The following is a 55374-nucleotide window of genomic DNA, read 5'->3' as shown; positions in this document are numbered from 1 at the left end:
GGATCAGGATGTACGGGTCGTTGAGCTCGACCGTCATCTTTTCCGGGTTGGTGATGAAGTAGGGCGACAGGTAGCCGCGGTCGAACTGCATGCCTTCGACGACGTCGAGCTCGAATTCGAGACCCTTCGCCTCTTCGACGGTGATCACGCCTTCCTTGCCGACCTTCTCCATCGCTTCCGCGATCTTTTCGCCGACTTCACGGTCGCCGTTGGCGGAGATGATGCCGACCTGGGCGACTTCCTGGGTGCCAGCGACGGGCTTGGAGCGGGCCTTCACGTCCTCGACGACCTTGCCGACGGCGAGATCGATGCCGCGCTTGAGGTCCATCGGGTTCATGCCGGCTGCGACCGAGCGCATGCCTTCACGAACGATCGCCTGGGCAAGGACGGTCGCGGTGGTGGTGCCGTCACCGGCGACGTCGTTGGTCTTCGAGGCCACTTCGCGCACCATCTGGGCGCCCATGTTCTCGAACTTGTCCTTGAGTTCGATTTCCTTGGCGACCGAGACACCGTCCTTGGTGATGCGCGGTGCGCCGAAGGACTTGTCGATCACGACGTTGCGGCCCTTGGGGCCGAGCGTCACCTTGACCGCATCGGCCAGGATGTCGACGCCCTTGAGGATGCGCTCACGCGCGTCGCGCGAAAACTTTACTTCCTTGGCTGCCATGTTGGCTATTCCTCTTGCTCAGGCTCCAGCAGACGCAGGAACCTAGGATTCTGGATGCTTGGCTCTGGGCTCCTGCCTGCGCAGGAGCACCGAACCGGGTCAGGAAATCAGCCGACGATCCCCAGGATGTCGCTTTCCTTCATGATGAGCAGGTCTTCGCCATTCACCTTGACCTCGGTGCCCGACCACTTGCCGAAGAGGATGCGGTCGCCAGCCTTGACGTCGAGCGGGGTGACCTTGCCGTCTTCAGCCTTGGTGCCGTTGCCGGCGGCGACGACTTCGCCTTCCTGCGGCTTTTCCTTGGCGGTGTCCGGGATGATGATCCCGCCGGCGGTCTTTTCCTCGGCTTCGACGCGGCGAACGAGCACGCGGTCGTGCAGCGGACGAAAGTTCATGCGCGCTTTCCTTTCTGTGAACAGTGATTGGCACTCACCCGCAGCGAGTGCCAGCAGCCCGCATATGCGATCGCCCTCGCACCTCGTCAACGGGTCGCCGACCCGAAAAAATGCGGTCCGCGCCAGTGCGTGGTGGAAACGCGAGCGGCACCTGGGGAGCGGCAGGTTCGTCCTCCCCCGAACCCGGGAGACGCGCGGTTTACTCGCCTCTGGCGCTGCTTTAGCACCGCCATGACCTGACAAGGGGAAGATGCGCGTGAGACTGGTTCGGGGTGCCTGGAAGTTGCTGGTCGCGGTCAAGGACGGGCTCGTCCTGCTGGCGATGCTGCTGTTCTTCGGCCTGCTGTTCGCGGCGCTGGCCGCCAAGCCCAACCCGGCGATCAAGCCCGGCGCGCTGCTGGTGGCGCTGGACGGCACGGTGGTCGAGCAGCCGAGCGAGATGGACCCGTTCGCAACGCTGAGCGGTGCGAGCGTGGCGCGCGAACACCGGCTGCGCGACGTGGTGCACGCGCTCGACAAGGCGCGCGACGACAAGCGGGTGACGGCGGTGGTGCTGGACCTGGACCGCTTCGTCGGCGGCTATCCCTCCGTGGTGGCGGAGGTCGCCGCCGCGGTCGGCCGAGTGCGGGCAAGCGGCAAGCCGGTGCTCGCCTATGCGACCGGCTACACCGACAGCAGCTATCTGGTGGCCGCGAACGCCAGCGAGATCTGGGTCAACCCGATGGGCGGCGCGATGTTCACCGGGCCGGGCGGGGCGCAGCTCTATTACAAGGGGCTGATCGACAAGCTGGGCATCAACGCCCACGTCTATCGCGTCGGCGAGTTCAAGTCGGCGGTGGAGCCCTATACCCGCGCCGACCAGTCCGAGCCGGCGCGCGCCGCCAACCAGGCGCTCTACGGCGCGGTCTTCGGCCAGTGGCGCGAGGCGGTGGCAAAAGCCCGCCCCAAGGCCAAGGTCGCCGACTTCCTGACCCAGCCGGACAGGCTGGTGGTCGCGGCCGGGGGCGACATCGCCAAGGCCAATCTGGCGGCGGGGCTGGTCGATCGCCTGGGCGACCGCGTCGCGTTCGGCAAGCGCGTGGCCGAGCTGGAGGGCGTCGGGATCGGCGACAAGAAGATCGCCGGCAGCTTCAAGGCGATCCCGCTCCGGAACTGGGTCGCGGCCAACCCGCTGCCCCAGACGGGCGACGCGATCGGCATCCTGACCATCGCGGGCGAGATCGTCGACGGCGACTCCGGCTCCGGCACCGCCGGCGGCGACACGGTGTCGAAGCTGCTGCTCAAGGGCCTGGCCGAAAAGGAGCTGAAGGCGCTGGTGGTGCGGGTCGATTCGCCCGGCGGCTCGGCGCTCGCGTCCGAGCAGATGCGCCAGGCGATCCTGCAGGCCAAGCAGAAGGGTCTGCCGGTCGTCGTCTCGATGGGCGGCCTGGCCGCCAGCGGCGGCTATTGGGTGTCGACGCCCGGCGACGTGGTGTTCGCCGAGCCGAACACCATCACCGGCTCGATCGGCATCTTCGGGCTGATCCCGACGTTCGAGAACACGCTCGCCAAGATCGGCGTGACGACGGACGGCGTGCAGACGACGCCGCTGACCGGCCAGCCCAACGTGATGGGCGGCACCAACGCCACCTTCGACGCGCTGGTGCAGGCGACGATCGAGAACGGATACCGCCGGTTCATCGGCCTGGTCTCCCAGTCGCGCCGGATGACGCCGGAGCGGGTGGACCAGATCGGCCAGGGCCGGGTGTGGGACGGCGGCACCGCGCGGCAGCTGGGGCTGGTCGACCGGTTCGGCACGCTTTCCGACGCGGTGGCCGAGGCGGCGCGACGCGCCAAGCTCGACCCGGCCAAGGTGCATGCGGAGTATCTGGAGAAGGAGCCGGGCGCGCTGGAGCAGTTCCTGGCGGCGATGAACGCGGGCGAGGAGGACCAGGATCGCGTCGGATCGGCCTCCACCGACCTCGTCTCCCGCCTGGCGGGCGAGCGGCGCGCGCTGCTGGCGCAGGCGCTGGGCGACGCCCGGCGGCTGGTGAAGGGGGGCGCTGCCATGCAGGCGCGCTGCCTGGAGTGCGCCGGGCTGGGGCCGGTGGTGCCGGCGCGTGAGGACGTGCGGCTGATGGACCTGATGCTGGCGCGGTTCGGCCTGTGATCGCAATCCGCGCGGCGACTTCCGACGATGCCGAGGCGATCGCGCAGATCTATGCCGCCTATGTGACCGGCAGCACGATCAGCTTCGAGGAGCAGCCGCCCGACGCCGCCGCCATCGCCGAGCGGATGGCGGAGCACGACGGCTTCTATCCGTGGCTGGTCGCGACCGGCACCGATCCGCTGGGCGAAACCGGCCCGGGCAAGATCCTGGGCTATGCCTATGCCGGGCCGTTCCGGTCGCGCGCGGCCTATCGCTTTTCGGTCGAGACGACGATCTACCTTGCGGGTGGCGCGCATGGGCAGGGTGCGGGGCGGCTGCTCTACGAGGCGCTGATCGTGACGCTGCGCGCGCAGGGCTTCACCCAGGCGATGGGGGTGATCGCGCTGCCCAACGGGCCGTCGATCTCGCTGCACGAGGCGGTGGGGTTCCGCCGCGCCGGCGTGATCCGCTCGATCGGCTACAAGCAGGGCCAGTGGATCGACATCGGCCTGTGGCAATGCGAGCTGGCGCACACGGGCATGCCGCCCGCCGAGCCGCGGCCGTTCCGCGATGTCGGCGTCGTGCGGGGATAGGCTTCGTTCTAGGAGCAGAGGCCGGTGCCCGCTGCCCTGGGGCTCCTGCCCTCGCAGGAACCCGGAGGCGTCAGTGTCGGCCGCGATAGGTTGGCAGGCCGAGCTTCCAGTGGATGGCGGCGGCGCGGAGCAGGAAGCCGGCGGCGGAGGCGCAGAGCGCCGAGGCGAAGCTCGGCATCCCGAGCGAGACCAGCACCACATAGAGGCCGGAGGCGAGCGCTGCGGCGGTGACGTAGAGCTCGGGGCGCATCAGGATGGACGGCTCGCCCGCCAGCATGTCGCGCAGGATGCCGCCTGCGCAGGCCGTCACCACGCCCATGATCGCGGCCGGGATCGGCGGCACGCCGAACTCCAGCGCCTTGGCGACGCCATAGACCGCATAGGCGGCGAGCCCTGCCGCATCGAGCCACTCCAGCGCCTGCTGGCGCCACCAGCGTTGCGGGGTGATCCAGATCAGCACGGCCACCGACAGGCACAGCGCCGCGGTCTGCGCGTCGCGGACCCAGAAGACGGGCGCGCCGATCAGCAGGTCGCGGATCGTGCCGCCGCCGACACCGGTGATGAGCGCGAAGAAGGTGGCGGTCACCAGCGTCTGCGCGCGCTGCGCCGCGGCGAGCGCGCCGGTGGCGGCGAAGACCGCGATGCCGAGCAGGTTGAGGACCTGCAGCACGGGCCCGAGCGAGAGGGTTTCCATCGGCACGACCCCCGCTCGCTAGCGGTTCGTCGCAGATTGCGGAAGCCCGGGGGTTGGCGATGGCGGGCGAAGGAGGGAAAAGGAGGCCATGCAACGTCTTCCACTTTCCGTCCTGCTGGTCGCCGTGCTGCTCGCGGCGCTGGCCGGCTTCGTCGACGCCATCGCCTTTTCGGCCTTCGCCGGCTTCTTCGCCTCCTTCATGAGCGGCAACACGACCCGGCTGGGCGTGGCGATCGCATCCGGGCTGCAGGCCGAACTGCATACGGCCATCGCCTTGATCCTGGCGTTCGTCTCCGGCGTGATGGGGGGTGCGATCGCGGCACGCGCGGGCGGCGTGCGGGGCCGCGAGGCCGTGATGCTGCTGGTGACGGCGCTGCTGGCGCTGGCGGCGCTGTGCCTGGGGTTCGGGCCGCGGCAGCTCGCGCTGGTGCTGCTGGCAGGCGCGATGGGGGCGGAGAACGCCGTGTTCAGCCGCAACGGCGAGGTGCAGGTGGGGCTCACCTACATGACGGGAACGCTGGTGCGCTTCGGCCAGCGGCTGGCGGACGCGCTGATGGGCGTGGGGCCGCGCGCCGGCTGGTGGCGCGATCTGCTGTTCTGGGGCGGGTTCCTGTTCGGCACGCTGGGCGGCGCGGGGGCGTTCCAGCTGGCGGGCGACGGCGCGGTGTGGATCGCGGCGGTGCTGGCGGGGTTGCTGACGCTGCTGGTGGCCCGGATGCCGGCGGGGGAGTGAGGGCGATTCCGCTGTTCGGGCGGGGATAGGGCGGGTTCAGCTCGGGCGCCGTTTTTCTTCTTCGTACCCCGGCGGAGGCCGGGGCCCAGTTGCGGTGCCGTGGCGATCACCGCGTACCTCTCAGGCGCTATCCCAACTGGGCCCCGGCCTTCGCCGGGGTACGGGTGGTCTCGCGTGGGTGCCCGGCCGCCAGGATAGCGCTGGTGGCCCAGGGCGGCGGGCGGGGCGCTTGTTGTCTTGGACTGCTCCCCGCTCAGCGGCACAGGGCCGGATTCGAAAACGGCGCCGGTGGGGTGCCACCGACGCCGATTTCTCTAGGCCAGAGTTCCGCCGATCACATGTGGATCGGCTTGCCCTGCACGGCCATGGCCGCTTCCTTGATCGCTTCCGAATGGGTCGGGTGCGCGTGGCAGGTGTAGGCGATGTCCTCGCTGGTGGCGCCGAACTCCATCGCCTGGGCGGCCTGGGCGATCATGGTGCCCGCCACCGAGGTGATGATCCAGACGCCCAGCACGCGGTCGCTCTTGGCGTCGGCGATGACCTTCACGAAGCCCGCGGTGTCGTCGATCGCCTTGGCGCGGCTGTTGGCCATCATCGGGAACTTGCCGACCTTGATCTCGCCGCGTTCCTTGGCCTGCTCTTCGGTCAGGCCGACGCCGGCGATCTCCGGGTGGGTGTAGACGACGCCGGGGATGACGTCGTGGTTCACGATGCCGGTGAGGCCGGCGATGTTCTCGGCCACCGCGACGCCCTCGTCCTCGGCCTTGTGCGCGAGCATCGGGCCGGGGATCACGTCACCGATCGCCCACACGCCGTCGATGGCGGTGCGGAAGTCATGGTCGGTCTCGATCTGGCCGCGCTGGTTGAGCTGAAGGCCGATCTTGTCGAGGCCGAGGCCTTCCGTGTTCGGGCGGCGGCCGATCGCAACGAGCACGGCGTCCGCTTCCAGGGTTTCGGCAGCGCCGCCGGCTGCCGGCTCGACCGTCACGGTCGCGCGGCCGCCGTCGACGGCAACGCCGGTGACCTTGGTCGACAGCTTGAGCTCCATGCCCTGCTTCTTGAAGATCTTGGCGGCTTCCTTGCGGACTTCGCCGTCCATGCCGGGGAGCAGCTGATCGAGATACTCGACCACGGTCACCCTGGCGCCCAGACGCTTCCACACCGAGCCGAGCTCCAGGCCGATCACGCCGCCGCCGATCACGACGAGGTGCTCCGGCACCTTTTCGAGGGTCAGCGCGCCGGTCGAGTCGACGACGACCTTCTGGTCGATGGTCACGCCCGGCAGCGGGGTCACCGACGAACCGGTGGCAATGACGATGTTCTTGGCGGTGACGGTGCGGTCGCCGACCTGGACGGTGTGCGCGTCCTGGAAGGTGGCGAGGCCCTTCACCCACTCGACCTTGTTCTTCTTGAACAGATACTCGATGCCGCCGGTGAGGCCGCTCACGGCCTTGTCCTTGTCGGCCATCATCACGGAAAGGTCGAGCTCGACGCCCGAGAGCTTCACGCCATGCTTGGCGAGGACGCCCGAAACCGCTTCGTCGAATTTCTCGGACGCGTTGAGGAGCGCCTTCGAAGGAATGCAGCCGACGTTGAGGCAGGTGCCGCCCAGCGTCTCGCGGCTTTCCGCGCAGGCGGTCTTGAGACCGAGCTGTGCCGCGCGGATCGCGGCGACATAGCCGCCGGGGCCGGCACCGATCACGAGAACGTCGAAGTCGTATTCAGCCATTGCTCACTCCTTCGTGCTCCTGCGAAGGCAGGAGCCCAGGGTTGCTGGCGGTGTCGCTCGTGGCTCTGGCCTCCTGCCTTCGCAGGAGCACTAGGGGCGGGCGACTTCCGGCCACAAATCCTTCCACAGCGGGTTGGATCGCTCGACAAGGGCGATTTTCCAAGCCCGCTTCCATTTCTTTATCTGGAGTTCGCGATGTCGCGCGGCTTCCAGATCATCGTGCGCCTCGTACCAGACGAGCAGCTTGCAGTCGTGCTCCTTGGTGAAGCCGTCCACGAGGCCGGTGCGATGCTGGTACACCCGGGCGGGCAAGTCGCTGGTGACGCCAGTGTAGGTCGTCCCATTGCGCTGGTTCGCCATGATGTAGACGCAGCCGGCCTTCGTCTTCGCCTCCCAGTCCTGTGCTCCTGCGGAGGCAGGAGCCTAGGGTCACAAGCGGTGCGCTCCGTCACCCTGGCTCCTGCTTTCGCAGGAGCACAAGGTGGCAGAAGCTTACAGGTCGATCAGCAGGCGGGTCGGGTCCTCGATCGCGTTCTTGAGCGCGGCGAGGAAGGTCACTGCCTCACGACCGTCGATGATGCGGTGGTCGTAGCTGAGGGCGAGGTACATCATCGGGCGGACGACGACCTGGCCGTTGCGGACCACGGGGCGCTCCTCGATGCGGTGGAGGCCCAGCACCGCCGACTGCGGCGGGTTGATGATCGGGGTCGACATCAGCGAGCCGAACACGCCGCCGTTGGAGATGGTGAAGGTACCGCCCTTCATCTCGTCCATCTTGAGCGTGCCTTCCTTGGCGCGCTTGCCGAAGTCGCCGATCGTCTTTTCGACCTGCGCCACCGACATCTGGTCGGCCGAGCGGATCACCGGGACGACCAGGCCCTGCGGCGCGGAAACCGCGACCGAGATGTCGGCATAGTCGTGATAGACGATCTCGTCGCCCTCGATGTAGGCGTTGACCGAGGGGATGTCCTTCAAGGCCATGCACGCGGCCTTCACGAAGAAGCCCATGAAGCCCAGGCGAACGCCGTGCTTCTTTTCGAACAGGTCCTTGTACTTGGCGCGCGCCTCCATGACCGCGGTCATGTCGACGTCGTTGAAGGTGGTCAGCAGGGCTGCGGTGTCCTGCGCTTCCTTCAGGCGGCGGGCGATGGTCTGGCGCAGGCGCGTCATCTTGACGCGCTCTTCGCGACGCTCGCCACCGGCAGCGACAGGCGCCGCTGCGGGAGCGGCTGCCGGGGCCGCGGCGGGGGCTGCGGCCGGCTTGTTCGACGCGGCGGCGACGATGTCTTCCTTGGTCAGGCGACCGTCCTTGCCGCTGCCCTTCACGGTCGCCGGATCGACGCCATGCTCGAGGATCGCGCGGCGCACCGACGGCGACAGCGCAGCGGCGTCGACGTTGCCGCCGGCCTCCTGCGGGGCGGCTGCCGGAGCCGGAGCCGCGGCGGTGCTGCCGGCCTCGGGCGCGGCCGTCTTCGCCGGGGCGCCGTCGCCCGCGTCGATGGTGGCGATCATCGCGCCAACCGAGACGGTGTCGCCCGGCTGGACGGCATGGGCGCCCATCACGCCCGCGACGGGCGAGGGGACTTCGACCGAGACCTTGTCGGTCTCAAGGCTGGCGATGGGCTCGTCGGCCTTCACGGGGTCGCCCGGCTGCTTGAGCCATTCGCCCAGCGTCGCTTCGGTGATCGATTCGCCCAGTACGGGAACAAGGACTTCGGTTGCCATGGGTCTTCCTCTTGGTTCCCCGCCAGGGGACGCAGACATTGGGTTCGGATCAGGCGGTAGGCTTGCCGACGGGCGCGTCGTCGGTCTTGCGCGTGCGGCGGATTTCCTCGCGCACGTTGTGGCCGAGCGCATCGGCGACCAACGCACCCTGTTCCGCGGTGTGGCGCTTCATGAGGCCGGTCGCAGGGGAGGCGGCAGCGGCACGACCCGCGTAGCGCGCGCGCGGCACACGGGTGCCCGCCTTTTCCAGCGCTTCCTCGATCAGCGGCTCGACGAAGAACCAGTAGCCGTTGTTCTTCGGCTCTTCCTGAGCCCAGACCACGTCCTGGAGGTTCGGCATGCGCTTCAGACGCTCGACCAGCGGCTCGCCCGGGAAGGGATAGAGCTGCTCGACGCGCACGATCGCGGTGTTCTTGTCGCCCGCCGCGTCGCGTGCCTCGATCAGGTCGTAGGCGACCTTGCCCGAGCACAGCACCAGGCGCGTGACCTCCGTGTCGGCCGGGGCCGAGGGATCGGAGAGCAGGCGGTGGAACTGGCTGTCGCCCAGGAACTCCTCGGTCGTCGACACGGCCATCTTGTGGCGCAGCAGCGACTTCGGCGTCATGAGGATGAGCGGCTTGCGGAAGTTGCGATGCATCTGGCGACGCAGCAGGTGGAAATAGTTCGCCGGCGAGGTGACGTTGGCGACCTGCATGTTGTCCTGCGCGCACAGCTGCAGGAAGCGCTCGGGGCGTGCGGAGCTGTGCTCCGGACCCTGGCCTTCATAGCCGTGCGGCAGCAGCATCACGAGGCCGTTGGCGCGCAGCCACTTGGCTTCTCCGCTCGCGATGAACTGATCGATCATGATCTGCGCGCCGTTCACGAAGTCGCCGAACTGCGCCTCCCACAGCACCAGCGTCTTGGGGTCGGTCAGCGCATAGCCGTATTCGAAGCCGAGCACGCCATACTCGCTGAGCGGCGAATCGAGCACCTCGAACCGGCCGTGCTCGACCTGCTGGAGCGGCACGTACTTGTGCTCGTCCTTCTGGTCGACCCAGACGGCGTGGCGCTGCGAGAAGGTGCCGCGGCCCGAGTCCTGGCCCGAAAGGCGGACGCCGAAGCCTTCGGAGAGCAGCGAGCCGAACGCCAGCGCTTCCGCGGTCGCCCAGTCGAAGCCCTGGCCGGTCTTGAACATCTGCCGCTTGGCCTCGAGCACGCGGCCGAGCGTCTTGTGGATCTCGATGTCCGCCGGGATCTCGGTCAGCGTGCGGCCGAGCGAGTCGAACAGCTTGGCCTCGATGCCGGTGTCGGCGGTGCGGCGCGCGGTCTCCGGGTCGGCCGGCATGTGCAGGCCCGACCAGCGGCCCGCGAACCAGTCCGCGCGGTTGGCCTTGTAGCTCTTGGCGCTCTCGAACTCGCCTTCCAGCAGCGTCGTGAACTCGTGCGTCTTGCCGTCCACGAACGCCTGGTCGACCACGCCTTCCGTGATCAGGCGCTTGGAATAGATTTCCGAGACCGGCGGGTGGGTCTTGATCTTGGCGTACATCAGCGGCTGGGTGAACGAGGGCTCGTCGCCCTCGTTGTGGCCGAAGCGGCGGTAGCACCACATGTCGATCACGACGTCGCGCTTGAAGGTCTGGCGGAACTCGATCGCGACCTTGCAGGCGAAGGTCACGGCTTCGGGATCGTCGCCGTTGACGTGCAGGATCGGCGCCTGGACGCCCTTGGCGACGTCCGACGGGTAGGGCGAGGAGCGCGCGAACTGCGGGCTCGTCGTGAAGCCGACCTGGTTGTTGATGACGAAGTGGACGCAGCCGCCGGTGTTGTAGCCGCGGATGCCGGAGAAGCCGAGGCACTCCCAGACGATGCCCTGGCCGGCGAAGGCCGCGTCGCCGTGGATCAGCACCGGCAGCACCTGCTCATGATCGGCCAGGTCGTTACGCACGGTCTGGATCGCGCGCGACTTGCCGAGCACGACCGGGTTCACCGCCTCGAGGTGCGAGGGGTTGGCGACCAGCGACATGTGGACGGTGATGTCGTCGAAGCTGCGGTCGGTGGAGGTGCCGAGGTGATACTTCACGTCGCCCGAGCCGCCGACGTCCTCCGGGTTGGCCGAGCCGCCCGAGAATTCGTGGAAGATCACGCGGAACGGCTTTGCCATCACGTTGGCGAGCACGTTCAGGCGGCCGCGGTGGGCCATGCCGTAGACGATCTCGCGAACGCCCATCTGGCCGCCGTACTTGATCACCGACTCGAGCGCCGGGATCATCGATTCGCCGCCGTCCAGGCCGAAGCGCTTGGTGCCGACGTACTTGCGGCCCAGGAACTTCTCCCACTGCTCGGCCTCGATGACCTTGGAGAGGATCGCCTTCTTGCCGTCGACCGTGAACTGGATGGCCTTGTCCTTGCCCTCCATGCGGTCCTGGAGGAAGCGGCGCTCCTCCACGTCGGCGATGTGCATGTATTCGAGGCCGACGTTGCCGCAATAGTTGGCGCGCAGGATCGTCACCAGCTCGCGGATGGTCGCGGTCTCGAGGCCCAGCGTCCCGCCCAGATAGACCGGACGGTCGATCTCGGCATCGCTGAAGCCGTAATATTCGGTGGTGAGATCGGCCGGCAGCTCGCGATGGGGCGAGAGGCCGAGCGGATCGAGATTGGCGGCCAGGTGACCGCGCACGCGATAGGTGCGGATCAGCATCTGCGCGCGGATCGCGTCGCCGGCTGCCTTGGCGATGTCGGCGGTGGAGGCCTGCGCGGGGGCCGCGGCCGGTGCCGGCGCGGGCTTGCCGCCGCCCTTTGCGGGCTTGGGCGCGGGCTCCATCTGGGTCGGGTCGAGCGCTGCGGTCAGCGCGTCGGTTTCGGTCAGCGGCCAGCGCTTGCTCTGCCAGCTGGGGCCGGAGACCGCACCCTCGAGCCCGTCGAACCACTGGCGCCAGCCAGCGTCGACGCTGGCGGGATCCGCCTTGTAGCGGGTGTAGAGCGTCTCCACGAACGCCGGGCTGACGCCGGCTGCGATATCGGAGAAATCCTGGCCTTCGTAGCCCATGGTGCGTCCTGTCCGTCCGTTCGTCCCGAGAAACCGTCGAGGGACGTGCCGCGCGCTCCGGCGTGTCGCGGGCGACACACAAGATGGGAACGCGCGGCGGTGTCTTTAACCCTTCAGCACTTCCAGCAGCGTCGAGCCGAGCTCGCTGGGCGAAGCGGCGACCTTGATGCCGGCTTCTTCCATCGCCGCGATCTTGTCCTCGGCGCCGCCCTGGCCGCCCGAGACGATCGCACCGGCGTGGCCCATGCGGCGACCCGGAGGCGCCGTGCGGCCGGCGATGAAGCCTGCCATCGGCTTCTTGCGGCCGCGCTTTGCCTCGTCCTTGAGGAACTGGGCTGCTTCTTCCTCGGCCGAGCCGCCGATCTCGCCGATCATGATGATCGACTGGGTCGCGTCGTCGGCCAGGAACAGCTCGAGCACGTCGATGAAGTTGGTGCCATTGACCGGATCGCCGCCGATGCCGACGGCCGTGGTCTGGCCGAGGCCTGCGTTCGAGGTCTGGAACACCGCCTCATAGGTGAGGGTGCCCGAGCGCGACACGACGCCGACCGAGCCCTTCTTGAAGATCGAGCCCGGCATGATGCCGATCTTGCACTCGCCCGGCGTCAGCACGCCCGGGCAATTCGGGCCGATCAGGCGCGACTTGGAACCCGACAGCGCGCGCTTCACGCGGACCATGTCGAGCACGGGAATGCCCTCGGTGATGGCGACGATCAGCGGGATCTCCGCGTCGATCGCTTCCAGGATCGAGTCGGCCGCGAAGGGCGGCGGCACGTAGATGACCGAGGCGTCGGCGCCGGTCTTCGACTTGGCTTCGGCGACGGTGTTGTAGACCGGCAGGCCGAGGTGCTCGGTGCCGCCCTTGCCCGGCGTCACGCCGCCGACCATCTGCGTGCCGTATTCCAGCGCTGCCTTGGTATGGAAGCTGCCGGTTTCGCCGGTCATCCCCTGGGTGATGACCTTGGTGTTCTTGTTGACGAGGATGCTCATCTAGTCTCTCGCTCCACTTGCACCCCGGCGGAGGCCGGGGCCCAGTTGGGAAAGGTCAGGGGCGGGCGATGTGCTCGAACAGATCATCCCAATCCGGGTTGAGCCCTTCGATCTCCCGCAACTTCCAGTCCCGTTTCCATTCCTTCATCTGCCGCTCGCGAAGCCTCGCAGCGTCGATGTCCTCGCACGCCTGATACCAGACCAAGCGCTTGCACCCATGCTGCCGCGTGAAACCCGCGACGGCGCCGGTGCGATGTTCCCAGATGCGCTTCGCGAGATCGCTGGTGCACCCGATGTAGATCGTGCCGTTCCGGCGGTTCGCCACCATGTAAACGTAACCGGCACGATCCATTTCCAACCGCTCCCAACTGGACCCCGGCCTTCGCCGGGGTACGGCGGGCCGGGGAGTTGGGGAGGATGGACCTCAGTTCAGGCTGGAGTCGATGCCCTTGCACGCGACCAGCAGTTCCTTGACCGCGTCGACCGACACGGTGAGGTTGGCCTGCGCCTCCTCGGAGAGCTTGATCTCGACGATCTTCTCGACGCCGTCCTTGCCGATGACGATCGGCACGCCGACGTAGAGGTTGTCCACGCCATACTGGCCGGTGAGGTGCGCTGCCGCCGGCAGGACGCGCTTCTTGTCGTAGAGGTAGCTCTCCGCCATCGCGATCGCGGACGTCGCGGGCGCGTAGAAGGCGGAGCCGGTCTTCAGGAGGCCGACGATCTCGCCGCCGCCCGAACGGGTGCGCTGGACGATCGCGTCGATGCGCTCCTTGGTCGAGAAGCCCATCTCGATCAGGTCGCTGACCGGGATGCCCGAGACGGTCGAATATTCGAGCACGGGCACCATGGTGTCGCCGTGGCCGCCGAGCACGAAGCTGTTCACGTCCTTGACCGAGACGTTGAACTCTTCGGCGAGGAAGTGGCTGAAGCGCGCGGAGTCGAGCACGCCGGCCATGCCGACGACCTTGTTGTGCGGGAGGCCCGAGAATTCGCGCAGCGCCCACACCATCGCGTCGAGCGGGTTGGTGATGCAGATGACGAATGCATCGGGGGCGTTGGCAGCAATGCCCTCACCAACGGCCTTCATGACCTTGAGGTTGATGCCCAGCAGGTCGTCGCGGCTCATGCCCGGCTTGCGAGCGACGCCGGCGGTGACGATGATCACGTCCGCGCCTGCGATGTCGGCATAGTCGTTGGAGCCGGTGATCTTGGCGTCGAAGCCTTCGACCGGGCCGCACTGGCTGAGGTCGAGCGCCTTGCCCTGGGGAACGCCCTCGACCACGTCGAACAGGACGATGTCGCCAAGGTTCTTGAGCGCTGCGAGGTGGGCGAGCGTGCCGCCAATGTTACCGGCGCCGATGAGCGCGATCTTCTTGCGGGCCATGAATCCTCCCGTGTGGATGCCGCGGTTCATTGGGAACCGCAATCGGGCGGGCATTACTCCCTTTGGGGAGCCCGAACAACCCGGGAAACCCACTATCTTTGCAGCTGCGAAGCAATTGCAATAAGGATCAGGCGCCGCGGAAAACCGAAGCTTGCAGCGGGATGAACAACGCGCTTGGCGGCAAACGGTTGCCCCATTCGCGGCACCGCTGGCCGGGCTGGGGAGGCGGTTGAACGCCCCCGCTCGGGTCAGGCGCCGTCCGCCGCCGCCTCGCCATGGCCGGCGGCGAGATAGTCTTCCGATCGCATCTCGTTGAGGCGGGAAACGGTGCGCTCGAACTCGAACGCGCCGTCGCCCTGCTCGTAGAGGTGCTCGGGAAGCGCGTCGGCGGCGGCGAGCAGCTTCACCTTGTGCTCGTAGAGCGCGTCGATGAGGGTGACGAAGCGGGCGGCTTCGTTGCGGTTCTCCGGCCCCAGGCGCGGGATGCCGACCAGGATGACGGTGTGATAGTGGCGCGCGATCGCGAGATAGTCGGGCGCGCCGCGGGCCTCCCGGCACAGTCGCTTGAAGCTGAAGACGGCGACGCCCTTCAGCGACTTGGGCACGTGGAGCGTGCGGCCGCCGTGGACGGCGAGCTCCTCGCTCGGGACATGGTCGCGGTCCTCGACCGGATAGTCGGTGAGGCGGAAAAAGGCCGCGGAGAGCTTGGCGGTCGCCTCCGGACCGTTCGGCACCAGCCAGGTGTCCATCACCCCCAGGCGGTCGCGGCGATAGTCGACGGGACCGTTGAGCGGCATCACGTCGAGCCGCTCCTTCAGCAGCGCGACGAAGGGCAGGAAGCTCTCTCGCTGGAGGCCGTTCTTGTAGAGATCGTCGGGCGGGCGGTTGGAGGTCGCTACCACCGTCAGGCCGTGCGTCATCATCTCGCTGAACAGGCGCGAGAGCACCATCGCATCGGCGGTGTTGTTGATGACCATCTCGTCGAACGCGAGCAGGCGCAGGCCCTCCGCCATCGCAGCGGCGACGGGCGGCACGGGATTGCCCGCCTCGCGCTTGCGCTCGACGTTCAGGCGGTCGTGCACCTCCAGCATGAACTCGTGGAAGTGGACGCGGCGCTTCTCGGGAATCGCGACGCAGTGGAACAGCAGGTCCATCAGCATCGACTTGCCGCGGCCGACGCCGCCCCAGAGGTAGACGCCGCGTGGGCTGGGTGCCTGCCGGCCGGTGAGGCGCGCGAGCAGCCCGCGGGACGGCGGTGCTTCGAACTCGGTGGCGAGGCGATCGAGGCGGACGGCGGCGGCGCGCTGGTCGGGATCGGCGCGCAGTTCGCCGGCGGCGATCAGCGAGTCGTAGCGGGCGAGAACCTGGGCCAAGCGGGACACTCCCGCACCGCCGGTTCGCGCAGTCGGCAACGGTGCGTCGGGCGCCGTAGAGGGGCGCTAGGTGTCGCGACTGCGACCGACAAGGAAAGGGGCCGCCCGCAGGCGGCCCCGGAGGATCAGAGCGTGCGCTCGAGTTCCAGCTTCTTCACTTCGGCGATCGCCTTGGCCGGGTTCAGGCCCTTGGGGCAGACGTTCGCGCAGTTCATGATCGTGTGGCAGCGATAGAGGCGGAAGGGATCTTCCAGCTCGTCGAGTCGCTCACCCGTCATCTCGTCGCGGCTGTCGGCGAGCCAGCGATAGGCCTGGAGCAGGATCGCCGGGCCCAGGAACTTGTCGCTGTTCCACCAGTAGCTGGGGCACGAGGTCGAGCAGCAGGCGCACAGAATGCACTCGTAGAGGCCGTCGAGCTTCGCACGGTCTTCCGGCGACTGCAGCCGCTCCTTGCCCGAGGGGGCCGGGGTGACGGTCTGCAGCCACGGCTTGATCGAGCTGTACTGCGCGTAGAAGTGGGTGAAGTCCGGGACCAGGTCCTTGATCACGTCCATGTGGGGGAGCGGCGTGATGCGCACCTCACCCTTGATGTCCTCAATCGCGGTCGTGCAGGCGAGGCCGTTGCGGCCGTCGATGTTCATCGCGCACGAGCCGCAGATGCCCTCGCGGCACGAACGGCGGAAGGTGAGCGACGGGTCCTGCTCGCTCTTCATCTTGATGAGCGCGTCGAGCACCATCGGGCCGCATTCGTCGAGGTCGATCTCGAACTTGTCGTAGCGCGGGTTCTCGCCCGTGTCCGGGTCGTAGCGATAGACCTTGAACTTCTTGACCCGGCCGGCGTCCGCCGCCGCCTTGTGCTCGCGGGACTTGCCGGTGATTTTGCTGTTCTTGGGCAGGGAAAATTCGGCCATTGCGCGGATTCCGTCAGCTCTGGATGCGGTGGGGCGACGCAGGCCCCGGGGCGATTTGGGCTTCCGATACATGACCCCTGCCGCTGTCGCAAACGGCAAGCGCGCTTTTCTGAGGTCAAGGGGGGTTGGGTGATGGGGAACCGCGCACAAGCCCGGCGGAGGCCGGGGCCCAGTTGCGGCGAACTCGCGGTGGGGTGCCTGCCTCAAGCCGCAACCCAACTGGGCCCCGGCCTTCGCCGGGGTACGGGCCTGCGTGAGAGGTCCGCGCCTCAGATGACGTCGAGCACCAGGCGGCGGCGCTTGGCTTCCTCCGCCTCGATGTACCAGTTGGAGGGAGCCTTCTCGACCAGCTCCTCGAACGGCACGTCGGAGCCGGCGACGAGATCGCGGAAGCCCTCTTCCTCGATGCGGATCGAATGCTCGATCTCGTGGAGCTTGGCCTTGAGCGTGTAGCTGAGCGTCTTGAGCGGCCCCGAAAGCTCGACGGAGCTGGACATGAGTCGCTCGTGGAGCATCAGGCGCGTGCCCTTGGTCAGAAAGCGCGTCTCGACCGGGAAGGCGGCCATGAAGGTGGCGCCGGCGGAGTAGACCGCGACCTTGCCGAGGAACAGGATCTCGCGGCCGGAATATTCGCGCAGCAGGCGTACGTCGTCGCCCATCGCGCGCGCGACCTCCGGATCGCCGCCCAGGGTGGAGATCGAGATCACCAGCGAGCCTTCTGCAGGGGCGTTGGCCATCTGCTGCCGGAAGTTGGCGTACATGGAATGGTCGACCGGCCCGGCGAGATGGACATGCGGCGCGGCGAGGAGCGGATATTGGGTGGCGTCGGTCATGGCGCGCTAACCGAGGCGCTGTCCGATGGTTCCGAAGACGCGCGAGTCGCGCCCAAAGAAAAAGGGGCAGACGTTGCCGTCCGCCCCTTTGTCGGGTTCGTCGTTTCGACGGGATCAGTACACGCGCTTCTTGGGCTTGATGTAGTCGATCTCGTCGGTGAGCGTGTAGTCGTGCACCGGACGCGTATCGAGGCTGGTCGAGCCGCCCTTGCCGCCCCAGCCATCGAAGGTCGCGATGGTGTGCTTCATCCAGTTGGCGTCGTCGCGCTCCGGGAAGTCCTCGTGCATGTGCGCGCCGCGGCTTTCCTTGCGGTTGATCGCGCCGCGGATCGTCACCAGCGCCTGGCCGATCAGGTTGTCGAGCTCCATGGTCTCGACCAGGTCGGTGTTCCAGATCAGTGAGCGATCGGTGATGCCGATGTCCTGCATGCCCGCATAGATGCCCTCCATCTTGGTGACACCCTCGGCCATCAGCTCGTCGGTGCGGAACACGGCACAGTGGCGCTGCATCGTCTTCTGCATGTCGAGGCGCAGCTGCGCGGTGGGCGTGCCGCCCTTGGCATTGCGGAAGTGGTCGAGGCGGCCGAGCGCCATTTCTTCCGAGCCCTTGGGCAGCGGGTTGTGCGCGGTGCCGGGCTTGATCGTCTCCTTGATGCGCAGGCCGGTGGCGCGGCCGAACACGACGAGGTCGATCAGCGAGTTGGAGCCGAGGCGGTTGGCGCCGTGCACCGACACGCAGGCCGCTTCGCCCACCGCGAACAGGCCGGGGACGACCGCATCCGGGTTGCCGTCGCGCTTGTGCACGACCTCACCGTGGAAGTTCGTCGGGATGCCGCCCATGTTGTAGTGGACGGTCGGGACGACCGGCAGCGGCTGGCGCGTCAGGTCGACGCCGGCAAAGATCTTGCCGGTTTCGGTGATGCCGGGAAGCCGCTCGGCCAGCACCTTGGGATCGATGTGATCGAGGTGCAGGAAGATGTGGTCGCCTTCCTTGCCGACGCCGCGACCCTCGCGGATCTCCATCGCCATCGAGCGCGACACGACGTCGCGCGACGCCAGGTCCTTGGCCGACGGGGCATAGCGCTCCATGAAGCGCTCACCCTCGGAGTTGGTGAGATAGCCGCCTTCGCCGCGCGCACCCTCGGTGATGAGGACGCCTGCACCATAGATGCCGGTCGGGTGGAACTGCACGAACTCCATGTCCTGGAGCGGCAGGCCTGCGCGCAGCACCATGCCGCCGCCGTCGCCGGTGCAGGTATGGGCCGAGGTCGCCGAGAAATAGCAGCGGCCGTAGCCGCCGGTCGCGAGCACCGTCGCATGGCTGCGGAAGCGGTGGATCGAGCCGTCTTCCATGCACAGCGCGATCACGCCGCGGCACTGACCATTCTCCATGATCAGGTCGAGCGCGAAATACTCGATGAAGAAGTCGGCGTCGTACTTCAGGCTCTGCTGGTAGAGCGCGTGGAGCATGGCATGGCCGGTGCGGTCGGCCGCGGCGCAGGTGCGCTGCGCGGGCGGGCCTTCGCCCATGTTCTGCATCATGCCGCCGAACGGGCGCTGGTAGATCTTGCCTTCCTGCGTGCGGCTGAACGGCACGCCGGCGTGCTCCAGCTCGTACACGGCGGCAGGCGCCTCACGGCAGAGATATTCGATCGCGTCCTGGTCACCGAGCCAGTCGGAACCCTTGACGGTGTCGTACATGTGCCAGGTCCAGTGGTCCGGACCCATGTTGCCGAGCGAGGCGGCGATGCCGCCCTGCGCCGCGACCGTGTGGCTGCGGGTCGGGAACACCTTGGTGATGCAGGCAGTCTTTAGGCCCGACTCGGCGATGCCCATGGTGGCGCGCAGGCCGGAGCCGCCGGCGCCGACCACCACCGCGTCATAGGTGTGGTCGATGATCTTGTAGGCTTCAGACATCAGGCGGGCGTCCCCGTGAAAGCGATGCGCAGGATCGAGAAGATGGCGAGGCCGGCCCCGAGCGCAGTGAGCAGGTTGAGCACGACGAGCAGAACGACTCGCGTCTCGTCATGCTGATAGTCCTCGATCACGACCTGGAGGCCGAGTCGCGCATGATAGAAGAGGGTGGCGATCAGCAGCGCCATCGGCAGCGCCGCCCAGCCCGAGCTCAGCCACTTCGTGAGGCTGGCGACGTCGTAAGACGGCAGCATCGCGATCGAGAAGAGGAACCACAGGAGCAGCAGCAGGTTCGACCCTGCCGTCAGCCGCTGGTGCCACCAGTGATGGGTGCCCTGCTTGGCGGATCCCAGGCCGCGGACGCGACCGATGCTCGTACCGTTACCCATCAGTGCTTCCCCACCAGCAGCCAGGCCCAGAAGGCGATCGTCGCGAGCGGCGAGAAGACCATGGTGGCCATTGCCGTCATCTTGCCCTTGCGCAGCTCATAGCCGGCGCCGATGTCGAGCACGAGGTGGCGGACGCCGCTCGCCATGTGCTGGAACACGGTGAGGGTCAGGCCGATGCCGACCACATAGCCGATCACGTTGAGCCCGCCGCCCGACACCGTGAAGACGTCGACAAAGGTGGCATAGCTGTCTTCGCCGCCGGCGATCGCCGCCAGCCACCAGACCAGCAGGCCCAGGCCCACAGAATTGGCGACGCCGGTGGCGCGGTGCAGAATCGAGACCAGCATGTGCGGGCCCCAGCGCCAGATGCCGAGGTGTGGCGACAGCGGGCGCGCATATGGTTTGGAAGCCAAGTCAGTTCCTTTCGCGAACCGCGCCTATCTACCCGGGGGGCGGTGTGATGCAAGACGCAAGAGCCCGGGTATGCCGACGTAAACGGCCCGACGGCGAATATCGTGGTGCGCCAGTTCTGTACGGCAAGTTGCGCCGGCGCCAAAGCGCCGATGTGGACCGGCGAGCGCGCGGCTCTGGCGTGGCGGCCGGCCAGCCTCTATCGCCGGGGCATGACGCACATCCTCCTTACCGGCAGCTCACGCGGCATCGGCGCCGCGATCGCGGGCGCGCTCGATGCGCCGGGCCTGCGCGTGATCGGCCATGGCACCGCGAGCGGCATCCCGGCCGACTTCTCCGATCGTGCCGCGCCCGCGCGCCTGTGGGAGCAGGCGCTCGAGGCGCTCGACGGGCGCATCGACGTGCTGGTCAACAACGCCGGCGTGTTCGAGGCGACGCCGCTCGAGCTGCCGCACGCCGACTGGGTCGCCGGCTGGGAGCGCACGATGCGCATCAACCTGACGGCGGCGGCCGAGCTCTGCCGGCTGGCGGTGCGTCACTGGCAGGCGCGCGGCACTGGCGGCCGCATCGTCAACGTCGCCAGCCGCGCCGCCTATCGCGGCGACAGCCCCGCGCACTGGCATTATGCCGCCGCCAAGGCCGGCATGGTGGCGATGACCAAGACCATCGCGCGCGGCTATGCGGCGCAAGGCATCCTGGCGTTCGCGATCTGCCCCGGCTTCACCATGACCGGCATGGCCGACGACTATCTGGAGAGCCGCGGCGGCGACACGCTGCTGGCCGACATTCCGCTGGGCCGAGTCGCCATGCCGGAAGAGGTGGCGACCGCCGCGCGCTTTCTGGCGCTGGAGGCGCCGCCGTCGATGACGGGCGCGGTGCTCGACATCAACGGCGCGAGCTACGTGCGTTGAATTTGTTCGGTACGGGCCCGCTCCCTCACCCGGCCACCCGACGCCAGTATCCTATGGGTGGCCGGGTGGGGGAGCGGGCTGGTGCCGCCATGGTCCGGCACCGCCGGACCGCCAAGAAGGACTCCCATGCCTAGCTGGAAACTGACCCTGCCGTGCACCCGCGCCGAGGCGGAGGCGATCGACGCCGCCGAGGACCTGGGGCTCGACTCCGCGCCCGTGCTGATGACCACCGAGGACGTCGAGGACGATGCCGAGCGCTGGCACCTGGACGCCTATTTCGAGGTCGAGCCCAATGACGCGGCGATCGCGGCGCTGCAGGCGCTGGTGCCCAGCGCGCGGGAACGTGCGCCCGCGATCGAGCAGCTGGACGACGAGGACTGGGTGACGATGAGCCAGGCCGGGCTCGAGCCGCTCCACGTCGGCCGCTTCTATGTCCACACCGCCGCCCAGGACGCGCCGCCGCCGGAGGGCGCCCGCGTGTTCCGGATCGAGGCGGGGCGTGCGTTCGGAACCGGGCATCATGAGACCACCAGCGGATGCCTGGCGATGCTGGACGGGCTGGCAGGCGAGCGCTTCACCGACGTGATCGACATCGGCACGGGCACGGGCCTGCTCGCCTTTGCCGCGCGCGAGCTCTGGCCCGAGGCGCGGGTGCTGGCGACCGACATCGATCCGGTCGCCGTCGACGTCACGCGCGAGAATGCGGAGGTGAACGCGGTACCGGGGATCGACCTGGTGGTCGCCGACGGGGCGCTTGCCGATGCGATCACCGAGCGCGCGCCCTATGACCTGCTGATCGCCAACATCCTGGCGGGGCCGCTGGTGTCGATGGCGCCGGAGGTGGCGGCGATCGCCGCGCCGGATGCGACGGTGGTGCTGGCGGGACTGCTCGGCCGGCAGGCGAGCGAGGTGATCGGCGCGTACACGGCGTGCGGCTGCACGCTGGAGGCGCGCGACGATCGCAACGACTGGACGATCCTGCGGCTGCGCGCGGGCGCGGAACGCTATGTCCCCACTGCGCCGATCGATCCGGCCGGGCGCGACGGCTGGGCGCTGGACATCTGACCGTCAGCCCGCCCCTGCTCGGCCGCACCGGGCGCGGCCTGCTGCGCCTGCTGGCGTGGCTGGGTGCGCTGGTGGTCGGCTATGGCGTGGCGGGGCTGGTCGGCGGCGCCTTTGCGCTCAACCGCGGCTGGGCGCCGCCAGAGGCGGGCGTGCGCGTCTGGGTCGAGGACAATGGCATCCACACCAGCATCATCGTGCCGGCGGCAGAGGGGGTGGATTGGCGCGACCTGGTGCAGCCGCAGGACCTGCGCGACCCGCGCTTTGCCGGGCACAGCCACCTGTCGATCGGCTGGGGAGACCGCGCCTTCTACATCGGCACGCCGACCTGGGGCGAGCTGAGCCCGAAGACGGTGCTGCGCGCGGCAGTCGGCAGCGAGGACACGGTGCTCCATGTCGGCCATCTCGCAGAGCCCGTGGAGGAGGCCAGCGTGCGCTCCGTGCTGCTGCGGCCCGAGGAGTATCGCCGGCTGGCCGGCTTCATTCGCGGAAGCTTTGCAGTGGGCCCGGACGGGCGCGCCGGAAGCGAGCCGGGCTATGGGCGGTCGGACGCCTTTTACGCGGCGCACGGCCGCTACAGCGCGATCCGCACCTGCAACAGCTGGACTGGTGAGGCGCTGCGCCATGCGGGCGTGCGCATGGGGGCGTGGACGCCGTTTTCCGCAACGGTGATGGCATGGCTACGGTGAGGCCGCCGCTGGGGCCGCCGCCGCTTCGCCACACACTGGTCGAATGGCCGCGCGCCGCCTGGGGCGTGGCGCAACTGGCCATCGGATGGCGGGCACTAGTGACGGGCCAGGGCGGCGACGGCCGCCCCGTGATAGTTTTGCCCGGGCTGTTCAATTCCGACCGATCGAACCTGGTGATGGTCCGCTACCTCACGGCGCTCGGCTACGGGGCGAGCGGCTGGGGGTTGGGGCGCAACCTGGGCCGCCGGACGATCGGTGCGGAGGGTGAGCGGCTGTTCGCGCGCGTGGACGAACTGGCCGAAAAGGCAGGTGCGCCCGTCACGCTGATTGGCGTCAGCCTAGGCGGGATCATGGCGCGGCTGTCCGCGCACCGCATGCCGGGCCGGGTGCGGGAGGTGATCACCGTCTCCTCCCCCTATGCGGGCCCGGCGCGTGCGACGCGGGTGTGGCGCGCCTATCAGCGGATCACCGGCGACCGGATCGATGCCGCGGAAACGCTGGCGCTGGCGGAGCTGGTGCGAAGCCCGCTGCCGGTGCCCGCCACCGCGATCTGGAGCCGGAGCGATGGGCTGGTGAACGGGCTCGCTTGCCGGAGTGAGGACTGCCGCGCGATCGAGATCCGCAGCAGCCACCTGGGCGTTCAGCTGCGGCCCGACGTGCTCCGCGCGATCGCCAGCATCCTGGCGGAGGGCGCCGCTCAGTAGGGCTGGTCGCGCTGGATGCGCTCCGCGTCTTCGCGGGCCCGCTTTTCCTCCTCACGCGCGCGCTTCTCTTCCTTGCGGCGCTGGCGTTCTTCCTCCGCCTGCTGCTTGCGTAGCTTGCGGCCCGCGTTGCGATCGGCCTCGTCCTGGCTGGTGGTGGTCCAGTCGACCACTTGCGATCCGACGCGCACCGGCGCGGTGGCGACGTCCCAGGCGGTTTTGGCGACGCAGCCGCCGGCGAGCAGCGGCACCAGGGCCAGGGAAAGGATCAGGCGCGGGGACAGACGCATGGAACAGCTCCTCGTAGGGCGGCGGCGCGGCGAGGCGACCCTAGCAGCATAACGCCCGGGCGGCAGGGGCGATGCGGCGGATGGATCAGGCGGCTGCGCGCGCCTTTGCGACTGCCGCGGAAAGCCCTTCATAGCCGACCGCGCCGCTCAGCATCTGGTCGCCGACCACCCAGGTCGGCGTGCCGGTGACGCCGAGTTGCCCCGCCTGCTGCAGGTTGCGCGCGATCTCCTGCGCGATGGCCGGCGAGGCGATGGCGGCACGCGCGCGTGCGACGTCGAGCCCGGCCTTGGCCGCGGCGCGCGCGATCGCATCCTCGCCGAGATCCTGCTCGGCATAGAGCGCGGCGTGGAAGGGGCGGAACTTGCCCTGTTCGGCGGCGGCGAGCGCCCATTCGGCAGCGGTGCGGCTGCCTGGGCTCAGGATCGGCAGCTCGCGGTAGACGATGCGGACCTTGGGATCGTCGGCGAGCAGCTTGTCGATGGCAGGCAGGCTCGCGCGGCAATAGCCGCAGGCATAGTCCATATAGGCGACCAGCGTGACGTCGCCCTGCGGGTTGCCCGCCCAGGCGCCGGCGAACGGGGTCTCGATGCCGCTGCGGTTGGCGGCGACGGCCTTGCCCACCTCGCGCTCCTGGAGCTTCTGCATCGCTTCCGGCAGGATTTCGGGATGCGAGAGCACATAGTCGCGGACGATCGCCTCGGTGCGAGCGCGGCCGCTGCCGGGAAGGAGCGGCTGCAGCAGCGCGAAGGCGGCGGCACCCAGGAGCGCGGCAAGCAGCAGCGCGCCGAAGGCGAGGATAGGATTACGCGGCATCGGGGTCCTTATTGCGCGGAAAGGCGCCGGCGGTTGGGCTTGCGCTCGTCGAGTTCGTTCTGCGCGATCATCTGGATGTCCTGCGCGCGAAGCCGCTCGGAGCTTCCCTCGGGCAGGCCGGCGACCGCGGCGCGGGCGCTGGCGAGCGCCATCTGCGGCTCCCCGATCAGGCTCGCCCGCTCTGCCATGGCAAGCGCCACGCGCGGCTGATCGCCCTTGCGCTCGTAGATGGTGGCAAGCTGGGTCCAGGCGAACGGGTTTTCGCGATCCCGGCCCACCGCCTGGCGCAGCACCTTCTCGGCCTCCGCCAGATGGGCGGGATCCTCGGTCGCGATCAGTGCGTGGCCGAAGGTGGCGGCGATCAGCGGTTGCGCGTTGGTGCGCTGGGTGGCCTCGCGCAGCGGCGCGAGCGCGTCGGCGGGACGGCCGGACTCCAGGAGGATCTGCCCCTGGAGTTCCAGGAAATAGGGGTCGTGGGGCTTGGCCTTGACCAGCGCGGCGGTCTCCTGCTGCGCCTGATCGGGATAGCCCGTCAGGTGATAGGCATAGGCGCGGGCGTAATGGGCCGGGATGCTGTTGTCGCTCGCCGGATAGCGCCGCAGCGTTTCCTTGGGATCGTTGACGTAGCCGCGCAGCTTCGCCTGGACGCGCAGGAAGCGTTCCTGGAGCGCGGGATCGGTCGGCTTGCCCCAGGCGGGCTGCGCCTGAAGATCTGCGGTGAGCGCGCTGATGCGCTCGCCGCTCAAGGGGTGGGTGCGGTTGTAGCTGTTCTCCTGCGGGATCGCGAGGCGGTACTCCATGTTCTGGAGCTTCTTGAAGAAGGACAGCATGCCCGCGCCATTGACGCCGGCGGCGCCGAGATAGCGGGCGCCGGCGGCGTCGGCAGAGGTTTCCTGCGTGCGGCTGAAGGCGAGATAATTGCCGAGCGCGGCCTGCTGGCCGGCGGCGAGGATGCCGGCTCCAGCCGAGCCCGCGCCCGCGGCCACGGCGGCGACGCCGAGCAGCAGGCTGAGGATCGAGATGCTGGTGGCAGGGCCGGCCCCGCGGCCGGCGAGCGCGACATGGCCGCCGACGATGTGGCCGACCTCGTGCGCGACGACGCCCTGCACTTCGTTGATGTTGTCGGCTTCGTCGATGAGGCCGGAGTGCAGATAGACTGCCTGGCCGCCCGCCACGAACGCGTTGACGCTGGGATCGTTGAGCAGGACGACGGTGAAGTTCTTCGGGTCGAGCCCGGCGGCGACGGCGATCGGCCGCGCCATGTCGGCGAGCAGCGACTCGGTTTCCGCATCGCGCAGGATCGACTGGGCGGCGGCCGGCTGCGCGCAGACGAGGAGCGCGGTGGCGAGGCCTGCGAGGATGCGCTTCATGGCAGTCCTTATCGGCAATGCCGGCGCCAGGTTCAATGCCGGCAACGCGCTGCTGGCGATGTGCGGCTGAACCGATGGTGAAGCGAGCCCCTCCCGCCTGAGCAGGCGGGAGGGGCCGCGTGGGTCATGCGCCGAAGGTACGCTGCCACCAGCCGCGGCGCGGCGTGGCGCCCTCGGTCGCCTCGGACGAAGCGTCGGCCTGGGCGGTGTCGGCGTCCGTGTCCGCCGGTGCCGCTTCCGGCTGCGCGGCAGGCTCGGGCGCGGCCTCGGCTGCAGGCGCTTCCGCTTCCGGTGCCGCCTCGGCTGCCGGCTCTGCCTTGCGGCGACGGGTGCGCTTGGGCTTTGCCGGTGCTTCCTCGGCCGGAGCCGGGGTCGCGGCCTCGACCGGTGCCGGGGCCTCAGCCTCGGCGGCAGGCTCCGCTGCCTTGCGGCGGCGGGTGCGCTTGGGCTTGGGCGCCTCCTCGGCGGCGGGAGCCTCTACCTCGGGAGCCGGAGCCTCGACGGCTGGGACGGGAGCTGCCTCGACCGCTGCTGCCTCGGCAGGGCGTGCCGACGGACGGCGACGCGTGCGCTTGGGTTTGGCAGGTGCCTCTTCCGCAACCGGTGCCGGAGCCTCGGCGACTGGCTCGGCGGGGGCTTCGGCCGGAGCCGGTTCCGCCGCGGCCTCTACCGGCGCTTCCTCGGCAGGCGCGCCGGTCTCGACCGGAGCCTCGTCCTGCGCAGTCTCGGCCTCGCCCGCCGCTGCCGGTGCATCGCTGCGGCGGCCGCCACGGCGGCCACGACGACGCCGACGACGACCTTCGCCAGCGGCTTCGCTTTCGCCTGCGGGAGCTGCCTCGGCCTCACCGAGTGCCTCGACTTCGACGGCCTCGGTTTCCTCGTCGGCGTCCGCGGTGTCGGCACCGGCGTCCTCGGCCTCACCGCTGTCGCCTTCCTCGCGGTTGCGACCGCGGCGGCCACGACGGCGACGGCGACGCTTGCGGCCTTCGCCTTCGTCCTCGTCGCGGCGACGCTGCGGCTGTTCCTCGCGGGCCTCGGTCGCCTCCTCGGCTTCGTCCAGCTCCTCCTCGTCCTCGATCTCGTCGAGGAACTCGTCCTCGGGCAGCTCGAGCAGGGGCGCGATCTTGGGCGGATAGGCCGGCGGCGGGCCGGCGGCCTCGACCGTCATGCGCGCGCCCTCGAGCGTGCCGTCCGCCGCGACCTCGACGCTCACGCCGTAGCGATCCTCGATCTCGGCGATGTCGGCGCGCTTCTTGTTGAGGACGTAGAAGGCGGCTTCCTGGCTGCAGCGCAGCAGCAGTTCGGAGCCGCGGCCGCGAGCGGCCTCGTCCTCGATCATGCGCAGTGCCGAGAGACCCGCGGACGACGCGGTGCGGACCAGGCCCGAGCCCTCGCAATGCGGGCAGGTGCGGGTCGACGCCTCGAGCACGCCGGTGCGCAGGCGCTGGCGGCTCATTTCCATCAGGCCGAAGGCCGAGATGCGGCCGACCTGGATGCGCGCGCGATCGTTCTTGAGCGCCTCCTTCATCGCCTTCTCGACCTTCCGGACGTTGGACCCGTGGTCCATGTCGATGAAGTCGATGACGACGAGGCCGGCCATGTCGCGCAGGCGCAGCTGGCGGGCGATTTCCTGCGCCGCTTCCAGGTTGGTAGCGGTCGCGGTCTGCTCGATGTTGTGCTCGCGCGTCGAGCGGCCGGAGTTGATGTCGATCGACACCAGCGCCTCGGTCGGGTTGATGACCAGGTAGCCGCCCGACTTCAGCTGGACGACGGGGTTGTACATGGCCGCCAGCTGGTCCTCGACGCCCGCGCGCTGGAACAGCGGCACGGCGTCGGCGTACTGCTTCACCTTGCGCGCGTGGCTCGGCATCAGCAGCTTCATGAACTCGCGGGCCTGACGATAGCCGTCCTCGCCCTCGACGATCACTTCCTCGATGTCGCGGTTGTAGATGTCGCGGATCGCGCGCTTCAGCAGATCGCTGTCGCCATAGACGAGCGCCGGGGCGGTCGAGTGCAGCGTCTGTTCGCGGATGCCGTCCCACACGCGGGCGAGATAGTCGAAGTCGCGCTTGATCTCGGTCTTGGTGCGCTGGAGCCCGGCGGTGCGCACGATGCAGCCCATCGAGGGCGGCAGCTGCAGCTCGGACATGATCGACTTCAGGCGCTTGCGGTCCGACGACGAGCTGATCTTGCGGCTGATGCCACCGCCGTGCGCGGTGTTGGGCATGAGCACGCAATAGCGGCCGGCGAGCGACAGATAGGTGGTGAGGGCCGCGCCCTTGTTGCCGCGCTCTTCCTTGACGACCTGGACCAGCAGCACCTGGCGCCGGCGGATCACGTCCTGGATCTTGTAGCGGCGGCGCAGGTTCATGCGGCGCTGGCGCAGCGCGTCGACCGCGGCATCGTCGCCACCGCCGCGACGCTTGCGCTTGCGGCTGGAGGGCGCAGGCGCGCCTTCCTCGTCGCCGGCGTCTTCGCCCGCGTCCTCGTCGTGCTCGTCCTCGTCGTGCTCCAGCACGTCGACGTCGCCGTCCGCGTCCAGCGCGATCGCGTCTTCGTCGTCGTAGCCTTCTTCGTCCTCGTCCTCGTCGTCCTCACGGGCGCGCAGGGCGGCTTCTTCGGCGGCGTGCTCGGCCTCCTCGCGCAGCAGCGCCTCGCGATCCTCCTTGGGGATCTGGTAATAGTCCGGGTGGATTTCGGAAAAGGCCAGGAAGCCGTGGCGGTTGCCGCCGTACTCGACGAACGCGGCCTGAAGCGACGGCTCGACGCGCGTCACCTTGGCGAGATAGATATTGCCCTTGAGCTGCTTGCGCTCAGCGGATTCGAAGTCGAACTCCTCGATCCGGTTCCCTTTGACGACAGCCACGCGGGTTTCCTCCCGGTGGCGTGCGTCGATCAGCATACGCGTGGTCATTGAAAAGTCTCCGGGCGCGGCGGGCGGCCTGTGGCCGGCGCGGCGCGCCATGGGCGGCGCTGCCGGGCGGATCGGGATCCGCGGCGGCGCTGCATGGGTCGATGAATGCCTCTGCCGCACGGGCATGGCCGGACCGGTGGTCCGGGCCAAACGTCACCGACCAGCGTCCGCCTGTCGCGGTGCTGCTGGAACGGGACGGAACATGCCTCATGCGAGCGTCAACCTGGTTTCCCCGCTGGTCGGCGCAGATGCGGCGGGCGGGTGTGAGAGCGCCGGCCGTCGAGTGGACGACAAACGGCGTATTCGTTGCGTAGCATTGCCGTTGCGATGCGGCAACAGCGCGCTACGGCACCTGACGGCCGCACGTGGCTTGCATCGGCAGACAGGCTTAGGAAGACTTTAACCCGATGCTTTCACCATCGCTCGGGCAAAGGGGGTGCGCCCCCGGCAAGACTGCACGCGGACAACGAGTAGGCTTATGATTTCACGCTGGGCCGGGTTCGGACCCACCCTTCGCACCGCTGGGCTCTGCGCCGGCGCGCTCGCGCTGCTGGCGTCGCCACTGGCCGCAACCGCAGCGCCGCCGCCCGGTGGCGATGCGGCGCGGGCGCGGATGACCGTGCCCGCCGCCCGCAAGGCCGGGCGCTTGCCGCGCATCGAGGGGGTGGCGGGGCGGCCGCTGGTGGTGATCGATGCGGGTCATGGCGGGCATGATCCCGGCGCGCTGGCGTCCTGGGACGGGGGCCTGCGCGAGAAGGACCTGACGCTGAAGCTGGCGCGCGAAATGCGCGACCGGCTGCTGGCGTCCGGCCGGGTCCGCGTGGCGCTGACCCGCGACCGCGACGAGTTCCTGATCCTGCAGGAGCGATTCGGCATCGCCCGCCGGCTGGGCGCCGACCTCTTCATTTCGGTGCATTGCGACAGCGCGGAGAACCAGGGCGCATCGGGGGCGTCGATCTACACGCTGTCCGAAGTCGCCTCCGATCGCGAGGCGGCGCGCTTGGCCGCGCGCGAGAACAAGGCGGACATCCTGGCGGGCGTCGACTTGGCCGATGCCTCGGCCGACATCTCGTCGATCCTGATCGACCTGACGCAGCGCGAGACCATGAACGCTTCGGCAGGGTTCGCCCGCCTGTTGGGCCGCGAGGCCAAGCCGCTGGTGCCGCTGAAGCCCAACTACCATCGCATGGCATCGCTGATGGTGCTGAAGGCGCCGGACATGCCGTCGATCCTGTTCGAGACGGGCTACATCTCCAACGAGGACGACGCCAAGCGGCTCAATTCGGACTCCGGCAGGCGAGCCCTTGCCGAGAGCGTGCGGCGTGCGGTGGAGGTGCATTTCGCGCGCCGGCTCGCCGCGCGCTGACGCCCGGGTGGGACGGGTCGACCGTCGCCCCGCGGCCAAGCTGCTGGCACGGCGGTCCAAACCTGCTACATCGCGCGGCCGATGAGTGCCGCTTTCGATCCCGCGACCGCCCGCCCCGAACCCGCGCCCGAGGGCTGGCGCGCCCGCTTCCGCCGCATCCGGCGCCGCTGGTGGTTCCGCCTGCTCGCCTGGGCAGCGCTGCTCGCGGGCCTGGCGATGGTGGTGATCTGGTACTTCCTGATCCGCACCCTGCCGTCGGTGGAGGCGCTGCGCAGCTACGAGCCGCCGCTGCCCACCAACGTGCGTGGGATCGAGGGGACGCCGATCCACAGCTATGCCCGCGAGCGGCGGGTCGAGCTGTCCTATGCCGAATATCCGCCGCTGCTGGTGAAGGCGTTCCTGGCTGCCGAGGACCGCACCTTCTTCGAGCATCACGGCGTCGACTATCCCGGCATCGCCAGCGCGATGCTGACCAACCTGCGCAACGACGGGCGGCCGATCGGCGCCTCGACCATCACCCAGCAGGTGGCCAAGAACCTGCTCTTGAGCAACGAGGTGAGCTACGTCCGCAAGGCGAAGGAGGCGTTTCTCGCCTATCGCATCGAGGACGTGCTGACCAAGCAGCAGATCCTGGAGCTCTACCTCAACCAGATCGCGCTTGGCCGGAACGCGTTCGGCGTCGAGGCGGCGAGCCACGCCTATTTCGACAAGGACCTGGAGCAGCTGTCGCTGGCGCAGATGGCGTATCTGGCGATCCTGCCCAAGGGACCGTCCAACTACACGCCCGAGCGCGGCTATGATCGCGCCATCGCCCGGCGCAACTGGGTGCTGGGCGAGATGCTGCGCAACGGCTTCATCACCCAGGGGCAGCATGACGGGGCGGTCGCCCAGCCGCTCGGCACCACGCCGCGCCAGACGCCGCGCTTCGAACGCGTCGGCGGCTATTTCATCGAGGAAGTGCGCCGCCAGCTGCTCGGCCGCTTCGGCGAGAACGACAAGGACGGGCCGCACAGCGTCTATGCGGGCGGCCTGTGGGTGCGCACCTCGCTCGACCCGCGGCTGCAGGGCTTTGCCCAGGACGCGCTGCGGCGCGGGCTGATCCGGTACGAGTCGGGTCGCGGCTGGTCCGGGCCGGTGCGCCAGGTGGAGATCGACGGCGACCGCTGGCAGCAGGCGCTGCTCAACACCAACATCGGGCTGGACTATAGCGACTGGCGCGCCGGCATCGTGGTGTCGCGCGACAGCGGTTCGGCGGTGATCGGCTTCGCCGACGGCAGCACGGGCGCGCTGCCGCGCTCGGCCGCGCAGATGCCGGTGCGGGGCAAGGGCGGCGCTGCCTTTGGCGCGCTCAAGGCCGGCGACATCATCGCGGTGGCGCCCGAGGGCGGCCATTTCGCGCTCCGCTCCGTGCCGCGCGTCTCGGGCGGTATGGTGGTCGAGGAGCCGCGCACCGGGCGCATCCTGGCAATGCAGGGCGGGTTCGATTCGCGGCTGCAGGCGTTCAACCGCGCCACCCAGGCCAAGCGCCAGCCGGGATCGACCATCAAGCCGATCGTCTATTCGGCCGCGCTGGAAAAGGGGATGACCCCGGCGACGATCATCGCCGACGCGCCCTATTGCGTGGATCAGGGCGGGCGGCTGGGTACCAAGTGCTTCCGCAACTTCTCCGGCTCCTATGCCGGGCCGCACACCATGCGCTGGGGCATCGAGCAGTCGCGCAACCTGATGACGATCCGCGCGGCGGCGGCGACGGGCATGAAGAACGTCACCGACCTGATCCAGCGGCTGGGCGTGAGCGAAGGGCGCTATCCGTCCTACCTCTCCTATGCGTTGGGCGCGGGCGAGACGACGGTTGCGCGGATGGTCAACGCCTATTCGATCCTGGTGAACCATGGCCGCGCGCTGAAGCCGAGCGTCATCGACTTCGTGCAGGACCGCCATGGCAAGGTGATCTGGCCGCAGGACTGGCGCGCGTGCGACCGCTGCAACGCGCGCGACTGGGACGGCAAGGCGATGCCGCGGCCGGTGATCCGTTCGCGCCAGCTGCTCGACCCGCTGACCGCCTACCAGATGGTCCACATCACCGAGGGTGTCGTCCAGCGCGGCACCGCCGTCACGCTGCGCGACCTCGACCGGCCGATGATGGGCAAGACCGGCACCAACAACGGGCCGACCGACGTGTGGTTCGTGGGCGGCACGCCGCAGATGATCGGCGGCCTCTACATCGGCTATGACACGCCGCGGAACCTGGGCGGCTATGCCCAGGGCGGGACGCTGGCGGCGCCGATCTTCAAGGCGTTTGCGGTCAAGGCGTTCGAGGGGATGGAGAAGCTGCCGTTCACGGCGCCCGCCGGCATCCGCATGGTGCGGGTGGACCGCGGGAGCGGCAAGCCGGTCTATGGCGCCTGGCCGACGACCGATCCCAAGGCGTCGGTGATCTGGGAAGCGTTCAAGCCGGAGAGCGAGCCGCGCCGCCGCGCGCGCCGTTCGCGCGAGGGCGAAGGGGCGGCACCGGTCCAGAAGGCAGCGCCGCGGGCGCAGGCGGCACCGCAGGACAGCGATTTCTTGCAAAGGGAGGGCGGCATTTACTAGGGGCGGGGACGACCATCCTGCCCGAGCCGGCAGTTCCTTTTCTGACGATACATTGAAGCGCCGCCCTTGCGGCCCGAGATTCCCGGGTTCATCCGGGATCTTCGAAGGTGGAGAGAATTTCGATGCGCGCCGAAGCGCAAGCCCATGTCGACAAGATCAACGACGCGCTGGCGCTTTTGCGCCGCTTCCTCGACTGGGACCGCGCGCTGCGCCGCCTGGACGAGCTGAACGCGCGCGTCGAGGACCAGAGCCTGTGGAACGACCCCAAGGCCGCGCAGGAAGTGATGCGCGAGCGCCGGCGGCTGGACGAGGCGATCACCGCGACCCGCGCGATCGAGGCGGAGCTGTCCGACACGGTCGAGCTGATCGAGATGGCGGATGCCGAGGGTGACGCCGAGATGGCGGACGAGGGCACGCAGAGCCTGGCCCAGCTGGCGGAACGCGCCGAGCAGGACAAGGTGAAGGCGCTGCTGTCCGGCGAGGCCGACGCCAACGACACCTATATCGAGATCAACTCGGGTGCCGGCGGTACCGAAAGCCAGGACTGGGCGGGCATGCTGCAGCGCATGTACACGCGCTGGGCCGAGCGGCGCGGCATGAAGGTCGAGCTGATCGACTATCATGCCGGCGAGCAGGCGGGCATCAAGTCGGCGACGCTGCTGGTGAAGGGCGAGAACGCCTATGGCTATGCCAAGACCGAGAGCGGCGTGCACCGGTTGGTGCGCATCAGTCCGTACGACAGCGCGGCACGGCGCCACACCAGCTTTTCGAGCGTGTGGGTCTATCCGGTGATCGACGACAACATCGACATCGAGATCAACGAGAGCGAGCTGCGCATCGACACGTACCGCGCATCGGGCGCGGGCGGGCAGCACATCAACACGACCGACTCGGCGGTGCGCATCACCCACCTGCCGACCGGCATCGTGGTGCAGTGCCAGAACCAGCGTTCGCAGCACAAGAACAAGGCCGAGGCGTACAACCAGCTGCGCGCGCGCCTGTACGAGCGGGAACTCGCCGAGCGTGAGGCGGCCGCGAACGCGCAGAATGCCACCAAGACGGACATCGGCTGGGGCCACCAGATCCGTTCCTATGTCCTCCAGCCGTACCAGCTGGTGAAGGACCTGCGCACGGGCGTGACCTCGACGGCGCCGGGCGACGTGCTCGACGGTGCGCTCGACCCGTTCATGGCAGCGGCGCTGTCGCAGCGCGTGACCGGCGAGACCGTCGAGGTGGAGGACGTCGACTGATCGTGGGGCGGGTCTTGCCTGAGCTGGATAGGCGACGCACGGCATGGGCCGGGGCGGCGGCGGTGGGGGCGTGCGCCCTGCTGCTGGGCGCCTGCGACGCGACCGAGCCCAAGCTGCCCGAGCGCAAGTCCGAAGCGAAGGCGTCCGACTTCCCAGCGGCCGACCGGCCGGTGGCGACCATCGTGTCCGCGCGCTGGTCGACCGAAGAAGCGCGCGACCGGCTGAACGAGGCCGAGGAAGTGATGGACGGCGCCGGCATCGCCAAGGGGATGACAGTCGCCGACATCGGCGCGGGCGAGGGCTATTACACGATCCGCCTGACCCAGCGCGTCGGCCCGGACGGCCGGGTGCTCGCCGAGGACATCGTGCCGGAGGTACGCGACGCCCTGGCGCAGCGCGTGGCGCGCGAGCGGCTCGACAACGTCAGCGTGCGGCTGGGGAAGGCCGACGACCCGCGGCTGCCCGAGGCGAGCTTCGACCGGGTGCTGATGGTGCACATGTACCATGAGATCGCCGAGCCCTATGCGTTCCTGTGGCACCTGCGACCGTCGCTGCGCCCGGATGGGCTGGTCGTGGTGGTGGACGCCAACCGTGCAACGCAGAATCACGGCACGCCGCCGGCGCTGCTGCGCTGCGAGTTCGAGGCGGTCGGCTATCGCCAGGTGTCGATGCGGCCGATGCCGTCCGCGGGCGGCTATCTGGCGACCTTCCAGGCGGTGGGGCCGCGGCCGGAGCCGAGCGCGATCCGCCCGTGCCGGCTGAACAAGCCGGCGCCCAAGGCAGGCTAGGCTTCCGCACGCGCAGCCGCTACGCCGGCAGCATGCAGCAATATCTCGACCTGATGCAGCGCGCGCTCGACACGGGCGTGGAGACGATGGACCGCACCGGGGTCGGCACCCGTTCGGTGTTCGGCCACCAGATGCGCTTCGACCTTTCGGCGGGCTTCCCGGTGCTCACCACCAAGAAGCTGCACCTGCGCTCGATCATCGTCGAGCTGCTGTGGTTCCTGCGCGGCGACACCAACGTGCGCTGGCTGCAGGAGCACAAGGTGAGCATCTGGGACGAGTGGGCCGACGAATCGGGCGACCTCGGCCCCGTCTATGGCAAGCAGTGGCGCGACTGGGAGACGGCCGACGGGCGCCACCTCGACCAGATCGCCGAGCTGATCGCGACGCTGAAGGCGAACCCGGCGTCGCGGCGGATGGTGGTCTCCGCCTGGAATCCCGGCGACCTGCCGGCCATGGCGCTGGCGCCGTGCCACTGCCTGTTCCAGTGCCATGTCGCCGACGGCAAGCTGTCGCTGCAGCTCTACCAGCGCTCGGCCGACATCTTCCTGGGCGTGCCGTTCAACATCGCGAGCTATGCGCTGCTGACCCATATCCTGGCGGACCAGTGCGGGCTGGAGGTCGGCGAGTTCGTGTGGACGGGCGGGGATTGCCATCTCTACCTCAACCACCTGGACCAGGCGCGCGAGCAGCTGTCGCGCACGCCCACCGCGCTGCCGCGGCTGGAGATCCTGCGCCGGCCGGACGGCATCGACGGCTATGAACTGGAGGACTTCGTGCTCCACGACTATGTCGCCCAGCCGCATATCAAGGCGCCGGTCGCGATCTAGTCCACAGGTTATCCACAGCCTTTTCAGGGCATGTTAACGCGTCTGTACCCAGAAAAAGCAGCTGTAGGGATTCACAGGCCGAATCCCGTCTGTCACACCCCGGGGCAAGGGGTTCGCGGATTATGCCAGTGCTTACATCCATCGTGGCGCGTAACGCCGATGGCGCCATCGGAGCAGCGAACCGGCTGCCGTGGAAGGTGCGCTCGGATCTCCGGTTCTTCCGAGAGACTACCCTCGACCAAATCGTCATCATGGGCCGAAAGACGCACAGCTCGCTCGGCGGCTGTCTGCCCCGACGTACCAACATCGTTGTCACCCATGATGCCAGTAGCTTCGATGAAGATGCGAATTGCTTGGCAGTCGGCCGCGTCGAGGAGGCGCTCTTTCGCGCCTTTAAAATTGCTTCAGACACGAAGCAGGTCTTCGTCATCGGCGGTGCCACGATCTACCGGCAATTCGCTCCCTATGTTGACCGGTACCTTGTCACCGAGGTCGAAAAGCTCGTGCCGGACGCTGACGCGTTCTTCGACGAGCGACCCATCCTTGCCGCGGCAGGTTCTTGGCACCAGAACCTAATCAAATCGGGCGAGGCGGACGATGCTGGGGACGAAGCTAGCTTCCGGATAATGGAGTACGTGGCGCGGGACGGCGGAAAAATTGCGTCGGCTCGCGAACGCGCTGTTGCCCAGGTGTCGGAGAAGGACACCCGAACGCCGCCTCCCGCTAAGCCATTGATGATGGCGAGAGCTGTCGCCTGATCACAGGAGGACAGCTTTGCGAACTCCACGTACCTCCCTATAGCGCGGGGCATGGAGCGGCTGGACGGCAGCTCGGCGGTCCCCGCAGGGTTGCGCGGCGGGATCGTCGCGCTCGGCAATTTCGATGGTTTCCACCTCGGGCACCAGGCGGTGGTGCGCCGGGCGGTGACGCGCGCGCATGCCGAGGGACGACCCGCGATCGTCGCGACGTTCGACCCGCATCCGATCCGCCACTTCCGGCCCGATGTCGCGCCGTTCCGGCTGACGACGCTCGACCAGCGCGAGCGCCTGTTCGCCGAAGCCGGCGCCGATGCGATGCTGGTGTTCCGGTTCGATGCGGGGCTTGCGAGCCTGTCGGCCGCGGCGTTCGTGGAGGAGCGGCTGCGCGGGCTGGCGGGGATCGGCGGCGTAGTGACAGGCGCCGACTTCACCTTCGGCAAGGGACGCGACGGCAATGTCGCGGTGCTGGCGGCGCTGGGCGCGGCGCAGGGGTTTTCCGTCGACACTGTGGCACCGGTCGAGGACAGGGGCGAGCCGGTCTCGTCCAGCCGCATCCGCGCGCTGTTGGAGGCGGGCAAGCCGGCGGAGGCCGCGGCGCTGCTGACCCGGCCGTTCGCGATCCAGGGCGTGGTGGAGCCGGGCGCGCGGCTGGGGCGGGAGCTGGGCTTCCCGACCGCCAACCTGACGCTCGGCAGCTATCTGCGCCCGGCGTACGGCATTTATGCGGTGCGGGGGCGGCTGGCGGACGGGCGCGTGCTCGACGGGGTCGCGAACCTGGGCATCCGGCCGATGATCGAGCCGCCGCTGGAGCTGCTGGAGCCGCATTTCTTCGACTTCTCCGGGGACCTGTACGGGCAGCGGATCGAAGTCGCGCTGATCGAGTATCTGCGGCCGGAGTGGCGGTTCGACGGGCTGGATGCGCTGAAGGCGCAGATCGCGCGTGATTGCGAGGATGCGCGCGCGGCGTTGGCGGCGCGCACGTAGCGCGAGGCGTGCTCCTGCGCAGGCAGGAGTCTAGAGGTATCCTGCGTTGTGCTTTGTCGCCCTGGGCTCCTGCCTGCGCAGGAGCACACGAACGTCAGGCGGCGCGGCGCATTTCCAGGCGGCCCCAGATCTCGACCAGCGCGTCGGTGAGTTCGCGCATCATCGACTCGTCATGGGCGGGGCCGGGGGTGAAGCGCAGGCGCTCGGTGCCGCGCGGTACGGTCGGGAAGTTGATCGGCTGCACATAGACGCCGTATTCGGCGAGCAGGATGTCGCTGACCCGCTTGGCCTTGACCGGATCGCCGACCATCAGCGGCACGATGTGGGTGGTCGAATCCATCACCGGCAGGCCGGCGTCGCGGAACATCGCCTTGAGCTTGGCGGCGGCGGCCTGCTGGCCCTCGCGCTCGTCCGAAGACGCCTTGAGGTGGCGGACGCTCGCGAGCGCGCCCGCGACCAGCACCGGCGACAGCGAGGTCGTGAAGATGAAGCCGGGCGCATAGCTGCGGATCACGTCGATGATCGTGCGATCGGCCGCGATATAGCCGCCCATCACGCCGAACGCCTTGCCGAGCGTGCCCTCGATGATGTTGAGGCGGTCGGCGACGCCGTCGCGCTCCGAAATGCCGCCGCCGCGTGCACCGTACATGCCGACGGCATGGACCTCGTCGAGATAGGTCAGCGCGTTGTACTTGTCGGCGAGGTCGCAGATCTCGGCAATCGGCGCGATGTCGGCGTCCATCGAATAGACGCTTTCGAACGCGATCAGCTTGGGCGCCTGCGGATCCGACTCGGCCAGCAGCTCTTCGAGGTGCTCCAGGTCGTTGTGGCGGAAGACGCGCTTCTCGCAGCCCGAGTTGCGGATGCCCGCGATCATCGAGGCGTGGTTGAGCTCGTCGGAAAAGATGATGCAGCCCGGCAGCACCTTGGCGAGCGTCGCCAGCGTCGCCTCGTTCGAGACATAGCCGCTGGTGAACAGCAGCGCGCCTTCCTTGCCGTGCAGGTCGGCGAGCTCGCTTTCGAGATCGATGTGATAATGGGTGTTGCCGCCGATGTTGCGGGTGCCGCCGGAGCCGGCGCCGACGTCGTGCAGCGCCTCTTCCATCGCGGCGATGACTTTGGGGTGCTGCCCCATCGCCAGATAGTCGTTGGAGCACCAGACCGTGATCGGCTTGGGCCCGTTATGCCCGGCGAAGCAGCGCGCGTTGGGGAACATGCCCTTGTTGCGCAAAATGTCGATGAAGACGCGGTAGCGCCCCTCGGCATGGAGCCTGTCGATCGCCTGGTTGAAGACGCGGCTGTAATCGACCGCGCGAACGGTTTCGTCGCTGGACATGCCGGTCTGCATAACGACAGGACCCTTGTTTTTCTACTCTCAAAGCCTCGTTTAGAGCGAGCGGACCGTTCGATTACAGCAGTTTGATCTGGGTCAAGCCGAAGCGGGCGAGCGCAGGCCGGAGCAACTCGATCGCAGCGTCGGCGCCGGTGAACACCGCCGCGCCTTCGCCCGGCGCGTCGGGCCAGTCGGCGCCGTCGAGGAGATGGGCGACGCGCCGCGCGATGCCCTCGCCACCGTCGACGAACCGCACCGGGCGCCCGGCGGCCGCCTCCAGCCGGTCCGCCACCAGCGGGAAATGGGTGCAGGCGTTGACGATCACGTCGATCCGATCGCCGTCGGGATGGTCGAGCAGGCCCGCCAGCACGGCGCGATAGGCGTCGTCCTCCGCCTCCTCCCCGCGCAGGCGCGCCTCGGCAAGGGCGACCAGCGCGGCCGAGCCGTGGCGCAGGACGCGGCAGTCGGCGGCGAATCGGGTGGCCAGATCGTCGACATAGGGCTGGCGCACCGTCGCCTCGGTGCCGAGCACGCCGATGACGCGCGTGCGGCTCAACTCGGCCGCGGGCTTGATCGCCGGGACGGTGCCGACCACGGGCAGGTCGAGCGCGGCGCGCACCGCCGGCAGCGCGATGGTGGAGGCGGTGTTGCAGGCGATCACGATCAGCCGGGGATGAAAGCGTTCTGCCAACCGCCCGAGCAGTGCCGGGACGCGTGCGGCGATCTCCGCCTCGCTGCGGGTGCCATAGGGATAGCCTGCCGAGTCGGCTGCGTAGACGATCGGCGCCTGTGGCAGCAGCCGCTGGGTGGGGGCGAGCACCGACAGACCGCCGACGCCGGAATCGAAGAACAGGATCGGGCGGGAGTCGGGCATGCGGGGCAGATCCTTGCGCGCGGAGAGACGTTCCCGCTTTGATCGAGGTTGTTGCGCCCCGATACCGAAACGCCTAGCGTCGGGGCAACAGGGGTACGAAATCAGTCTTGCCAACCGACTTCTCATCGGCGCCGGCGCTTTGCGCAATGTTGCTCGGCTATCTGCTGGGCGCGATCCCGTTCGGGCTGCTGCTCGCGCGGTGGTTCGGCGCGGGCGACCTGCGGGCGATCGGATCGGGCAACATCGGCGCCACCAACGTGCTGCGCACCGGGCGCAAGGGGCTGGCGGCGGCGACGCTGCTGCTGGACGCGGCCAAGGGCACGCTTGCGGTGGTGTTGGCCGAATGGCTGTTCCCCGGCCATGGCCCGTTCGCGGCGGGGGCTGCGTTCCTGGGCCATTGCTATCCCGTCTGGCTTGGCTTCCGCGGCGGCAAGGGCGTCGCGACGATGCTGGGCGTGGTGCTCGCGCTCCACTGGCCGAGCGCGCTGGTGTTCGCGGTCGTCTGGCTGGGGCTGCTGGCGCTGCTGCGCATCTCCTCGGTGGCGGGCATGACCGCCTGCATCTCCGCACCGGTGAGCGCCGCCTGGTTCGGACAGTTCGACCTGGTCCTGCTGCTGCTGGGAATGGCCGCGGTGGCGCTGTGGAAGCATCGCGAGAATCTGGGCCGGTTGCTCGACGGCACCGAGCCCCGCGTCGGCAGCCGTAAGGGTGGCTGACGCCGACCCGCGGATCGATCGGCTCCGGCTGATCCGTTCCGCGAACGTCGGCCCCATCACCTATCGCCAGCTGGTTGCGCGCTTTGGCAGCGCGACCGCCGCGTTGGACGCCCTGCCGCACCTGGCCGCGCGCGGCGGCGGGCGCACGCCGGTGATCGCCTCAGAGGACGCGGTGCGGCGGGAGATTGCGCGGACCGAGCGGCTGGGCGCGCGCTATCTGTTCCTGGACGATGCCGACTATCCGCCGCTGCTGGCAGAGATCGAGAATGCGCCGCCTGCGCTGATCCTGCGAGGGCGGCTGGCGCTGCTGGCGCGGCCGTGCGTGGCGATGGTCGGCGCGCGCAACGCGTCGGCTGCCGCCTGCCGATTCGCGCGCCAGCTGGCCGAGGCGCTGGCAGGCGAGGGGATCACCGTCGTCTCTGGACTGGCGCGCGGGATTGACACCGCGGCGCATGCGGGATCGCTTGCCGGCGGTACGGTGGGGGTGATCGCGAGCGGGATCGACATCGCGTTCCCGCCGGAGAATGCCGCGCTGCAGGAGGCGGTGGCGGAGCGGGGCCTGCTGGTGGCGGAGCAGCCGCCGGGGACGGAGCCGCGCGCGCGGCACTTTCCGTATCGCAACCGGATCATCGCCGGACTGTCGCAGGGGACGGTGGTGGTGGAGGCGGCGCCCAAGTCGGGATCGCTGATCACTGCGCGCCTCGCGGCGGAAGCAGGGCGCGAGGTGATGGCGGTGCCCGGCAGTCCGCTCGACCCGCGGGCGCAGGGCTGCAACCTGCTGATCCGGGAAGGAGCGACGCTGATCCAGTCGGCAGCCGACGTGGCCGAGATGCTGCGCCCGATCGATCCGCGCAGCGTCCGCTCACCGGGCAGCCGGTATGCGGCCGAGCCGGTCGCCGAGGATGCCGGCGAGGCAGAACGGCGGCGGGTGACGGACTTGCTCAGCCCCGTGCCGGTGCCCGTGGACGAGCTGGTCCGCCAATCCGCGCTCCCCGCAGCCGTGGTGCAGATCGTGCTGCTGGAGCTGGAGCTTGCCGGGCGACTGGAGCGGCATGCGGGCGGGCGGGCGAGCCTGGCGGGGTGAACCAAGTCGGCGGCGCCGTCGCCGGGCGCGGGGGTGTCACATCAGGAGCGAGGACGGGGGGCGTCGTCCTCAAGGGCGGTGCCGCCGCCCATGCCCATGCCGCCCATGCCTCCTCCCATGCCGCCGCCGCCACCACCACCACCGCCACCGCTGCCGCCGCGCTCGCCTTCCTTTCCGCGCGCCCCGGAACTGGTCGGACGGCTGGGGCCCTGGAGCGGCATGGCGAGGTCGGCGGGGATCGGATCGAGGCCCAGCGCCTCCCGGATGAAGTCGCGCAACGCCACCACCAGGGCGTGGGTGTGGACCGGATGGCCGGCGACGAGTTCCTCCACCGCCTGCCGGGCCAGGCGGACGTGCTGCTCGGTTCCCAGCAGGATGATGTCGGAAAGCGCCGCTTCGACGGCGTCGCGGATGCGGCGGGTGCGCTCGGAGCCGGCGGCGCGCTCTGCCGTGAGGTCGAGCGCCGCCATCGGCTCGGTAGCGGCGCCGGCATCGCTGCGGCGGCGCAGGTCGCGCAGGTGGGTGGGATCGACGGTCAGATCCCCGGTGAACGAGCCGCCGAGCGTCTTGTAGGCGGCGATCAGCGTGCGGAGCCGCTCGTTGATCTGCCGGTTCATGCGTTCGCGACGCTGCTGGATGGTCATCATCATCACCAGCCGGGTGCCGACGCCGATCAGCGTGAAGAGCGCGAGCCCAACCAGCGTGGTGAGCACGCTGTGCCAGTCGGTGAAATCCAGATTGCGCACATCCTGCCTCCCGCGGCTGTCCTTGTGGTGGGGAACGCGCCGGTGGGAGGCTGGTGCCGGTCAGGCAGGCAGGACGGCGACGTTGTCGATCAGGCGGGTGTTGCCGATCCGGGCGGCGGCGAGCAGGCGCATCGGGTGGCCGGGAACAGGATCGCCCAAGGTCTCCGCATCGACCAGCGCGATATAGTCGGTCTCGAACCCGGCCTGGGCGAGCATGTCGCGGGCCTGGGAGAGCGCCTCGTCGGCAGCTCCGCCCTTTTCTAGCGTGCGCGCGGCGATGCCGAGCGCGCGGGGGAGGGCGACGGCACGCTGGCGCTCGTCGGGATCGAGGTAGAGGTTGCGGGACGAGAGGGCGAGGCCGTCGTCGTCGCGCTGGGTCGGCACGCCCACCACCTCAATGCCCAGGTCGAGATCGGTCGCCATGCGGCGGATCACCGCCAGCTGCTGGAAATCCTTTTCACCGAACAGGGCGACGTCGGGGCGGACCTGGCCGAAGAGCTTGGCGACGACGGTGGCGACGCCGTCGAAGTGGCCGGCGCGATGCGCGCCCTCCAGGATGTCGCTGACGCCGGACACCGAGACGGTGGTGGCGAAGCCCTCGGGATAGATTTCCTCGACCGAGGGCATCCACAGGACGTCGGCGCCTGCTTCCGTCAGCATGCGGGCATCCTGCATCTCCCGCCGCGGGTAGCGGGCGAGATCCTCATTGGGGCCGAACTGCTTGGGATTGACGAAGATCGACACCACCACGCGGTTGGCGCGGCGGCGCGCGGCATCGACCAGGGCCATGTGGCCGGCATGCAGCGCGCCCATGGTCGGAACGAGGGCGACGCTGTCCCCTGCGGCGCGGTAAGAAGCCAGCGCGTCGCGAAGCGCGTCGAGCTGACGGATGGTTTGCACGGCCCCAATGCCTCCGGTAAGAATGAGAAGGCGGCCTTCTATGGGGGTGCCGCCACGGGATCAACACCATGGCACCAGCACCAGGGTACCAACAGGGGACAGCAGGCACCTTGAGCACGGCCTCAAACGGATTGCACGTCATCGTGTTCGCCAACGAGAAGGGCGGCACGGGCAAGTCGACGACCGCGGTTCACGTCGCGATCGCACTTGCCGCCAAGGGGGCGCGGGTGGCGGCGTTCGACCTGGACCATCGCCAGCGCACGCTGGGTCGCTACCTGGACAATCGCGCCGAAACGGCGCGGCGCCAGGGCGGCACCCTGCCGATGCCGATCCATGCGACCCACGACGGCGAGAGCATGGAGTTCTTCACCGACACGCTGGAGCGTCTGTCGGAAGAGGCCGACTATCTGGTGATCGACACGCCGGGACGCGACGATCCGTTCGCGCGCATGGCCGTCACCAACGCCGACACGTTGGTCACGCCGATGAACGACAGCTTCGTCGACTTCGACCTGATCGGCCAGGTGCATCCGGAGACGTTCAAGGTCACGCGGCCGAGCTTCTATTCGGAGCTGATCTGGGAAACGCGCAAGCATCGCGCCCGCGCCGACGGGTCGACGATCGACTGGGTGGTGCTGCGCAACCGGCTGCAGCACATCGAGGCGCGCAACATGCGCCGCGTGTCCGAGGCGATCGAGCAGCTGTCCAAGCGCGTCGGCTTCCGGGTGATCCCGGGGCTGTCTGAGCGCGTGATCTATCGTGAGCTGTTCCCCAAGGGGCTGACCATGCTCGACAGCCGCGAGTTCGGTGCGATGGGGCTGAGCCATGTCGCCGCGCGCCAGGAACTGCGCGAGATGATGGCCGGGCTGGCGCTGCCGGACCCGGTCGTGCCCTCTGCCGCTGCCTGATGCTGAAGGTCCTTCTGGTCGCGGCGGTGCTGGTGGGGCTGTGGCTGTACCTGCGCCCGCGCAAGCCTGTGCTGTCGGGAGAGGCCGAGGCGCGGCAGGTGCTGGGCGTCGGCCCAGATGCGGACGAGGCGACGATCCGCGCCGCCCATCGACGGCTGGTGGGCGCCGTCCATCCCGACCGCGGCGGATCGGCCGACCTCACGCGTCGGGTGAATGCAGCCCGCGACGTGCTGCTCGGCCGGTTGCGGAATTGAACTTTCCAGCCCGTCGGGCGATCTGAGGCGACAACTCTCAGGGAGAATTTCATGACCCACGTCTTCGACCCCACCTCGTTGCGCGAATATGACATCCGGGGGGTGGTCGGCAAAACGTTGGGGACGGCGGATGCGACCGCGATCGGCCGCGGCTTCGGCACGATCGTGCGCCGCGCCGGCGGCACCCGCGTGGCGGTGGGCCGCGACGGCCGCGTGTCCTCGGTCGAGCTCGAGGCGGCGTTGGTCCAGGGCCTGACCCAGAGCGGCGTCGACGTGGTGCGGGTCGGCCTGGGGCCGACGCCGATGCTCTATTACGCCGAGGCGACGCTGGAGGTCGACGGCGGCATCATGATCACCGGCAGCCACAATCCGGCCGACTACAACGGCTTCAAAATGGTGCTGCAGCACAAGCCGTTCTTCGGCGAAGACATCCAGAAGCTGGGCCGCATGGGCGCCGAGGGCGACTGGGAAGAGGGCGAAGGGACCGTCAGCGACTATGACATCGAGGACGCCTATGTCGGGCGCCTGATGGCAGGCTATGCCGGCGGCGCGTACCGGATCGGCTGGGACGCCGGCAACGGTTCGGCAGGCCGGGTGATCGAGAAGCTCACCGAGCTGCTGCCGGGCGAGCACCACCTGCTGTTCACCGACATCGACGGGCGCTTCCCCAACCACCACCCCGACCCGACCGAGGAAAAGAACCTGGCGGCGTTGAAGCAGCTGGTGGCGGACAAGAACCTCGACTTCGGCATCGCCTTCGACGGCGACGGCGATCGCATCGGCGCGATCGACGGCACCGGCCGGGTGATCTGGGGCGACCAGCTGCTGTCGATCCTCGCGGAGCCGGTGCTGAAGGAACTGCCGGGCGCGACGATCATCGCCGACGTGAAGGCGAGCCAGGCGCTCTACGACCGCATCGCCGAGCTGGGCGGCGAGCCGCTGATGTGGAAGACGGGCCACAGCCTCATCAAGACCAAGATGAAGGAAACCAACTCGCCGCTCGCGGGCGAGATGTCGGGCCACATCTTCTTCGCGCACGACTATTACGGGTTCGACGACGCGCCCTATGCGGCGGTGCGGCTGATCCGCGCCGTGCACATGATCGGCAAGTCGCTGACCGAGATCCGCGGTGCGATGCCGAACATGATCAACACGCCGGAAATGCGTTTCCAGGTGGACGAGAGCCGCAAGTTCGCGGTGGTCGACGAGATCCTGGAGCGGCTGGAAGCGGCCGGCGCGGACGTCAACCGCACCGACGGCGCGCGCGTCAACACGCCGGACGGCTGGTGGCTGCTGCGCGCGTCCAACACCCAGGACGTGCTGGTGGCGCGCGCCGAAGCGAAGAGCCAGGAAGGCCTCGACCGGCTGATGGCGCAGATCGACGAGCAGCTGGCGCTGAGCGGGTTGCAGCGCGGGCCCCAGGCGGCGCACTGATCGGGTGCGGGCCGGGCTAGGGTGCCCGGCCCGCAGCCTGCCGCGGCAAGCGACAACCGGTCTGGAACGCGCGGGCTGGCAATTCGCGCCCGCCTGCCCCATTTCGGGGCCATGGCTTCCCCCCAGATCGTTCGCGTCATCGACCTCGAAACCACCGGCAACGCACCCCCTGCGCATGGGGTGTGCGAGATCGGCTGGCAGGATGTGGCGCTGGGCGAGGACGGGCGCTGGGAACTGGTGGGCGAGGGCGGATCGCAACTCGTCAATCCGGGCCGGATGATCCCGCCCGTCACCCAGGCCATCCACCATATCCTGGACGAGCAGGTCGCCGACGCGCCCTATTGGCATGACGTCGCGCGGCGGGTGCTGGATCCCTATCCGCGGCGGATCGCGCTGGCTGCGCACCGGGCGGATTTCGAGCAGAAGTTCTGCACGGCGCCGCTGACCCATGGCGCCGACTGGATCTGCACCTGGAAATGCGCGCTGCGGCTTTGGCCGGACTCGCCGGGCTTTTCCAACCAGATGCTGCGCTACTGGCGGCGGCCGCACGGCATCGAGCATGAGCGCGGCCTGCCGGCGCATCGCGCCTTCCCGGACGCCTATGTGACCGCATTCCACCTGCGCGACATGCTGAACGAAGCGAGCATCGCGCAGCTGATCGAATGGTCGAACCTGCCCGGGCTGCTGCCGCGCGTGCGCTATGGCCCGGACCGGGGGCGCGAGTGGACGGAGATCGACGACGATTCGCTCGACGGCTTCCTGTCCGACCGGGACGAGGACGTGCGCTATACCGCCGAGCAGGAACTGGCGCGGCGGCAGAACGGCGGTGCGGTCGGCCGTACGCGCGAGGATTGGTTGCTGCTGTAGGCGGGGAGCAAGACCTCCTGGCTGGCCGGATCCTCAAAGCCGCCAGGTTTCCCAACTGGGCCCCGGCCTTCGCCGGGGTACGATCGGGAGTGCTGCTGGACGGCGGCGCTCAGCGGCGGCCGGCGACCAGGGTGCGGGTGCCTTCCAGTGCCATGCCGTAGACCAGGTGCGAGGCGAGGCCGTAGCCATGGCTGGCGAGCGACGCCTGCCATGGGCCGGGCGCCAGGCCCGCGGCCGGGACGGCGGCTTCGTCGACCAGCAGCGAGGTGACGAGGCCATAGGCGCCGCCGAAACCGCGTCGGGTGGCGGGCTGATATTCCGCGAGCACACCATAGATGCCGCCCAGCGCGGCCCCGACCAGATAATGGACGGCCTGACCGGCGGCGGCGCGGTTCGGCTCGGCGACCGGATGGCCGGTAGCGGCCCGGCTGACGCGGTCGGCGGCCTTCACCGTCGCGGGATCGTCCTCGCTGTCGGAGGGCATGAGGCGGGCAGCGGCGGCCTGGAAGCCGGCCATGGCGGCGGAGGCGACGACCCCGGCGGCGATGCCGGCAACGAGGCCGAGGAAGGGGCGGGGAGCGGTGTCGGCCATGCGGCGTCCTTTGCTGGAGGCTGTGGCGACAACGAGCGTTCGCGCGAACCGCTCCCTGGCCGCATCAATAGGGGACGCGCTCGGCCTTCAGACGGTGAGCGGCGAGCTGCGCCTGGACGCTGTCCTTGCCCGCGAGATGGCCGGCGCCGACCGCGACAAAGACGGTGCCGGGCTTTGCCATGCGATCCGCGATCCAGCTGGCCCAGCGGACGTTGCGGTCGACCAGCAGGATCTTGGCGACTTCGGGCGTCGCGTCGAGCCCCTCGTTCATCGTCTCGGCCAGCGCATCCGGGTCGCCCGCCGACCATTGCGCGACCATCTTGCCGACTTCCTTCTCGGCATCGGGCAACTGCTTGATGGTGTCGGTGAGGAAGGCGATCTGGGACTTTTCGGACAGGCTGTCGAAATAACCGAACTGTTGTTCGAGCGTCTCGAGGCCGGTCACGCGCTTGCCCGCGTGTTTGGCGGCGGCGGTGAGCGCCTGTTCGGCGCCGCTGTTGGGATCATAGCCGGCCTTCACCAGCTTGAGCACCGTCAGGTTGGTGGCCGCGAACCACGGATCGAAGCGGTCGAAGCTCGCCGCCGGCACGCCGACATCGGCGAGCGCTGCCAGATAGGCCTTGCGGGTGTCGGCGGGCAGCCGCTCTTCGAGGCCGGGACCGGTGGGGTTGATGGCGGTTGCGATCAGTGCCTTTTGCACCGTCTGCGGATCGGGGAGCACGATCTCCTGCACCAGCTCGTCGCTGCGGTCGAAGGCGGTCTTCACCGCCTCGTCGAACCAGCTGAGGCCGGGTTTGAGCAGATGGATGGTGCCGAAGAGATAGATGGTGGTGTCTGCGTCCTTCACGACCCAGAGGGCGGGATCGGCGTCGACCGTCTGCGCCGGGGCAGCGGGTGCGGCCGTCTGATGCGCGGCGAGCGGCGTCGTCCAGGCGGCAAAGGCGAACAGGCCGGCGGCACGCAGCAGGGTCTTGATCATCCGGTTCTCATCCTTGGGCGACGGGCATGTGTTGCGCCCGAGCGGGCGGGCTGTGTCAAGCATCGGCGGGAAGATCCGCCTCGGCATAGCGCCGGGCGATGACGGCGCAGGCGAGCAGCTGGAGCTGGTGGAAGATCATCAGCGGCAGGATGAGCGCGCCGACCTGGGCCGCGGGGAACAGCACGCCCGCCATGGGCACGCCCGAGGCGAGGCTCTTCTTCGAACCGCAGAAGACGATTGCAATCTCGTCCGCGCGCGAGAAGCCGAGGCGGCGCGCCAGCGTGCGGGTGGCGAACAGCACCACCGCGAGCAGCACGCAGCAGACGGCCGTGACCAGCACCAGCTGCCAGACCGGCACACGGTGCCAGAGCCCTTCGATCACCGCGGCGCTGAAGGCGGTGTAGACGACGAGCAGGATCGAGCCGCGGTCGACCGTGGAGACCAGCGGCTTGTGCCGTTCGATGAAGCCGCCGACGAGCGGGCGGGCGAGATGGCCGACGACGAAGGGGAGCAGCAGCTGGAGCGCGATCTCCTCGATGGCGGCAAGCGAGTCGCCGCCGCTGGCAGACACGCCCATCAGCAGCGCGACGAGCACGGGCGTGATGAAGATGCCGGCGATGTTCGAGAGCGACGCGCTGCACACCGCCGCGGGGACGTTGCCGCGGGCGATGGCGGTGAAGGCGATCGAGGACTGGACGGTGGAGGGCAGGAGGGTGAGGAACAGCAGCCCTTGCGCGAGTGCCGGGGAGAGGAACCAGGAGGAGCCCCACTCCACGCCCAGCCCCAGCAGCGGGAACATGAGGAAGGTGGCGGCGAACACGACCAGGTGCAGCCGCCAGGCGGTGAGGCCGGCGACGATCGCCGCGCGCGACAGCTTGGCGCCGTGGAGGAAGAAGAGCAGCGCGATCGCCGCCTGCGTGAGGAGCGCGAAGCCGTCCGCCGTGCGGCCGCGGCAGGGAAGCAGCGTCGCCACCACCACCGTCGCGATCAGGAGCATGCTGTAGCCGTCGATGCTGGCGGTGAGTCGGCGAAGGAGCGGCGGGCGGGGAGAGACGGTCATGCGCGCTCTCCTACCGGAGAGTAGCCCAGGCGCCGAGGAGATTTCGGACGACGAACCAAACAGGTACAAAGTGCTTGACATCGTCACGCTGATGTGGAACAAGACAGGAACGCTGAGGAATTGCGGGCGGGGCTGGAGCCGAAGGGTTGCGGCCCCGTCTTGCGTTCGGGGGAGGGGCGATGGCGCGGCAGATCGGGACGGGATCGGAAGCAGCATCGGGGACGGGGCGCACCCGCTCGATCGGCGTTGGGGTGCAAAGCGCGTTTCTGGATCACCTGGCGGCGACCGGCAGCGTAGAGGCAGCCGCCGAGGCGGTCGCGATCGCGCCGTTGCAGGCCTATGCGGCGTGCCGGAGCGATGCCGGCTTCGCGGAAGGCTGGCGCGCCGCGCTGCGGGTCGGATACGACCGGCTGGAGGCGATGCTGATCGAGCGCACGGCCGCGGTCCTGACCGGCGCGTCGAACGATCCGCTGGAAACCCCGGACGTGCTGTTCGCGCTGCGGCTGATCGAGCGGCAGCGCGAGGCGGAAGCGCCGAGCGGCAAGCGCGCCAGGGCAGGCGCGGGCGCGGCGGACAAGACGGATGCCGCGATCCTCAAGCGGCTGGCGATGTTGAGCAAGCGCCATGCGGCGGAGGAAGCGCGGGCGCGCCGGACCCAGGAGGGGGGCAATGCGTGAGCCCCGCGGAGGAACGCGAGGCGGCGATGCGGGCGCTGGCCCGTGCCGACCCGGCCACGCAGGCAGCGACGCTGGCGATCCTGTCGCCGGAGCAGCGGCGTGAGCTGCTGCACCGCTGGGAGCGCTGGGCGCATCCCGGCCAGCTGCCGACCGCGGAAGGGTGGCGGATCTGGCTGATCCTGGCCGGCCGCGGCTTTGGCAAGACGCGGGCGGCGTCGGAGTGGGTGTCCGAATTCGCCCGCAGCCACCCCCAGGCGCGGATCGCGCTGGTGGGCGCGACGCTGGACGACGTGCACCGGGTGATGGTGGGCGGCGAGGGCGGGTTGCAGGCGAGCGCGCACGACGACGAGCCGATGCTGTGGAAGGGAGGCGTGCTGCACTTCGCATCGGGGGCAAAGGCCTTTGCCTATTCGGCGGAGGCGCCCGAGAAGCTGCGCGGCCCCGAGCACCACGCCGGCTGGTGCGACGAGATCGCCAAGTGGCGCCTGGGCGATGCGGCCTGGGACAATCTGATGATGGGGATGCGGCTGGGCACGCATCCGCAGCTGGTGGTGACCACCACGCCCAAGCCGGGCGCGCTGCTGCGGCGGGTGCGCACGCTGCCGGGCGTGCACGAGACGCACGGCCGGACGGTGGACAACCCGCACCTGCCGGCGAGCTTCGTCGAGGCGATGGCCGCGCAATATGCGGGCACGCGGCTGGGGCGGCAGGAGCTCGACGGGGAGTTGCTGGAGGATGTGCAGGGTGCGTTATGGACGCGCGGGCTGATCGAGCGGTGCCGCGTCGCGACCACGCCCGAACTGGTGCGGGTGGTGGTAGGCGTCGACCCGCCCGCGAGTGCGCAAGGGGATGCGTGCGGGATCGTGGCGGCAGGCCTGGGTGGGGACGGGCGCGGCTATGTGCTGGAGGATGCGAGCGCCTCCGGACTGACGCCGGACGGCTGGGCGCGGGCGGTGGCGGCCTGTGCGGCGCGTCACGATGCGGACCGGGTGGTGGCGGAGGCGAACCAGGGCGGCGCGATGGTGGAGACGGTGCTGCGTACGGCCGAGGCGGCGCTGCCGGTGCGGCTGGTGCATGCGTCGCGCGGCAAGTCGGCGCGGGCCGAGCCGATCGCCGCCCTCTATGAGCGCGGCCGGATCGCGCATGCCGGCAGCTTCCCGGCGCTGGAGGACGAGCTGTGCGGGTTGGTGGCAGGCGGCGGCTACGAGGGCCCTGGCCGGTCCCCCGACCGTGCCGACGCGCTGGTGTGGGCGATGGACGAGCTGATGCTCGGCCGCCGCGGGCCCGCGTCGGTACGGGGGCTGTGAGCCTGGATCAGGTGAAGAGCGACAGGAACAGAAGCACGAAGGCGGCGGCGCAGACGCTGCCGCCGATGGTGAGATGGCGGATGGCGGAGCGGGCATAGGGCTCGCCACCGGCGGGGCGGACCTGCTGGCGGCGGATGCGCCAGCCGGCCCAGACGAACATGCCGCCCAGCCAGAACAGCATCAGCGATGCGGGGAACAGGGCGAAGTGTGCGCTTTGCGGCATTCGACTCTCCTTGGCGGAGGAAGCTATCATGAAATGGTTCGGCAGGAAGAGCCTGGGTGCGCACGGCACGGCGGGCGAGGGACGGCGGCCGGCGCTGTCGGCGGGCGGATCGGTCACGGCGCTGGGCAGTTGGCCGACGAGCTACGAGGCGCAGGTGCGTGCGGGCTATCTGGAGAATGCGATCGCGCAGCGTGCGGTCCGGATGGTGGCGGAGGGCGTGGCGGCCGCGCCGGTCACGGGCGCGGACCCGGAGCTGGTGCGGCTGGTGTGCCGGCGCTCGGCAGGCCAGGTGCTGGTCGAGACGATCGCGGCGCAGCTGCTGCTGCACGGCAATGCGTTCGTGCAGTTGCTGGACGACGGCCGCGGCGGGGTGGGCGAGCTCTATGCGCTTCGGCCCGAGCGGGTGACGGTGGAGCCGGATGCGAACGGCTGGCCGGTGGCGTTCCGCTATCGGGTGGGCGCGCAGGTGCAGCGGCTGGCGGCGGAGGATGGCCGCGGTCGGACAGCGGTGGTGCACATCAAGGCGTTCCATCCGCTCGACGATCATTATGGGCTCGGGTGCTTGGGCGCGGCGGCGGGAGCGATCGCGGTCCACAATGCGGCGGCCCGATGGAACAAGGCGCTGCTCGACAATGCCGCGCGGCCGTCGGGGGCACTGGTCTATGATCCGGGCGACGGCGGCGTGCTGTCGCGCGACCAGTTCGACCGGTTGCGCGCGGAGATGGAGGCGGGCTTTGCGGGCGCCGCCAACGCCGGGCGGCCGATGCTGCTGGAAGGCGGCCTCAAGTGGCAGGCGATGAGCCTGACGCCGGCCGACATGGATTTCAACGGGCTGAAGGCACAGGCGGCGCGGGAGATCGCGCTGGCGTTCGGGGTGCCGCCGATGCTGCTGGGGCTGCCGGGCGACAACACCTATGCCAATTATCGCGAGGCCAATCGCGCGCTGTGGCGGCTGTCGATCCTGCCGCTTGCCGAGCGGATCCTGGCGGAGCTGAGCCAGGGGCTCGGCGGGCATTTCGCGGATCCGGCGCTGTCGGTGGACCTCGACCGGGTGCCGGCGCTGGCGGAGGACCGCGAGCGGCTGTGGGGCCAAGTGAGCGGGGCGGATTTCCTGACGCGCGAGGAGAAGCGCGCGATGGTCGGCGTAGGGCCGGTGTCGGGGGCGGGGCTGTAGTTCTTGTGCTCCCGCGCAGGCGGGTCAGCGCGGGTAGGCTGTTGGCAGGGTGCAGGTGAGGGTGGTGCGCTCGAAGCGGCCACCCTGCGCGGCGCATTGCTTGCCGCGGACGAAGGGCATCACGAACGCGATCGAGAGCAGGGCCGCGAATGCGGCGAACAGGACGATGCGGAGCCGGCGGCGCATGGCCGGACGTAACAGGCGGAGGCGGCGATGGACAATGCGCAGGTGCTGGCGCAGCTGATGGGCCAGGCGCGGCAGGACGGTGCCGACCTGGCGACGCTGCGCGCGATGGTGGAGGAAGCGGGCGAGGTCGGCGCGACGCGCGCGCTCACCCGGCTGGGGCTGGAGGACGGGGCCGCCCATGGCGACATGAAGGAGCTGCGCGAACTGCTGGCCGCCTGGCGCGATGCCAAGCGATCGGCCGCGCGCGCCGCGATCGGATGGGTGGTGCGGATGCTGCTGGCGCTGGTGCTGGTGGGCGTGGCGGTGAAGACCGGGTTCGGCGCGTGGGTGCGATGAGCGTGCGCTTTGCCGGCTATGCCGCGATCTTCGACGTGCCGGACCGGGGCGGCGACGTGGTGCGTGCGGGCGCTTTTGCCGGATCGGGGCCGGTGCCGCTGCTTTGGCAGCACCGGGGAGCGCCGGTTGGGCGGATCGAGCAACTGGCGGAGGACAGCCGGGGCCTGCGCGTCATCGGGCGGGTGGAGCTGCCGGAGCTTGCGAGACTGGTTCGGGACGGCGCGCTGGGCGGGCTGTCGTTCGGATATCGCGTGCAGGCGGCGCGGCACGGGCGGTGGCGCGAGCTGGAGCGGCTCGACCTGCTCGAGGTGAGCCTGGTGGCGGTGCCGATGCAGCCGCTGGCGTGGGTGCATGCGGTGGCGCCCGACTGAAGGCGCAGGGCTTTGAAGCGTGGTGAGGGCGTCCCGGTGGGGCGCCCTTTTCTTTTGCGGGAGACGGTGATGATCGAGACCAAGGCAGATGCGCTGGAAGCAAGCTTCGCAGGCGTGGAGGGCGCGGGGACGCCGGCGGCGCGGCCGATGCTGGCGGGGGCGGCCGCCCGGCCGGGTGGTGCCGCGTTCGAGGGCTTCGTGCGCAGTGGCGCGACCCTGGAGATGAAGGCGTTCACCGGCACGATCGGGGAGAGCGGCGGCTATGCCGTGCCGACCGAGATCGATCGGCAGATCGACACGCTGCTGAAGTCGGCGAGCCCGATCCGTGCCATCGCCAATGTCGTGAAGGTCGGGAGTGCCGGCTATCGCAAGCTGGTGACGAGCGGCGGCACGCCGTCGGGCTGGGCGTCGGAAACGGCGGCGCGGCCGGAGACGGCGACGCCGACCTTCCATGAGGTGTCGCCGCCAATGGGCGACCTCTATGCCAATCCGGCGGCGAGCCAGGCGATGCTGGACGATGCCGCCTTCGACGTGGAGGAATGGCTGGCCGGCGAGATCGCGGCCGAGTTCGCGGCGGCCGAGGGGCGGGCCTTCGTCGACGGCAGCGGGATCAACCAGCCCAAGGGCTTCCTGCGCGAGCCGGTCTCCACGGCAGGCGATGCGGGCCGCGCGTTCGGCACCCTCCAGTATCTACCGAGCGGGGAGGCGGGGGATTTCGGCAGCGAGCCCCAGGACCGGCTGATCGACCTGGTGCAGAGCCTGCGCGCGCCGTATCGCCAGGGTGCGGTGTTCGTGATGAATGCGGCGACCTCGACCCGCATCCGCAAGCTCAAGACCGCCGACGGTGCGTTCCTGTGGCAGCCGGGACTCGTGTCCGGCCAGCCCGATACGCTGCTCGGCTATCCGGTAGTGGAAGCGGAGGAGATGCCGGACATTGCGCCCGGCAGCCTGTCGATCGCGTTCGGCAATTTCCGGCTGGGGTACCTGATCGCCGAGCGGCAGGAGACGCAGATCCTGCGCGATCCCTATTCGAACAAGCCGTTCGTGCACTTCTACGCGACCAAGCGCGTGGGCGGACAGGTGAGCAATTCGGAGGCGATCAAGCTGATGAAGTTCGCCGCGGCCTGAGCGACCCTTCCCCGGCGCGGGGAGAGCCCGCGCCGGACCCTTCTGCCCAACAGTGACGGAGCTGCCCCATGGAGACGCCACCCATCCCGGAGGCGGCGATCGCTGCCGCCTGCGCGGCCGCGCTTGCGCACCTGCGCATGGCGGCGACCAATGAGCAGGCGGTGCTGGAGCAGTTGGTGGCCGGCAACGCCGAATAGATGTTGCAGTTCCGCAACACTGCTGGTTTTTGTTCGCTTGCGCGGAAACGAAGGCCGAAGTAGGGAGTTTGCGCTGTCCGTAGGACAACCATGAAAGGGGAATAGAATGCGGAAGCTTGCCGTCACATTGGCGCTCGCGACCACTGCGCTTTCGACTCCCGCCCTTGCCCGCGACAACGCGTGGTACGTGGGCGTGGAAGGCGGCGCGATGATCGTCGAAGATATCGACTATGACCTCTCGACGCCGGCTGGTGGCACCTCCACCGTCGACCACGACTATGGTTATGACGTCGGTGGCTTTGTCGGTTACGACTTCGGCGCGTTCCGCGTTGAAGCCGAGGTCAGCTATCGCAGCGCATCGCTCGACAGCTATCGTTCCACCACCGCAATCCCGGTCTACGGTGCTGCAGGCGGTCTCGGCTCGGCCGCCGCAGGCGACTATGACGCCGGCGGCAGCACCTCGGCCCTGTCGTTCATGGGTAACGCCATGCTCGACTTCGGCGAAGACGACGGCGTGTCGGGCTTCGTCGGCGCCGGTGCCGGTATCGCACGCGTCAAGGCGAGCGATTATCGCCTCAACGAGAACGGCTCGTTCCTCGACGACTCCGACACGGTGTTCGCATGGCAGGCGATTGCGGGTATCCGCGCGCCGCTGTCCGAGAACGTGGACGTGTCGCTGAAGTACCGCTTCTTCAACGCTGAGGACGTCAACCTCGTCGACGTGACGGGTCGTGGCTACGACGGTCGTTTCCGATCGCACAGCATCCTGGGTGGCCTGACCTTCAACTTCGGTGAACCGGCTGCTCCGCCGACGC

57 protein-coding genes (1 of these 57 only partly in view) are annotated in these 55374 nt (G+C 69.2%); 28 read left to right on the top strand and 29 right to left on the bottom strand.

What is annotated here, in order from left to right:
• Nucleotides 1-667: the start of a chaperonin GroEL gene (gene groL / locus MHZ35_RS12975; RefSeq protein ID WP_125961799.1), read on the bottom strand. Its footprint begins 971 nt before the window's first position; 667 of the gene's 1638 nt are visible here — the first part of the coding sequence; it begins with the start codon at nt 665-667; its stop codon lies beyond the left edge, outside the window.
• A gap of 107 nt (nt 668-774) precedes the next feature.
• Nucleotides 775-1062: a co-chaperone GroES gene (gene groES / locus MHZ35_RS12970; protein ID WP_125961798.1), complete on the bottom strand. Its 288-nt coding sequence runs from the start codon at nt 1060-1062 to the stop codon at nt 775-777.
• A 256-nt stretch (nt 1063-1318) separates the two neighbouring features.
• Here groES and sppA point away from each other — a divergent pair, with 256 nt between their 5' ends.
• The gene (gene sppA, locus MHZ35_RS12965) at nt 1319-3211 is read left to right on the top strand and encodes a signal peptide peptidase SppA (RefSeq protein WP_239436033.1); all 1893 of its coding nucleotides are present in this window, start codon (nt 1319-1321) and stop codon (nt 3209-3211) included.
• The gene (locus MHZ35_RS12960) at nt 3208-3783 is read left to right on the top strand and encodes a GNAT family N-acetyltransferase (protein ID WP_239436032.1); all 576 of its coding nucleotides are present in this window, start codon (nt 3208-3210) and stop codon (nt 3781-3783) included. The genes sppA and MHZ35_RS12960 overlap by 4 nt, the downstream gene beginning before the upstream one ends.
• Nucleotides 3784-3853: 70 nt before the next feature.
• Here the strand turns inward: MHZ35_RS12960 and MHZ35_RS12955 are convergent, their stop codons facing one another.
• Complete coding sequence (locus MHZ35_RS12955; protein ID WP_129342428.1) at nt 3854-4477, bottom strand: trimeric intracellular cation channel family protein; 624 nt, start codon at nt 4475-4477, stop codon at nt 3854-3856.
• A gap of 88 nt (nt 4478-4565) precedes the next feature.
• Between MHZ35_RS12955 and MHZ35_RS12950 the strand changes: the two genes are divergently transcribed.
• A complete protein-coding gene (locus tag MHZ35_RS12950; protein WP_239436031.1) occupies nt 4566-5210 on the top strand; it encodes a DUF1275 family protein in 645 nt (214 codons plus the stop codon).
• A 334-nt stretch (nt 5211-5544) separates the two neighbouring features.
• On the opposite strand, the gene lpdA is transcribed toward MHZ35_RS12950, so the two are convergent.
• From lpdA to sdhC, 13 genes are all read right to left on the bottom strand, one after another.
• Nucleotides 5545-6939: a dihydrolipoyl dehydrogenase gene (gene lpdA / locus MHZ35_RS12945; protein ID WP_239436030.1), complete on the bottom strand. Its 1395-nt coding sequence runs from the start codon at nt 6937-6939 to the stop codon at nt 5545-5547.
• Nucleotides 6940-7029: 90 nt separating this feature from the next.
• Nucleotides 7030-7302, bottom strand: coding sequence for a GIY-YIG nuclease family protein (locus MHZ35_RS12940; protein WP_342453525.1), 273 nt, complete (start codon nt 7300-7302; stop codon nt 7030-7032).
• Between the two features lie 129 nt (nt 7303-7431).
• Nucleotides 7432-8664, bottom strand: coding sequence for a 2-oxoglutarate dehydrogenase complex dihydrolipoyllysine-residue succinyltransferase (gene odhB / locus MHZ35_RS12935; protein ID WP_239436028.1), 1233 nt, complete (start codon nt 8662-8664; stop codon nt 7432-7434).
• A 49-nt stretch (nt 8665-8713) separates the two neighbouring features.
• On the bottom strand, nt 8714-11689 hold the full coding sequence (locus MHZ35_RS12930; RefSeq protein ID WP_239436027.1) for a 2-oxoglutarate dehydrogenase E1 component: 2976 nt from the start codon (nt 11687-11689) through the stop codon (nt 8714-8716).
• Nucleotides 11690-11794: 105 nt separating this feature from the next.
• Nucleotides 11795-12679, bottom strand: a complete 885-nt coding sequence (gene sucD, locus MHZ35_RS12925; RefSeq protein WP_239436026.1) for a succinate--CoA ligase subunit alpha — start codon at nt 12677-12679, stop codon at nt 11795-11797.
• A gap of 55 nt (nt 12680-12734) precedes the next feature.
• Nucleotides 12735-13031 (bottom strand): GIY-YIG nuclease family protein, encoded by a 297-nt coding sequence (locus MHZ35_RS12920; protein WP_229363435.1) that lies wholly within the window; start codon nt 13029-13031, stop codon nt 12735-12737.
• A gap of 72 nt (nt 13032-13103) precedes the next feature.
• Nucleotides 13104-14066 (bottom strand): malate dehydrogenase, encoded by a 963-nt coding sequence (mdh, locus tag MHZ35_RS12915; RefSeq protein WP_239436025.1) that lies wholly within the window; start codon nt 14064-14066, stop codon nt 13104-13106.
• Between the two features lie 248 nt (nt 14067-14314).
• Nucleotides 14315-15439, bottom strand: coding sequence for a cell division protein ZapE (gene zapE, locus MHZ35_RS12910; RefSeq protein ID WP_239436024.1), 1125 nt, complete (start codon nt 15437-15439; stop codon nt 14315-14317).
• 125 nt (nt 15440-15564) lie between these two features.
• Complete coding sequence (locus tag MHZ35_RS12905; RefSeq protein ID WP_125961780.1) at nt 15565-16350, bottom strand: succinate dehydrogenase iron-sulfur subunit; 786 nt, start codon at nt 16348-16350, stop codon at nt 15565-15567.
• A 269-nt stretch (nt 16351-16619) separates the two neighbouring features.
• Nucleotides 16620-17183, bottom strand: coding sequence for an ATP-dependent Clp protease proteolytic subunit (locus tag MHZ35_RS12900; RefSeq protein WP_239436023.1), 564 nt, complete (start codon nt 17181-17183; stop codon nt 16620-16622).
• Between the two features lie 114 nt (nt 17184-17297).
• Nucleotides 17298-19100 (bottom strand): succinate dehydrogenase flavoprotein subunit, encoded by a 1803-nt coding sequence (gene sdhA / locus MHZ35_RS12895; protein ID WP_239436022.1) that lies wholly within the window; start codon nt 19098-19100, stop codon nt 17298-17300.
• Nucleotides 19100-19486 (bottom strand): succinate dehydrogenase, hydrophobic membrane anchor protein, encoded by a 387-nt coding sequence (sdhD, locus tag MHZ35_RS12890; RefSeq protein WP_239436021.1) that lies wholly within the window; start codon nt 19484-19486, stop codon nt 19100-19102. The genes sdhA and sdhD overlap by 1 nt, the downstream gene beginning before the upstream one ends.
• A complete protein-coding gene (gene sdhC, locus MHZ35_RS12885; protein WP_125961772.1) occupies nt 19486-19899 on the bottom strand; it encodes a succinate dehydrogenase, cytochrome b556 subunit in 414 nt (137 codons plus the stop codon). Before sdhC ends, sdhD begins: the two co-directional genes overlap by 1 nt.
• Nucleotides 19900-20109: 210 nt before the next feature.
• Between sdhC and MHZ35_RS12880 the strand changes: the two genes are divergently transcribed.
• From MHZ35_RS12880 to MHZ35_RS12865, 4 genes are all read left to right on the top strand, one after another.
• Nucleotides 20110-20808, top strand: coding sequence for an SDR family NAD(P)-dependent oxidoreductase (locus MHZ35_RS12880; RefSeq protein WP_239436020.1), 699 nt, complete (start codon nt 20110-20112; stop codon nt 20806-20808).
• A 126-nt stretch (nt 20809-20934) separates the two neighbouring features.
• On the top strand, nt 20935-21873 hold the full coding sequence (locus tag MHZ35_RS12875) for a 50S ribosomal protein L11 methyltransferase (RefSeq protein WP_239436019.1): 939 nt from the start codon (nt 20935-20937) through the stop codon (nt 21871-21873).
• 71 nt (nt 21874-21944) lie between these two features.
• Nucleotides 21945-22559, top strand: coding sequence for a TIGR02117 family protein (locus MHZ35_RS12870; protein ID WP_239436018.1), 615 nt, complete (start codon nt 21945-21947; stop codon nt 22557-22559).
• The gene (locus MHZ35_RS12865) at nt 22547-23263 is read left to right on the top strand and encodes an esterase/lipase family protein (protein WP_239436017.1); all 717 of its coding nucleotides are present in this window, start codon (nt 22547-22549) and stop codon (nt 23261-23263) included. The genes MHZ35_RS12870 and MHZ35_RS12865 overlap by 13 nt, the downstream gene beginning before the upstream one ends.
• Here the strand turns inward: MHZ35_RS12865 and MHZ35_RS12860 are convergent.
• The 4 genes from MHZ35_RS12860 to MHZ35_RS12845 form a co-directional block, all read right to left on the bottom strand.
• The gene (locus MHZ35_RS12860) at nt 23257-23550 is read right to left on the bottom strand and encodes a hypothetical protein (RefSeq protein ID WP_239436016.1); all 294 of its coding nucleotides are present in this window, start codon (nt 23548-23550) and stop codon (nt 23257-23259) included. The genes MHZ35_RS12865 and MHZ35_RS12860 overlap by 7 nt on opposite strands.
• Before the next feature lie 85 nt (nt 23551-23635).
• Nucleotides 23636-24364 carry a DsbA family protein gene (locus MHZ35_RS12855; RefSeq protein ID WP_239436015.1) on the bottom strand — a complete coding sequence of 243 codons (729 nt, stop codon included), beginning with the start codon at nt 24362-24364 and terminating at the stop codon, nt 23636-23638.
• An 8-nt stretch (nt 24365-24372) separates the two neighbouring features.
• Nucleotides 24373-25734, bottom strand: coding sequence for a M48 family metalloprotease (locus tag MHZ35_RS12850; protein WP_239436014.1), 1362 nt, complete (start codon nt 25732-25734; stop codon nt 24373-24375).
• 124 nt (nt 25735-25858) lie between these two features.
• Nucleotides 25859-28648, bottom strand: a complete 2790-nt coding sequence (locus tag MHZ35_RS12845) for an Rne/Rng family ribonuclease (RefSeq protein ID WP_239436013.1) — start codon at nt 28646-28648, stop codon at nt 25859-25861.
• A gap of 478 nt (nt 28649-29126) precedes the next feature.
• Between MHZ35_RS12845 and MHZ35_RS12840 the strand changes: the two genes are divergently transcribed.
• The 7 genes from MHZ35_RS12840 to MHZ35_RS12810 all read left to right on the top strand — a co-directional run bounded on the left by MHZ35_RS12840 (nt 29127) and on the right by MHZ35_RS12810 (nt 37213).
• Nucleotides 29127-30014: an N-acetylmuramoyl-L-alanine amidase family protein gene (locus MHZ35_RS12840; protein WP_446741052.1), complete on the top strand. Its 888-nt coding sequence runs from the start codon at nt 29127-29129 to the stop codon at nt 30012-30014.
• An 81-nt stretch (nt 30015-30095) separates the two neighbouring features.
• Entirely contained in the window at nt 30096-32606 is a 2511-nt protein-coding gene (locus MHZ35_RS12835) for a penicillin-binding protein 1A (protein WP_446741051.1), read from the top strand.
• A 122-nt stretch (nt 32607-32728) separates the two neighbouring features.
• A complete protein-coding gene (prfB, locus tag MHZ35_RS12830) occupies nt 32729-33856 on the top strand; it encodes a peptide chain release factor 2 (RefSeq protein ID WP_129341626.1) in 1128 nt (375 codons plus the stop codon).
• Between the two features lie 23 nt (nt 33857-33879).
• A complete protein-coding gene (locus tag MHZ35_RS12825; RefSeq protein ID WP_239436036.1) occupies nt 33880-34644 on the top strand; it encodes a class I SAM-dependent methyltransferase in 765 nt (254 codons plus the stop codon).
• 32 nt (nt 34645-34676) lie between these two features.
• Entirely contained in the window at nt 34677-35471 is a 795-nt protein-coding gene (locus MHZ35_RS12820; protein ID WP_239436035.1) for a thymidylate synthase, read from the top strand.
• 128 nt (nt 35472-35599) lie between these two features.
• On the top strand, nt 35600-36229 hold the full coding sequence (locus tag MHZ35_RS12815) for a dihydrofolate reductase (RefSeq protein WP_239436012.1): 630 nt from the start codon (nt 35600-35602) through the stop codon (nt 36227-36229).
• 51 nt (nt 36230-36280) lie between these two features.
• A complete protein-coding gene (locus MHZ35_RS12810; protein ID WP_239436011.1) occupies nt 36281-37213 on the top strand; it encodes a bifunctional riboflavin kinase/FAD synthetase in 933 nt (310 codons plus the stop codon).
• Nucleotides 37214-37307: 94 nt separating this feature from the next.
• On the opposite strand, the gene hemA is transcribed toward MHZ35_RS12810, so the two are convergent.
• Nucleotides 37308-38549: a 5-aminolevulinate synthase gene (gene hemA, locus MHZ35_RS12805; protein ID WP_239436010.1), complete on the bottom strand. Its 1242-nt coding sequence runs from the start codon at nt 38547-38549 to the stop codon at nt 37308-37310.
• 73 nt (nt 38550-38622) lie between these two features.
• On the bottom strand, nt 38623-39420 hold the full coding sequence (murI, locus tag MHZ35_RS12800; protein ID WP_239436009.1) for a glutamate racemase: 798 nt from the start codon (nt 39418-39420) through the stop codon (nt 38623-38625).
• Nucleotides 39421-39566: 146 nt separating this feature from the next.
• Between murI and plsY the strand changes: the two genes are divergently transcribed.
• On the top strand, nt 39567-40136 hold the full coding sequence (gene plsY / locus MHZ35_RS12795; protein ID WP_125961754.1) for a glycerol-3-phosphate 1-O-acyltransferase PlsY: 570 nt from the start codon (nt 39567-39569) through the stop codon (nt 40134-40136).
• Nucleotides 40129-41220, top strand: a complete 1092-nt coding sequence (dprA, locus tag MHZ35_RS12790) for a DNA-processing protein DprA (RefSeq protein WP_239436008.1) — start codon at nt 40129-40131, stop codon at nt 41218-41220. Before plsY ends, dprA begins: the two co-directional genes overlap by 8 nt.
• 41 nt (nt 41221-41261) lie before the next feature.
• Here dprA and MHZ35_RS12785 read toward each other — a convergent pair whose 3' ends face one another.
• Nucleotides 41262-41966, bottom strand: a complete 705-nt coding sequence (locus MHZ35_RS12785) for a hypothetical protein (RefSeq protein ID WP_239436007.1) — start codon at nt 41964-41966, stop codon at nt 41262-41264.
• Nucleotides 41967-42026: 60 nt separating this feature from the next.
• A complete protein-coding gene (gene panC / locus MHZ35_RS12780; RefSeq protein ID WP_239436006.1) occupies nt 42027-42866 on the bottom strand; it encodes a pantoate--beta-alanine ligase in 840 nt (279 codons plus the stop codon).
• Between the two features lie 68 nt (nt 42867-42934).
• Here panC and MHZ35_RS12775 point away from each other — a divergent pair, with 68 nt between their 5' ends.
• From MHZ35_RS12775 to MHZ35_RS12760, 4 genes are all read left to right on the top strand, one after another.
• Nucleotides 42935-43774, top strand: a complete 840-nt coding sequence (locus MHZ35_RS12775; protein ID WP_446741050.1) for a division plane positioning ATPase MipZ — start codon at nt 42935-42937, stop codon at nt 43772-43774.
• Nucleotides 43774-44028: a J domain-containing protein gene (locus MHZ35_RS12770; RefSeq protein ID WP_239436004.1), complete on the top strand. Its 255-nt coding sequence runs from the start codon at nt 43774-43776 to the stop codon at nt 44026-44028. The genes MHZ35_RS12775 and MHZ35_RS12770 overlap by 1 nt, the downstream gene beginning before the upstream one ends.
• Before the next feature lie 51 nt (nt 44029-44079).
• Nucleotides 44080-45462, top strand: coding sequence for a phosphoglucomutase/phosphomannomutase PgmG (pgmG, locus tag MHZ35_RS12765; RefSeq protein ID WP_239436003.1), 1383 nt, complete (start codon nt 44080-44082; stop codon nt 45460-45462).
• A 111-nt stretch (nt 45463-45573) separates the two neighbouring features.
• Nucleotides 45574-46329, top strand: coding sequence for a 3'-5' exonuclease (locus MHZ35_RS12760; protein ID WP_125961747.1), 756 nt, complete (start codon nt 45574-45576; stop codon nt 46327-46329).
• Between the two features lie 109 nt (nt 46330-46438).
• Here MHZ35_RS12760 and MHZ35_RS12755 read toward each other — a convergent pair whose 3' ends face one another.
• From MHZ35_RS12755 to MHZ35_RS12745, 3 genes are all read right to left on the bottom strand, one after another.
• Nucleotides 46439-46921 carry a DUF1440 domain-containing protein gene (locus MHZ35_RS12755; protein ID WP_239436002.1) on the bottom strand — a complete coding sequence of 161 codons (483 nt, stop codon included), beginning with the start codon at nt 46919-46921 and terminating at the stop codon, nt 46439-46441.
• A 64-nt stretch (nt 46922-46985) separates the two neighbouring features.
• The gene (locus MHZ35_RS12750; protein WP_239436001.1) at nt 46986-47900 is read right to left on the bottom strand and encodes a TraB/GumN family protein; all 915 of its coding nucleotides are present in this window, start codon (nt 47898-47900) and stop codon (nt 46986-46988) included.
• 55 nt (nt 47901-47955) lie between these two features.
• The gene (locus tag MHZ35_RS12745; protein WP_239436000.1) at nt 47956-48960 is read right to left on the bottom strand and encodes a bile acid:sodium symporter family protein; all 1005 of its coding nucleotides are present in this window, start codon (nt 48958-48960) and stop codon (nt 47956-47958) included.
• Between the two features lie 179 nt (nt 48961-49139).
• Between MHZ35_RS12745 and MHZ35_RS12740 the strand changes: the two genes are divergently transcribed.
• Together MHZ35_RS12740 and MHZ35_RS12735 are read left to right on the top strand one after the other, a co-directional pair.
• Nucleotides 49140-49637 (top strand): hypothetical protein, encoded by a 498-nt coding sequence (locus tag MHZ35_RS12740; protein WP_239435999.1) that lies wholly within the window; start codon nt 49140-49142, stop codon nt 49635-49637.
• A 26-nt stretch (nt 49638-49663) separates the two neighbouring features.
• A complete protein-coding gene (locus MHZ35_RS12735) occupies nt 49664-50944 on the top strand; it encodes a DNA-packaging protein (RefSeq protein ID WP_239436034.1) in 1281 nt (426 codons plus the stop codon).
• Between the two features lie 7 nt (nt 50945-50951).
• Here MHZ35_RS12735 and MHZ35_RS12730 read toward each other — a convergent pair whose 3' ends face one another.
• Entirely contained in the window at nt 50952-51167 is a 216-nt protein-coding gene (locus MHZ35_RS12730) for a hypothetical protein (RefSeq protein ID WP_239435998.1), read from the bottom strand.
• A 28-nt stretch (nt 51168-51195) separates the two neighbouring features.
• Here MHZ35_RS12730 and MHZ35_RS12725 point away from each other — a divergent pair, with 28 nt between their 5' ends.
• Complete coding sequence (locus tag MHZ35_RS12725; protein ID WP_239435997.1) at nt 51196-52341, top strand: phage portal protein; 1146 nt, start codon at nt 51196-51198, stop codon at nt 52339-52341.
• A 24-nt stretch (nt 52342-52365) separates the two neighbouring features.
• Here the strand turns inward: MHZ35_RS12725 and MHZ35_RS12720 are convergent, their stop codons facing one another.
• Nucleotides 52366-52527 carry a hypothetical protein gene (locus MHZ35_RS12720; protein WP_239435996.1) on the bottom strand — a complete coding sequence of 54 codons (162 nt, stop codon included), beginning with the start codon at nt 52525-52527 and terminating at the stop codon, nt 52366-52368.
• A 27-nt stretch (nt 52528-52554) separates the two neighbouring features.
• Here MHZ35_RS12720 and MHZ35_RS12715 point away from each other — a divergent pair, with 27 nt between their 5' ends.
• The 5 genes from MHZ35_RS12715 to MHZ35_RS12700 form a co-directional block, all read left to right on the top strand.
• The gene (locus MHZ35_RS12715; protein WP_239435995.1) at nt 52555-52863 is read left to right on the top strand and encodes a DUF6127 family protein; all 309 of its coding nucleotides are present in this window, start codon (nt 52555-52557) and stop codon (nt 52861-52863) included.
• Nucleotides 52860-53234: an HK97 family phage prohead protease gene (locus tag MHZ35_RS12710; RefSeq protein ID WP_239435994.1), complete on the top strand. Its 375-nt coding sequence runs from the start codon at nt 52860-52862 to the stop codon at nt 53232-53234. Before MHZ35_RS12715 ends, MHZ35_RS12710 begins: the two co-directional genes overlap by 4 nt.
• Before the next feature lie 69 nt (nt 53235-53303).
• Nucleotides 53304-54362 (top strand): phage major capsid protein, encoded by a 1059-nt coding sequence (locus MHZ35_RS12705; protein ID WP_239435993.1) that lies wholly within the window; start codon nt 53304-53306, stop codon nt 54360-54362.
• A gap of 68 nt (nt 54363-54430) precedes the next feature.
• Nucleotides 54431-54559 carry a hypothetical protein gene (locus tag MHZ35_RS18075; protein ID WP_274615940.1) on the top strand — a complete coding sequence of 43 codons (129 nt, stop codon included), beginning with the start codon at nt 54431-54433 and terminating at the stop codon, nt 54557-54559.
• A gap of 106 nt (nt 54560-54665) precedes the next feature.
• Nucleotides 54666-55374: outer membrane protein (locus MHZ35_RS12700; protein WP_239435992.1), on the top strand; the 709-nt coding region annotated here is incomplete at its 3' end.

It is taken from the genome of Sphingomonas sp. ACRSK, assembly GCF_022346685.1.
Classification (GTDB): domain Bacteria; phylum Pseudomonadota; class Alphaproteobacteria; order Sphingomonadales; family Sphingomonadaceae; genus Sphingomonas; species Sphingomonas molluscorum.
This window is presented reverse-complemented; position numbering and strand designations above follow the sequence as displayed.

Coding starts and splice junctions, on each gene's coding strand:
- MHZ35_RS12810 (WP_239436011.1), top strand. CDS start 36,281: ATGGAGCGGCTGGACGGCAGCTCGGCGGTCCCCGCAGGGTTGCGCGGC.
- MHZ35_RS12735 (WP_239436034.1), top strand. CDS start 49,664: ATGCGGGCGCTGGCCCGTGCCGACCCGGCCACGCAGGCAGCGACGCTG.
- MHZ35_RS12855 (WP_239436015.1), bottom strand. CDS start 24,364: ATGCCGCGTAATCCTATCCTCGCCTTCGGCGCGCTGCTGCTTGCCGCG.
- lpdA (WP_239436030.1), bottom strand. CDS start 6,939: ATGGCTGAATACGACTTCGACGTTCTCGTGATCGGTGCCGGCCCCGGC.
- MHZ35_RS12845 (WP_239436013.1), bottom strand. CDS start 28,648: ATGACCACGCGTATGCTGATCGACGCACGCCACCGGGAGGAAACCCGC.
- MHZ35_RS12750 (WP_239436001.1), bottom strand. CDS start 47,900: ATGATCAAGACCCTGCTGCGTGCCGCCGGCCTGTTCGCCTTTGCCGCC.
- MHZ35_RS12840 (WP_446741052.1), top strand. CDS start 29,127: ATGATTTCACGCTGGGCCGGGTTCGGACCCACCCTTCGCACCGCTGGG.
- MHZ35_RS12755 (WP_239436002.1), bottom strand. CDS start 46,921: ATGGCCGACACCGCTCCCCGCCCCTTCCTCGGCCTCGTTGCCGGCATC.
- MHZ35_RS12865 (WP_239436017.1), top strand. CDS start 22,547: ATGGCTACGGTGAGGCCGCCGCTGGGGCCGCCGCCGCTTCGCCACACA.
- MHZ35_RS12900 (WP_239436023.1), bottom strand. CDS start 17,183: ATGACCGACGCCACCCAATATCCGCTCCTCGCCGCGCCGCATGTCCAT.
- prfB (WP_129341626.1), top strand. CDS start 32,729: ATGCGCGCCGAAGCGCAAGCCCATGTCGACAAGATCAACGACGCGCTG.
- MHZ35_RS12710 (WP_239435994.1), top strand. CDS start 52,860: ATGAGCGTGCGCTTTGCCGGCTATGCCGCGATCTTCGACGTGCCGGAC.
- plsY (WP_125961754.1), top strand. CDS start 39,567: ATGTTGCTCGGCTATCTGCTGGGCGCGATCCCGTTCGGGCTGCTGCTC.
- MHZ35_RS12740 (WP_239435999.1), top strand. CDS start 49,140: ATGGCGCGGCAGATCGGGACGGGATCGGAAGCAGCATCGGGGACGGGG.
- MHZ35_RS12835 (WP_446741051.1), top strand. CDS start 30,096: ATGAGTGCCGCTTTCGATCCCGCGACCGCCCGCCCCGAACCCGCGCCC.
- MHZ35_RS18075 (WP_274615940.1), top strand. CDS start 54,431: ATGGAGACGCCACCCATCCCGGAGGCGGCGATCGCTGCCGCCTGCGCG.
- MHZ35_RS12955 (WP_129342428.1), bottom strand. CDS start 4,477: ATGGAAACCCTCTCGCTCGGGCCCGTGCTGCAGGTCCTCAACCTGCTC.
- MHZ35_RS12875 (WP_239436019.1), top strand. CDS start 20,935: ATGCCTAGCTGGAAACTGACCCTGCCGTGCACCCGCGCCGAGGCGGAG.
- MHZ35_RS12725 (WP_239435997.1), top strand. CDS start 51,196: ATGAAATGGTTCGGCAGGAAGAGCCTGGGTGCGCACGGCACGGCGGGC.
- MHZ35_RS12745 (WP_239436000.1), bottom strand. CDS start 48,960: ATGACCGTCTCTCCCCGCCCGCCGCTCCTTCGCCGACTCACCGCCAGC.
- MHZ35_RS12730 (WP_239435998.1), bottom strand. CDS start 51,167: ATGCCGCAAAGCGCACACTTCGCCCTGTTCCCCGCATCGCTGATGCTG.
- pgmG (WP_239436003.1), top strand. CDS start 44,080: ATGACCCACGTCTTCGACCCCACCTCGTTGCGCGAATATGACATCCGG.
- MHZ35_RS12950 (WP_239436031.1), top strand. CDS start 4,566: ATGCAACGTCTTCCACTTTCCGTCCTGCTGGTCGCCGTGCTGCTCGCG.
- murI (WP_239436009.1), bottom strand. CDS start 39,420: ATGCCCGACTCCCGCCCGATCCTGTTCTTCGATTCCGGCGTCGGCGGT.
- hemA (WP_239436010.1), bottom strand. CDS start 38,549: ATGTCCAGCGACGAAACCGTTCGCGCGGTCGATTACAGCCGCGTCTTC.
- MHZ35_RS12820 (WP_239436035.1), top strand. CDS start 34,677: ATGCAGCAATATCTCGACCTGATGCAGCGCGCGCTCGACACGGGCGTG.
- odhB (WP_239436028.1), bottom strand. CDS start 8,664: ATGGCAACCGAAGTCCTTGTTCCCGTACTGGGCGAATCGATCACCGAA.
- groES (WP_125961798.1), bottom strand. CDS start 1,062: ATGAACTTTCGTCCGCTGCACGACCGCGTGCTCGTTCGCCGCGTCGAA.
- mdh (WP_239436025.1), bottom strand. CDS start 14,066: ATGGCCCGCAAGAAGATCGCGCTCATCGGCGCCGGTAACATTGGCGGC.
- MHZ35_RS12860 (WP_239436016.1), bottom strand. CDS start 23,550: ATGCGTCTGTCCCCGCGCCTGATCCTTTCCCTGGCCCTGGTGCCGCTG.
- MHZ35_RS12850 (WP_239436014.1), bottom strand. CDS start 25,734: ATGAAGCGCATCCTCGCAGGCCTCGCCACCGCGCTCCTCGTCTGCGCG.
- MHZ35_RS12880 (WP_239436020.1), top strand. CDS start 20,110: ATGACGCACATCCTCCTTACCGGCAGCTCACGCGGCATCGGCGCCGCG.
- sdhA (WP_239436022.1), bottom strand. CDS start 19,100: ATGTCTGAAGCCTACAAGATCATCGACCACACCTATGACGCGGTGGTG.
- MHZ35_RS12775 (WP_446741050.1), top strand. CDS start 42,935: ATGGCACCAGCACCAGGGTACCAACAGGGGACAGCAGGCACCTTGAGC.
- MHZ35_RS12715 (WP_239435995.1), top strand. CDS start 52,555: ATGGACAATGCGCAGGTGCTGGCGCAGCTGATGGGCCAGGCGCGGCAG.
- MHZ35_RS12760 (WP_125961747.1), top strand. CDS start 45,574: ATGGCTTCCCCCCAGATCGTTCGCGTCATCGACCTCGAAACCACCGGC.
- MHZ35_RS12930 (WP_239436027.1), bottom strand. CDS start 11,689: ATGGGCTACGAAGGCCAGGATTTCTCCGATATCGCAGCCGGCGTCAGC.
- MHZ35_RS12905 (WP_125961780.1), bottom strand. CDS start 16,350: ATGGCCGAATTTTCCCTGCCCAAGAACAGCAAAATCACCGGCAAGTCC.
- MHZ35_RS12920 (WP_229363435.1), bottom strand. CDS start 13,031: ATGGATCGTGCCGGTTACGTTTACATGGTGGCGAACCGCCGGAACGGC.
- sdhD (WP_239436021.1), bottom strand. CDS start 19,486: ATGGGTAACGGTACGAGCATCGGTCGCGTCCGCGGCCTGGGATCCGCC.
- sucD (WP_239436026.1), bottom strand. CDS start 12,679: ATGAGCATCCTCGTCAACAAGAACACCAAGGTCATCACCCAGGGGATG.
- MHZ35_RS12720 (WP_239435996.1), bottom strand. CDS start 52,527: ATGCGCCGCCGGCTCCGCATCGTCCTGTTCGCCGCATTCGCGGCCCTG.
- MHZ35_RS12705 (WP_239435993.1), top strand. CDS start 53,304: ATGATCGAGACCAAGGCAGATGCGCTGGAAGCAAGCTTCGCAGGCGTG.
- MHZ35_RS12770 (WP_239436004.1), top strand. CDS start 43,774: ATGCTGAAGGTCCTTCTGGTCGCGGCGGTGCTGGTGGGGCTGTGGCTG.